Below are 57,069 nucleotides of genomic sequence, written 5' to 3'. Positions count from 1 at the left end.
ATATACTTGTGGGAGTACTGGAGGAAATGGTGTTGTAAATAAAGGGCAAACATCATGCTATACGCCAATGGTATATGATTTAGATCCAAGAAAGGCACAGGCGCAAGGGAAACATGCTATTCCGAATAGTGACGCATATAATTATTCGGAGACTATTTGGTATTGATTATATTATAAAAAATTTAAGATAGCATATTTAAAGAGCATGTTTTGATTGGGTTTCAAAGCATGCTCGATCTGTATTCATTCTAAGTTTTTAGGTAATCAACTAATAAGGTCTGTATCAGGAGGATTGTATCCAAGGTGACGAGCCATTGATACAATTTGTCCTTTATGATGAAACTCATGTGTCTCTGTATGAGTTAAAAGCCATAGCGGAGTTGTACTCCAAGGTTCTTTTTGCCATTTTACTTCATTTGCTATATTTTCGAGCCAGCGGTCATTGTATTCATCTAAAAAATGTTGTACAGTCTTATCTACTAACTTAAATCTAGCACGGACTTTCGTGATATCTGCATGCTCAATTTCATAATCACTAGCAAATGAAAAATCTGCCCGTTTTTGCTTGAATGCGAATGATCCAAGCCAGTACCGATAGCAATCGGCTACATGAATATGTGTCTTTATAATGCTACCGCTACCGAAATTCGGAACAGTACTATGTAATTTTTCTAGTGGGATTTCTTCCAAAAACGAAAATAGAGTTTCTCTTGTAGAGCTAATAAGATTATATTGTTGTTTTAAAACATGTAACATGTAATTAACACTCCTCTATTATTTACTAAACTAACTTTGTAGTAAGTAATTCTATATTTATTAGGGGTGAACCTTTTAAATATTTTGACTAAGCATATTAGATGTTTTTCTTAATCGTTTCTGATAGATTAAACAAGGTAAAACTTTAATGTGTTGAACATTCTTAGTTCATAATAAATGGTACATGAAGAAGGGGAACGATCAAATGAATAGACTAGTTGGTTTAAAACAATTTGAAATAACGCGTGGGGAATTGCTTAAATTTATGGAGACGCTAGACGATAAAACTGTGGATACGCAGCCAGAAGGTTTTAACAATACAATTCGCTGGCATATCGGTCATGTGTTAACGGCAGCAGAAGTTTTCATGTTTGGAAAAGAATTCAAACAATTACCAACTGAATATCCAGGTATGTTTGGGTATGGATCAAGACCATCTAAATGGAAAACTGAGGGGCCGTCATTGGAAGGGTTAGTGGCTCAATTAAAAGAACAAGCGAAACGTATTAACGAAATTCCAACAGAAGCATTTGAAAATAAACTGCCAGAGCCATTCCTAGGATTGGAAACAGTAGGGGAGCTTTACGGTATGATGCTTTATCATGAAGCTGATCATATTGGACAAATGAAGGCGATGGAACGTATTATTAAAGCTCTTTAGTTGTAATTGCATGTAAAAAACGAAATTACACCTGTATTGTGAAATAATATAACGACAAAAAGGATAGATAATTTATTATCTATCCTTTTTGTCGTTGAGCTTAAAGGGGTGTAAGCGCTTGTAATCTTGATACTGATAAAGTAGGTATAGTTATTATATTTGTTTTACATAATAGAAAAATATTGAAGAAAATACAGAAATAAGGTTGCGGAATGTATATGGTATATAAGTATAATAGTAGAGAAGAACTAGAAATAGGGGTGAATACTATGATTACATTAGAACAAAAGTTGGAGCAATACACACATACATATGGACAATTAAAGGGAGAGATAAAATGGAAAACGAGTGATTCTCGAACAGGAATGATGATTGCTGCTATGTATACAGGTAGTGATAAATTGTTTGACCTTGGACGTTTTTTAGAAATTAGTAGTTATATTAAGAATCAGGTAGGGATGTTTTCATACTTGAAGTCTTATCATCGCTTTGTGGTGGCCGCAACTTTAGATATTCACTTTACAGATTATAAGAAAGCTTTTCGGAAGTTTTTAGATTTATACGAACAATTGGTTGCTGGTGGTTTTAGCCGAAGTATATTTACTTATCTCGCAGCAGCTGTGCTTTTAACAGAAGAAAATGAACAACATGGCACGCACATTCAGCGTTCGATGCAAGTATATAAACGTATGAAAGAGGATCATCTTTTTCTTACAGGTACAAATGATTATCCGCTTGCAGTTTTGTTAGCAGGACAATCAGAGAATGTAGAAACACTTATGGACCGTGTAGAACGTCTGTATCAGAAACTAGCGAAAGCTGGTTTGCGTAAAGGGAATGATCTTCAATTTTTAAGTCATATTCTTTCGCTAAAGAAGGATGTCCGTGAAGAAATGTTAGTTGCAACATGTACAAACATTTGGAGTTTGTTAAAACAAGAAAAGGTAAAAGTGAAACAGATGCATTATCCAGCAATCGGGCTACTAGCGTTACTTGAAGATGGAGAAAAAGAGGTTCATGCTATTAAAGCATTGATTGAAAAATTGCAGGGAGAGAAATTATTCCGTTGGCATACAGATGCGAATATTCTTATTGCTATTCAACTGTTCGTAAGTCAAAAAGGTGAGGAAAGTAAAGCTACCAACACAGGTTTACAAACTATGATAGAAGTCCTCATACAAGCACAACAGGCAGCTATGATGGCAACGATTGCCGCTTCATCTGCAGCAACCTCTTCTGCTAGTAGTAGCTCATAATGTGTAACTCCTTTAATAAGGAAGGTAAAAAAGCCCATCACTTTCTAATGAGTGATGGGCTTTTTTACATAATCAGCATTATCTTTTTGACTCCTTCAAATGTTTGAGTTGTGTAACAATTATAATGCTAATAACAACGAGTAAAAACCACGAGCTAATTTTACTTAAGTGAACGAGATTCCATGCTTCCCGTTGATTTGGATATTGCCATGCTCCGAAAAATGTTGCGATGTTCTCTGCAATCCAAATAAAGAAACCAATAAGGAAAAAGGAGAGAACGAGTGGCATTTTATATGTAACGCCTCGTAATGAAAATTCTACAAATGTCCGAAAGAAAACGATGAATAAAAGTACAGTTAATACCCATCTAAAGTCATATAGAAAATGATGTGTAAAAAAATTAAAGTAAATCATTGCTCCTAGAGGTATTGCAAAAATAACTTTTGGCCAATGATGCATTTGCAAATGTAATCTTCTCCACGCCTGGCATATGTAACTAGCGACACTTGCATACATAAAGCCACTGTAAAGCGGCACTCCAAAAACTTTTGAATATGCCTCTTCCGGATAACTCCATGAACCGAAATGTACTTTATATATTTCTAGTAGAAGGCCGATGAGGTGGAAGACAGTAATTACTTTTAATTCATCTTTCGTCTCAAGTCCAGTCTTGTACATGATCCACTGCATAAGAAGACATACGATGAGTATGAAATCGTAGCGGTATAACCCTGGGCTAGAAATGATTTTTGATAGGGCTAGTGTTAAGAAAATAACGACTGGGAATAAACAAGATAATGCTTGCTCGTAAGTGAAGTGTAGTAGTTGTTTTATATAGAACATTGTGTCACCTTCGATGTTTTTGTTGGAAAACTCAAAATAATGACTAAGTATACTACAATTTAAAAAATAAGCCAGTAGTTTATTTTTCATGTATTTGTAAGTTTTAGAAAGGAATTGTAATAAGTATTTTAATATTTAACGAAGTAAAAAAATAGTTTGCTATTTAAAAAAAGTGAGGATATAATATCTAAATGAAAATGATAATTATTATCAGTAATGATTATAAATTAAAAATAATTATAAAAAACAACTGCATATAAAGGATGAAATGAAACATGTTACATAAGTTTGCTGTACATGCTGGCAATAATCGCTGGATACATATTAAGTTCATATGTTTCATGAGCTTAACAATTTTATGTTTAATCGGATCTATATTTTTAGCTATTGCATTCGGTGCAAAGGATATCCATTTGCAAACCGTATGGGCAGCGATTTTTGATTATAATCCGAAATTAACGCAGCACCAAATTATTTATGAATTAAGGCTCCCAAGGGTAATTGGCGCAGCAGTTGTAGGAGCAGCTTTTGCAGTCGCTGGTGCTGTAATGCAAGAGGTAACACGAAATCCTTTAGCTGATGCAGGTGTGCTTGGTATAAATGCAGGTGCGATGTTTGTAGTAGCACTTAGTTTTGCCTTTTTCCCGCATATGCCGTATTCCTATTTAATGATTGTTTCCTTTATTGGAGCGGTTTTAAGTACAGTACTCATTTTTATTATCGGATCAGCAACATCAGGTGGATTAACACCAATGAGGTTAACGATTGCAGGGGCAGTTATGGCCGCGCTATTGCATTCGTTGAGTTCAGGTATCGCGATTTATTATGACTTAAGTCAAGATTTAGCGTTTTGGTACGCTGGTGGTGTTGCAGGGGTTAAGTGGGAACATTTGAAGTTTTTAGTTCCGATTATTCTTATAACGGTTCTTTTTGCGATAGTGATAGGGCGATCTATTTCACTCATATCAATGGGGGATGACGTCGCTACGAATTTAGGAGTAAAAACGAACCGAACGAGAATACTAGGGATGATTATAGTAGTCATTCTTGCAGGTGTATCTGTTTCAGCTGTTGGTTCTATCGGATTTGTAGGACTCGTTATTCCGCATATTGCTAGAAAATTAGTTGGTGTGAATTATCGACTCATTATTCCTATGTCAGCGTTATTAGGAGCTATGTTATTAGTTTTAGCTGACTTAGGGGCAAGAACAGTAAACCCTCCTAAAGAACTCGCGATAGGAATTATGGTAGCTCTTGTTGGAGTTCCGTTCTTCCTCTATATAGCACGTAAAGTTGGGAGGGAGCTATAAGTGAAGGATCTTTTGAACACAGATAAAAAGAGAGCTATTACTGTAACTACAATTTTTGGTTGTATTAGTATCGCTGTCATTTTAATTAGTTTAAATACAGGGACACTGAGCCTAGCGCCACTTAAAGTAATTCAAACACTTTTCGGTTATGGTGATTTTGAGAGCGCAACAGTGCTATACGATTATCGTATGCCAAGAATTATTATTACAATGTTAGCTGGTATTGGCCTTGGGATTTCCGGTGCGATTTTGCAAGGGTTATCACGTAATGCACTTGCAGACCCTGGTATTTTAGGATTACATGCAGGTGCATCTTTCGGGCTAATTATATTTGTTACTTTCTTTCATTCTATTAATGAGAATGCATCGATTTTAATACCGTTATTTACATTTGGTGGGGGAATACTAGCTGCATTTTTAATTATTATACTTGCGAGTGATCGATCAAAAGGTTTACTTCCTATTAGACTTATTCTCGTTGGTATTGCTGTTTCAGCTGGATTTAGTGCAATTTCGTTATTTTTCTCTCTCAAGTTAAATGATGAGACATATACATTCGCTTCTAGATGGTTAGTTGGTAACGTGTGGGGAAGGGATTGGATTCATGTCCTTGCATTATTACCTTGGATTTTCATACTAACCCCGTATGCATGGCTAAAATCTAAAACGTTAAATGCATTGTCACTAGGTGATAGTGTGGCAGCAGGACTTGGTGTTTCTGTTCAAAAAGAACGGTTACTCCTTTTAGCTACAGCGGTTGGATTATCTTGCGCGAGTGTATCGATGGCAGGAGGGATTGGTTTTATCGGTTTAGTTGCTCCGCATATTGCAAGAAAGTTAGTAGGTACTACGTATCAACATTTCCTTCCACTAGCTGGCATTATCGGAATGATTGTTTTAGTACTAGCAGATACGATAGGTCGTTCTATATTCGAGCCAAATTCTATTCCAGCTGGTGTAGTAGTGGCAGCTTTAGGAGCACCGTATTTTCTTTATTTACTTACAAAAACAAAATAAATACTTCAAAGAGGAGAACATATGAAAAAGAAACTTACTATTTTATTTAGCATGATGTGTATTTTAGTATTAGCAGCATGTGGTCAAACGAAATCTAATGAAGAGGCAACGAAAAAAACTGAAAAAAGTAATGAGCCGAAAATCGCTTCTATGTCCATTCATTTAACGAATAATTTACTGGCATTAGGAATTACACCTGTAGGCTCCGTTATTGGTGGAGATTTAAAAGATTTCTTACCGCATGCAAAAGAGCAGTTGAAAGATACGAAGAAACTTGGTGTTGTAACGGATCCGAATATGGAAGCATTACTTCAATTGAAGCCAACTGACATTTACGTGGATGAAAAATACGCGGGCAAAGATTTAGCGAAATACGAAAAAATTGCAAAAACACATTCTTTCAATTTAGATGAAGGTACGTGGAGAGATCAGTTAAAACAAGTTGGTAAACTTGTAAACCGTGAGAAAGAAGCGGATACATATATTCAAGATTACGAAGAGCAATCAAAACGAGTAAAAAGTTTAATAGATAAAGAATTAGGTAATAACGAAAAAGTAATGGCAATTCGTGTTACTGCAAAAGAATTACGTGTATTTAGTACGAAAAGACCGATGGGACCAATTTTATTCCAAGACTTAGGATTACAACCTGCAAATGGTGTAGAGAAAATTGATGGAAATCGTCCTTTCGAAGTGATTTCACAAGAAGTATTACCTGACTTTGATGCAGATGCTATTTTCGTTGTTGTAAATAGAGACGATAAGGCAAAAGCTGCATTTAAACAACTTCAAGAAACACCAATTTGGAAAGACTTAAAAGCTGTTAAAGGAAAGCACGTATACATTATTAATGACCAACCATGGCTTGACTATTCTGCTTTAGGTAACAAAATGGCAATGGATGAAGCAGAGAAAATGTTTACGAAATAATATCGATTCGTCGTTAGGAAGATCCTCTAAATTTTGAGGGTCTTTTATTATTGTTAGAATAAATGAAAAATTATACAATGAATGTAATTTAATGTAGAGGAGATGTGCCAATGTCAGCGCTTATTGTAAGTATCCCGTGTATAAAGCAGTTTATAGAATAAGGGGATAAATAGGCTAAAATAAGTATCCCCGTTATTAAAAAAGGGGGAGTTTGAAATGACAATGAATCTTTTTCAAAATAAAACGATTAAATTATCAGTTATGAGAGAAAACGACGCTGAAGTAATGGCTAAATGGCAAGAAGATAGTGAGTATTTAAGAAACGTCGATACAGATATAGCATTTCCGCAATCGTTACATGAAATAGCGAGTGATGGGCTATTAAAGGGACGAAGATCGAATAGTGTTTCTTTTATGGTAAGGACAGTTCAAGATGATCACTTAATTGGTTTTGTTGCAATTCATGGCATAGAGTGGAATAACAGAATGGGTTTATTAGCCATTGGTATAGGAGATGCAAATGATAGAGGGAAGGGATATGGAAGAGAAGCGATCCATCTTATCTTAAAATATGCTTTCTATGAATTGAATTTGCACCGCGTCGGTCTTGATGTTATTTCTTATAACAAAGCTGCTATTGAGTTGTATAAAAAGATGGGGTTTCAGATGGAAGGTTGTATGAGAGAAGCGGTTCAAAGAGATGGGAAGTGTTTTGATCGTATCATTATGGGGATATTAAGGGATGAATGGATGGAGCTGCAAGGTTAGAAAGTACATTCGAAATTATATATGTAGTATGCAGGAGATATAATGATAATTGGCGAAAATTTACAGTGTGTTGATTGAATTTATAAGGAGTATGAAAAATGAATTTAGAAAAAAGTAAACCAGTAAATGAAGAGGTCGCTGAATTGAAGGAACTAATTAAAGAATTACACGGAAGTGTACATCAACTTCAAAGTGAAGTGCAGCAACTAAGGCACGAAAGACCAGTTGTTGAAGTGCGAAAGGGTGTTCAACTATCACCAACAATCGTTGGACAAATTGGTGGTATGATTTTAGGTGGTTTAGCAATTATCGGTATATTTTGGTGATGAAAAAAAGGTTTGAAGCATAGTGCTGCAAACCTTTTTTATTTGACGATATAATTTCATGCAATACAACTTTTACATTAAATAACGTAAATATATGTAAGCATGTGATAACAATAGCGCAATAATTGTTAACGGTAAACCAATTTTTAAGAAGTCCATATACGAGAAAGCATGTCCTTCACGTTTTGCAATACCAGCAACGACTACGTTTGCGGATGCGCCGATTAATGTTCCGTTTCCTCCTAAGCAAGCTCCAAGTGATAACGCCCACCATAGTACTTCGATTTGCGGAGAGTCGACAGATAGTCCGAGTCCTGTAGCTAAATCTTGAATAAGCGGAATCATCGTTGCGACAAAGGGGATATTGTCAATTGTCGCAGATGCGATGCCCGATACCCATAAAATAAGTACCGCAGCGAAACCGATATCACCGTTTGTTACGTCGAGTACTTCTTTTGCGAGAGAAGAAATAAGCCCGATATCAATTAATCCGCCAACGAGAACGAATAGTCCAGCAAAGAAGAAAATGGTTACCCATTCAACGTGGGCAAATACATCTTCAATATCATGTTCTTTTACTCCGATTAGCATAAGAAGTGTAGCGCCTGTCATCGCGATAACTGCAGCGTCTACATGAATAATCGAATGAAGTACAAAGCCTAAAATAGTTAGTCCTAAAATTGAAATGGATTTTAAAAGGAGGCTTTGATCTTTAATATAATCTTTTTCGTTCAATGCCATTAATATTTTAATTTGCTCAGTTGTTGTTTTTAGTTTGTTGCGATACATAAAGTAAATAATACCAAGTGTAACGATAGAGATAATGATTACGATTGGAGCTAAGTTTAGTAAAAAGGTATTAAAGTCTAAATGCTTGTTTGCTGATCCAATCATAATGTTAGGTGGATCACCGATTAATGTTGCTGTTCCACCTATATTTGAAAATAGTACTTCTGAAATCAAATAAGGAACAGGGTTTACTTTTAAAATACGTGTAATGGACAGTGTAACAGGAACGATTAGTAGAACGGTCGTTACGTTGTCCAAAAAGGCAGAACCGACAGCAGTTAATAGGGATAGTAATAATAAAATGCGGATTGGTTTTCCACCAGCTGCCTTCGCTGCTTTAATGGCCACAAATTCAAATACGCCTGATTGACTCGTAATATGTACGAGAATCATCATCCCAATTAAAAGGGTAATCGTTTCCCATTGAATATGTGATGTGAAAGCAGTATGTAAATCTACAACTCCAAAAATAATCATAATAGCAGCGCCGAATAGTGCGATTACAGCACGATTCAATTTCTCAGAAATAATAAATCCGTACGTGATTAAAAATACGGCAATTGCAAAATAATATTGCCAATTTGCTACTTCATGTGCTGATTGTTCCAATCATGTCACCTTCTTTAAAGTATATATTCAATTGTCAAAATGTATCTCGCTGCATAAATACGGGATAAAATATATTGTAGCAAATTCAAAAAAGAAAGAAAACTATTTAACAAAGTGAAGGAAAAAATATATTTTTTACATATCATATAAAAAATATAAAAAACACAGTGCAAATTATTAGGAAAAGTGGGCGTTGTCCTCTAATATAGAGATAGCAATTTACATTATTTTTGCGTAAAATGGTTTAAAGAGGTGAATTCCGATGGAAATAGTAAAAGATAGTTCTCTTATTCAAAATGAAATTGAACGTTTTGTAAATAAAGATGTATATATTCATTTAGAAACAACGAACGGAGCGTATGCGTCACACTTTAACGAAAAGATGATGACAGTTGGAGCATTCATTCGAAATGCAATTATTCGCTTTGAACGTGGGAAGATTACTGGAACAAATCCATACCGAGTTGGTTTGAAAATGGATCATGGCTGGGTATATGCAGAAGGTATTACGCACTGGGAAGTAGACGATAAAGAGCGTTTATTACTTGCAGGGCATGATAACCAAGGCCGCTTAGCAGTTGCACTTGAGTTAAGCTTAACGCCATTTAAGTAAGAAGGAGGGAAACTTATGGAGAGACATGTACTTGTTGTATTTCCGCATCCAGATGACGAAGCATTTGCTGCTGGAGGAACAATTCGCTTATTAACAGATCAAGGAGTACCTGTAACGTATGCATGTGGTACTTTAGGACAAATGGGACGTAACATGGGGAAAAACGTATTCGCTAACCGTGAAACGATTCCAAATATCCGTGAAAAAGAATTAAAAGATGCATGTGAAGCGATGGGAATTCAAGATTTAAGAATGCTTGGTTTCCATGATAAAACGTTAGAATTTGAAGATGTTGATTTCGTTGCAGATAAAATTGAAGCAATCATTCAAGAAGTAAATCCATCTCGAATTATTACATTTTATCCAGAGCACGGCGTACATCCAGATCATGATGCATTTGGCCGCGCAGTTGTTCGCGCTGTATCACGTATGCAAAAAGAAGAGCGTCCAGTCATTCATGCCGTTGCGATTACGAGAAATCGCGAAGCTGTATTAGGTGAGCCGGATGTTGTAAATAATATTAGTGAAGTATTCGAGCATAAATTAGCTGCACTAGGTGCGCATCGTTCACAAACAGAAGCGATGTTAGAAGAAACACACGTAAAAATCAAAAACAAAGATGCAGCAACATTAAAATGGCTGCAACTGGAACAATTTTGGACTTATAAATGGGAGTAGGCTAGAAGGGGACCTTCTAGTAGCTCTTACATAGAAAAAGCACCGTCATTTGGACGGTGCTTTTTTAGTGAATAACTTTTAATTTCCGCTATTTGCGAGCAGATTTCACTTTATCCCGCATTAACGGGCAGTAAGCCTACCACCTGGAAATTCAGAAAAAGCAAAGAAGGTAGGTGGAGGCGGACTGCCCGTAAAAGCCCGATTGGTTCAACTAATAATCAGTGGGGATGAACAAAACCCACACTGATTAAAGTTTCACTTTATCTTGTACTCCATTCTTTTGTAAATTCATCATGGTATGCTTCGCTCCAATGGTATGGCTGCAACTCTTTTAACGGTTTGAAAATGATATCTTGTTTAGAATTTGTAATGGCGCATAGTACTTCTGGTCCCCAATAAAATAAACGTTCTTGGCATACACCACAAGGTGATAATACTTTTAATTCAGAATGCTCATTTTCCCTTGCAAGACAAATAGAATGTGTAACTTTCTTATGAAATTTATGTGCTTCTAAAATTGCACCTGTTTCCATACAAAGTTCTGTTGAAGCGTTTATTACGTCAGGGGCCACACTTGTATAAATGGATCCATCTTCTACACGGATTGCTGCAGCTCCGCCCCAATTATGTGGATATCTTTGGTCAATTAAATTTTTCACTGCATCATATAATTGTTGTTCAATGCTCAATTGTATGTCCTCATTTCTGTTTAATTTTCGATTCAATGACTGTTATTTTTTTAGTAATACCGTTAAAAAAGAATAGTCACTCAATTTTAAACTATAAATGCAAGAATTACTTTTCATCTGCATACTTTTCCTCTAAGGCAATTAATAGAGGAATTGATATAGTTACAAGAATGATTAAAGTGGTTATAAAAGATTTAGAAAGAGCAAAAGAACCTTCGATTAAAGGTGATAAAAACTTGAATGAAAGTATACTTGTTATTAAGGAAACTACTAAAAAGCTAAAAAGAGACACATTTTTATTTTTGATAGATGTTTCTATAAAATCTTTAAGACAGCTTATGACGACAAATATAGTTAATATAATAAGAGAAATAAAATAATGTGTTAAATTTGTCATACTAATAGTAGGACCGTCTATTATGTAAGCAAGTAACTTAGATACTAACATACCTCCAAATAATAAAATAATAAAAGCAAGTAATCCTTCCGATGTATAAGTGCTGAAATTATCTTTCTTGTTAAAGAGTTTATAATTCAGAGTAGATTGGCTTATTTGCATTAGGAATAGGATAATAATCCACACATAATATACAATTGGTAATTCTCCTGAGAATAGAGCGATCAGGAAATTTATTACTGTCCTTAAAATTTCAATCATTACGAAAGGCCTCCTGTTTGCAAGCTTTACGACATTAAAAATGCTGGTCTATCGCTTGATAATTAGAACTATTAATTCAAACTATTTCTAATTATTCCATAAAAAGGTGGTAGCTTCAAGTTATCTTTTTAACAAAGCTTCCAAGGCTCAACACTAGAAAAAGAAACGCAATATGTAATATAATTGAAAAAGTATATATTAAAATCAATGTTAATATTACCCTCCTATAAGTATTAACATACGTAATTGAGGTGTTTTCTTTGTTGTTTTATGATCGAATTTCTATAATGGCCCCTCCTGTTCCGTAGCTTAGGAAAGTCTTTTTATTTCTGAGATTTTCAAAGTTATAGGAGGGTATGAAAAATGAAAAAAGTCTCAGTACCATCAATTTTGTTAATGATTATTCTTGTCGCATTTCCGCAAATTAGTGAAACGATTTACACACCGTCTTTACCTGACATTTCAAAGGCGTTACACGTAAGTAATAATGAGGTACAGTTAACACTTAGTGTGTATTTTGCTGGATTTGCTTTAGGTGTATTTTTTATTGGATGGTTATCAGATATAATTGGCCGTCGCCCGGCAATGTTATTTGGAATTGTCGTATATGGCGTTGGGAGTTTCTTATGCTTTATTGCAAATTCCATTGAAGTTTTATTGCTAAGTCGTTTTATTCAAGCGTTTGGAGCAAGTGCTGGCTCTGTTGTTACACAAACGATTCTTCGTGAAAGTGTAGAAGGGCATAAGAGGCATGCTATGTTTGCTCAAATCTCGGCAGTCATTGCTTTTACACCAGCGATAGGGCCGTTAATTGGTGGTTTTCTTGATCAAATGTTTGGATTTAAAATCGTATTTTTAAGTTTAGTAGTTATGAGTATCGGGATTTTTCTGTATACGTTTGTTTCTCTTCCCGAAACAAAAACGGACTCAGTAACGAATAAAATAAATGTATTCTTAGTCTTGAAGAGGTTAATTACAAATCCGAAAGTAGTAACATATGGGTTATTAATTGGAGGAGCGAATGGTGTTTTATTTAGCTATTATGCAGAAGCGCCGTTTATCTTTATTGAATACTTTCAGTTATCGCCTAGTATGTATGGACTTCTAGGAATTGTTGTTGCTTCCGCTTCTATTATTGGAGCGAAAGTTTCTAAACGATTGCTTGCCACGTATAAACCAGAGAAGATTATATATATCGGTTGTCTTGTAATGACAGGAGGAGCTATCCTTTTATCTGTTATTACGTTTGTTGGATCAAATCCGAATGTAATATATATGATTGTATTTTTAGTAGCGATGTTTATATTGCTATTAGGAATTGGGATAGCGTTACCTAACTGCTTAAGTTTAGCATTAGTGGATTTTCAAGATGTCATTGGTACAGCCGGAGCATTGTTTAGCTTAGGGTACTATGTAATTGTGACGATGACAGTTTGGGGAATGAGTCAACTTCATACGGGCTCGTTACTCGTGATGCCACTTTATTTTCTGGCTATTGTAGTTATCATGATGGTGTTTACTAAAGTGTTTATTTTAGGTAAACAAACTTCAAAAATGATTTAAATATGAAATGGTAAAAGAGTCTCGTTTTTTAATGAGACTCTTTTATATTTTATCCTGCTGTTTTGAGGCAGTAAGATTCCTACCTCAAAATTGGGCTGGACTAAAGAAATCAGTAGTTTATTAATATATTAAATTTCTGGTTAGTATATGAATCGGACGTGTGGGAAATTACGTTATCAACTATAAAGATTGAAGTACATGAGATGTGAAACCTAGGAAGAAATACTCTCCTCGGTTATTTATACTGTAATAATATTCATGCCGGAATCATATTGAATAGATGTATTTTATTGTTAATTTAGTTAAAAATTAATCAGACTTATGTATAATAATTTATTGAAAAAATAATTGAACTTTTCAGATAAATGAATTAATATAAGGTAAGTAATTTTAAGATTTATAGAATATTGGAAGATGAAAGGTTTTGAGAATTTTGTAAGAGGCAAAAAACGATTTTAGGATAGCTTTAAAGCTAGTGTAAAATGACGTTTGCTTCATCATTTTCAGGGCCGAAAGGAATTAGGGGAAAGCATCTTGTTTTAAAATGCGGCTATGAATCATCTAAGAGGGGGAAGTGAAGTGGCAAACAAGGAATTGAAAAGGGGCTTAGAAGCACGTCATATTCAAATGATCGCTTTAGGCGGAACGATTGGTGTTGGTTTGTTTATGGGGTCGGCCAGCACGATTAAATGGACAGGTCCGTCAGTAATGCTTGCTTATGCAATTGCAGGTATTTTTATCTTCTTCATTATGCGTGCGATGGGTGAAATGTTGTATATGGAGCCGAGTACAGGTTCATTTGCGACGTTCGGTCATAAGTATATTCATCCGCTAGCTGGCTATATGACAGCGTGGAGTAACTGGTTCCAGTGGGTTATCGTTGGGATGTCAGAAATTATTGCGGTTGGAGCATATATGAAATATTGGTTCCCGGAATTACCAGCTTGGATACCAGGCGTAATCGCAATGGTTATTCTTGGCGCAGCTAACTTAATTTCTGTTAAGTCATTTGGTGAATTTGAATTTTGGTTTGCGATGATTAAAATCGTTACGATTCTATTAATGATTATTGCGGGATTTGGACTTATTTTCTTTGGAATTGGTAACGGTGGAGAAGCGATTGGCATATCTAATCTTTGGTCAAATGGCGGTTTCTTTACAGGTGGTTTTTCAGGATTCTTCTTTGCATTATCACTTGTAGTTGGTGCATACCAAGGTGTGGAATTAATTGGTATTACTGCTGGTGAAGCGAAAAACCCGAAGAAGACACTTACAAGAGCGATTCAAAGTACAATTTGGCGTATTTTAATTTTCTATATTGGTGCTATTTTCGTTATTGTAACTGTATATCCGTGGGATCAATTAAGTACAATTGGTAGTCCGTTCGTAGCAACTTTTGCGAAGGTTGGTATTACGGCAGCAGCTGGACTTATTAACTTCGTTGTTATTACAGCGGCAATGTCGGGTTGTAATAGTGGTATTTATAGTGCGGGCCGTATGCTTTATACATTAGGTGTAAATGGACAAGCGCCGAAATATTTCACGAAACTTTCTGGAAATGGTGTACCTTTATTCGGTACAGTTGGCGTAATTATCGGTTTAGCGGTTGGTGTTGTTTTAAGTTATATCGCACCGAAAAACTTATTCGTATATGTATATAGTGCGAGCGTACTTCCTGGTATGGTACCATGGTTCGTCATTTTAATTAGTCAAATTAATTTTAGAAAAGAAAAGGGAGCAGAGATGAAAGATCATCCGTTCAAAATGCCATTTGCTCCTGTTACAAACTATTTGACAATTGCCTTTTTAATTATGGTATTAATCGGAATGTGGTTTAACGATGATACACGTATTTCATTAGTTGTAGGTATTGTTTTCTTAGCTATCGTCACAATTAGTTTCTATGCTTTCGGAATAGGGAAACGACCTCCGTTAGATGTTCAAAATGATCAAGAGATTTCAAGTAAATAAAGAAAGTGAAAAATCCGATTTCTCATATGGAAATCGGATTTTTTACTATTAAAATTTCTCTAAAACGATTTTCCCAATGGTACTTCCGCTTTCAAGCAGAGCATGTGCTTTCTTTACGTTTTCAGCGTTAATTGGTGAAAGTGTTTCATTTAATGTAGTCTTTAAAATACCTTCATCTAATAGTTCGCTTACTTTATTTAATAGTTCGTACTGCGTAATCATATCGCCAGTTTCATACATTGCTTTTGTGAACATAAACTCCCAAACGAATGTAGCACTTTTACTTTTTAAAATACCCATCTCAAGAGGGTGTTCATTTTCTACGATAGAGCAAATTTTTCCTTGTGGTTTAATGAGGTCACATATTGCTTGCCAATGTTGATCTGTATTGTTTAAGCAGAAAATATAATCTACGTCTTTTAGCCCAAACTCTAATATTTGATCTTGTAAAGGCTGGTGATGGTTAATAATATAATCGGCACCAAATTTTTCAACCCAGTTTATCGTTTCATTACGGGATGCAGTTGTGATTACATTCAGTCCAGCCCATTTTGCAAGTTGGATGGCAATCGAGCCAACACCACCAGCGCCACCAATAATTAAAATGTTTTTGAATGTATTCTCATCTTTCTTATTATAATCAATACCTAAACGTTCAAATAAACCTTCCCAAGCCGTGATAGCTGTTAAAGGAAGTGCTGCAGATTCAGCATCACTTAACGTTTTTGGTTTCTTTCCAACGATTCTTTCGTCAACTAGGTGGTATTCACTATATGTACCTTGTCTCGTAATGCTTCCAGCGTAAAACACTTCGTCGCCTTCTTTAAATAACGTACAACCTTCGCCAGTTTGCACGACAACACCACTAGCATCCCAGCCAAGTATTTTCGCTACATCTTCTTTTTTATCTTTCGGAGAGCGAACTTTTGTATCAACTGGATTAACGGAAATAGCGTTAATTTTAACAAGTATATCTCTTCCTGTAGCAACAGGTCTTTCAACTTCAATATCAATTAAACTGTTTTCTTCTTCAATAGGTAAGTATTCATGTAAACCAATTGCTTTCATTTGTATTCCCTCCATTAAAGTAAGAGTCATTTACTCTTTTATTATAGTAGGTAAAGCGTCATTATGTAAAAAAGTTGAGTTCTTTCCATTTTGTAAAAGAGCTGTTTCAACTTCATTTAGAACTTTGTAACTGGCGAGCAACACCCATCACTCTGATTTTATAAGCGTCGGATGAGAGGTATACTTATTTTTCCAGTGTACCTTGCAATGAACAATACCAAGTGTTATATTATACTTGTAGTTATTCGTTATAAAACAGTACTAAATAATAAACAGTAGTGGATATCAATTAGAATAGGGTGAATGAATATTGAATGTACAATTTAAAAAAGGAGTTTTAGAACTTTGTGTTCTTGTCTTACTGGATAAGCAAGACCGTTATGGATATGAATTAGTTCGAAATATTTCCAATCGAATTGAAATATCAGAAGGGTCTGTTTATCCTCTTCTTCGAAGGCTAACTAAGGAAGAATATTTTACAACGTATTTACAGGAGTCTTCAGAAGGCCCTTCAAGAAAGTATTATACACTGACGGATAAAGGTAGAACGTATTTGTATCAACTTTTGGAGGAATGGAATGAGTTTTCACAAGGTGTCAATCAATTAATTAAAGAAGGTGTAGGTAATGACGAAAGATAAATTTTTACAACAATTAAATGTATCTCTAAAAAGGTTATCTGATAAAGAGCGTGCAGATATTTTAAAAGATTATGAAGAACATTTTACTTTCGGATTAGAGGAAGGGAAAAGTGAAGAAGAAATTGCAACTTCATTAGGCTCTCCAGCTCAAATCGCCAAAGAGTTATTAGCAGATTATCATATTGAGAAAGTAACAGCAAGTGCAACAACAGGAAATGTTTTTCGGGCAATTTGGGCAGTAATTGGATTAGTTTTTTTTAATTTGTTAATCGTGCTTGGACCTGCAATTACATTAGCGGCATTAATTTTTTCAGGATGGATTCTAGGTATCTCATTTTTAGGCGCACCATTACTTGTTTTAGTTGATACTATTATACATCCAAATACATTCTTGCTATTTAATCTTTTTGTTTCTTTAGCACTTTGTGGACTTGGATATTTCATTGTTATTGCTATGTTATTTTTAACGAAGCTAGCAAAGAATGGATTTGTTCGTTATTTAAAGTTCAATATAGCATTAGTAAAAGGTGGTTTGAAGCATGATAAATAAAAAGAGTCTTTCAATCATTGCAGGTATTATTTTCATTATTGGTATTATCGGAAGTTTATTCACTTATCGTTCAATTGCTGCAGTACCAATTTCAGAAGAAAAGGTCGTTAATAATAATAATGTGTCAAGCGTCATTATTGATACAAATAACGTTCGTGTTAATATCAATCCTACAAAAGATAGTAACGTGAAAGTAAAATTAGATGGCGAGGTTAATCCAAACGTAAAAAGAACATTAGCTACGGATGAGGAAGATTCAACGCTTCTCATTTCTTATAAAGAAAAACAACAGAGCTGGTTCAACTTTAATATTTCTGAAGTATTGGCTCCATTAACATTAAATGTGTATCTACCCGAAAAACAATATGATTCATTAAAAGTTTCCAATAATAATGGCTACGTTTCTGCTAAAAAACTAAACGCAACACATTTTAATATCAATACAAGCAATGGACATGTTGAATTAAGAGGAATCAATTCGCCAAAAATTATCGCAGAAGCAAACAATGGAATTATGGATTTCAAAGATGTATTGGCACAAAATATTCATGTGAAATCGAACAACGGACGAATAATGCTAGACCATGTTGAAGGTGAAATAGAGGGGCAAACTAAAAATGGAAGTCTTACTCTTAAAACGAATGAACTGGATCGAAATCTCAATTTTATGACTCATAATGGGAAAATTAATATTGAAACCGAAAAAGAACCAACTAATGTTCAATTTAATGTTTCTGTCGACAACGGCAGCGCGAATATCCTGAATAAATATAACGGGAATACGGTTATTGGAAAGGGAGAAAATATAATTAAATTAAACACACATAACGGAAATATTACAGTGAAAAACCAATAGCATATTACCTTTTATAATCTCAGCTCGTCGCACATAAAGAGCAATAATAAATAAAAAAGAACCGACTCCTTTTTTCAACATATAGGTAGTCGGTTCTTTTTTATGTAACCTTCGTTTAAGTGTGTATCCTTTTCGTATTTCAAAATACAAACAGTTGATTTATTACCCTGGATTCTTAGAAAAATAACGAATAATAATTAAAAGTGTAAGGAGAATTTGTGAATGACTCAAAAATAATAGGTGAAACAATGAAAAGTGAGAAGGAGTTTATTTCTAGCAAGAGGAATTCTTTACTGTATTGTTTTATTCAAAACTAAATTTAAAGGTGGATACATAATGACAGTAAAGAAGCTTTATTTCGTCCCAGCAGGTCGTTGTATGTTGGATCATTCGTCTGTTAATAGTACATTAACACCAGGAGAATTATTAGACTTACCGGTTTGGTGTTATCTTTTGGAGACTGCAGAAGGACCTATTTTAGTAGATACAGGTATGCCAGAAAGTGCAGTTAATAATGAAGGTCTTTTTAACGGTACATTTGTCGAAGGGCAGGTTTTACCGAAAATGACTGAAGAAGATAGAATCGTGAATATTTTAAAACGGGTTGGTTATGAGCCGGAAGACCTTCTTTATATTATTAGTTCTCACTTGCATTTTGATCATGCAGGAGGAAATGGCGCTTTTATAAATACACCAATCATTGTACAGCGTGCTGAATATGAGGCGGCGCAGCATAGCGAAGAATATTTGAAAGAATGTATATTGCCGAATTTAAACTACAAAATCATTGAAGGTGATTATGAAGTCGTACCAGGAGTTCAATTATTGCATACACCAGGCCATACTCCAGGGCATCAATCACTATTAATTGAGACAGAAAAATCCGGTCCGGTATTATTAACGATTGATGCATCGTATACGAAAGAGAATTTTGAAAATGAAGTGCCATTTGCGGGATTTGATTCAGAATTAGCTTTATCTTCAATTAAACGTTTAAAAGAAGTGGTGATGAAAGAGAAGCCGATTCTTTTCTTTGGACATGATATAGAACAGGAAAGGGGATGTAAAGTGTTCCCTGAATATATATAGTACAAAAAGTCATGAGCTTATTCGCTCATGACTTTTTCGTTTAAATGATTTTTTTAAATAAGTTATAAACTTTTTTAGAACTATCTTCATTTAATTGATAGTACGTAAGGTTTACATCATTAGGAGTATCTTGTTGAGCAATCATCACTTCGTTACTGTGATGGTCAACTACCCATATGAAATATTTTTTATAAGTCCCATCCTCGAAAGTAATCCACATATCACAGTCTATTAAATCTGATCCTTCTTCATCTAATGTTAATTTTCCTTTTTTGGCGGTATCCATACTGTTAATGAATGTTTTTAATTCATCTGTTTTCGTGAGAAAGATATCTTTTTTTGTTTTAATTGACTCGACATGTATATCTTTTATTTCCTGTTTTCCTAAAAAGACAGGGGGCTTATTTGGATCTCTTTGAGTTGAAATGATAGTAGCTTTCTTCTTTGGTTTATTTGCTGTATAGAAATCTTGAATAGATTTCCCCGAGTTGAAAAACCATGCGATTCCAAAAATAATCAATGCACTACCTAGCAGTAAAATGATTTTTTTAATAGAATATTCTCCTCTCTATCACTTCGTATGAAGAGCTTTTCTATTAATATATGATAGGGAAGCGTAAAGTATTATAATTGAACTTGGTTATTCTGCACAGTTTTAACAGGGCGATCTACGAGTAAATTGTAAGTGAGTCCGATTAGTACGAAAATGCCACCGACAACCTTTCCTATAGAGAGTTCGTGTGACAAGATGAAATCAATGATAGTCCCCGCAAATAATTGTCCGATAAAGATGAGTAACGTTAAATAAAATGCTGATATTTTAGGTGTAATATAGTTCGATAACGAGATGACGATAACGCCTACTAATCCGCCTAAGTAAACAGCGATAGGAATAGATTGCAACGTATGACTAGGAATGTACATTGAATCTGAACTGAAAATTAAAAATAACATAGAGAAAAATAATCCAGTAATATAATTAAAAAACGTACCTTCCCAATTACCGATTTTCGCTGCTAAATTTGCGTTAATAATTCTAGCAACAACGATAGAAACACCAGCTAAAATAGCGATAGTAATATATAACATTTTTTTGCCCCCATTAATAAATTGTCATGATTATAATTCCGGAAGAGATGAAACATAATCCAATTAATTTTTTCTTTTCAAACTTTGCAACTTTCATTCCTAATAAGCCGAAATGATCAATAACGATGGAAGCAATGGATTGACCAAGTAAACTTAATGCGATCGTAATAGAGGCACCAAGGACGGAGAAACTTATATTATTAAAAAGGACAGTTAATACCCCAATCGCTCCAGCGCTATATAAAAAAAGTGGAATGCTTTTATCAAAATAAATTTTATTTTTGTTTATGATTAAAACGAAAATAACTGCAATTAAACCGACAAGGTGAATGACAACGCTTGCTGTATACTTGCCAATTAATTCAGATAAAATCCCATTCAATGGAAGCATAACGGCGATGAGCACACCAATAAAGACAGAAAGAAAGTTGTACAATGTAATATCCCCTTTAATTTTCATATTTGTAATGACTGTATCATGCTGAAATTGTGAATTACTATGACATATGTCATAGTGGAAGGGGAAAATTTTGATTACAATGGGGAGTAGTTGTAAAGGCGGGGGAACTATGAAGAAAATATGTAATTCTATTAAATTAACAAATTATATGAAAGAAAATAATATTGACTCCTTTTTTAGTAATGATATGAAACCATATATGGAACTAATATTTTTTAAAAAGAATGAGTTTATTTGTAGAGAGAATGAAGAGATAGATTATTTATTTTTCTTCGTTGAAGGAAAAGCGAAAGCGTTTAATACATTAAGTAACGGGAAATCTGTATTGTTATGCTTTTATGATAGCTTGCAGCTGTTAGGAGATGTGGAGTTAATTCATTCTCAAAAGACAGCTTCAAACGTACAAGTGATGGCAGATTCATATTGTGTTGGTTTGCCTTTAGGGAAAGTGAGAAATCAACTATTTCATGATGCGAAATTTTTACGGTGTATTTGCGGATCATTAGCACATAAGTTAAATCGGCTTTCAAAAAACAGTACAATTAATTTACTATATCCACTTGAAAATAGACTTGCGAGTTACATGTTAGCAGCAGGGGAACGAGCGGTGCAGCATGGAAATAGAATTGTATTTAGTGGGAATTTAACGGAAACAGCGGAATTGTTAGGAACGAGTTATCGTCATCTATTACGTACATTAAATATTTTTTGTGATAAAGAGATAATAAAAAAGAACAATGGTTGCTTCGAAGTAGTAAACTTGGATGTTTTGAGGGAATTGGCGGCAGATGTTTATAAATAATATATTAAAGTGGGGATTTAGATGAAAATAGCAATTATTTCAGATGTTCATGGAAATAGTCACGCTTTGAAATCCGTATTAGAAGATATTGAACGTCGCAAGGTCGAAATGATAATTAATTTAGGTGATAGCGTCTATGGGCCGTTAGATCCTTTAGGTACAATTGAAATATTAATGAATAATGAGATGATACATATTAAGGGAAACTGTGATCGCATGCTTTGGGAACCTATACAAGAGCAGTCTGCTACACTAACTTTTGTCCGAAATCAATTAACAGAAAATCATATAGATTGGTTAAAACAACATCCTTTCCAATTCATTGTTGACGATATTTTATTTTGTCATGGTAAACTAACTTCAGATGAGGTGTATTTACTAGAAGAAATGGACGAAAATGGTGCAGTATTAAAGAGTGAAAAAAATATAATGGATCAACTCAAAAATATAGAACAAAAAATAATAGTATGTGGTCATACACATATTCCTAGAGTTGTTTATTTAGCGAACGGAAAAATCATAATAAATCCAGGGAGTATAGGGCTTCCAGCGTACAAAGATGAATTACCCATTGTGCATAAAATGGAATCAGGAACTCCGCATGCAAAATATGTAGTGATAGAAAAGGTTTTGGGAGAATGGGTAATTGAACAAATTTCAGTTCCTTATAATTGGGAGGAAGCTGCTGAGTTAGCTTTTCAACAGGAAAGACATGACTGGGCACAGGCACTAAAGACTGGGAAGATAGAATGAAGGGGAGTTTACCCCTTTTTTATTTTGAGTAAATATTGAATGATGTAAAAATAAAATGTTATGATTATGGAAACGTATGAATATATGAACAAGTATTCATGCGTTTAGTGGAAGGAGGGATTAGAGTGAAAGACTTAATTATTATTGGAGCTGGTCAAGCTGGATTAGCAATGGGATATTACTTGAAGCAAGAAGGTTATAATTTTTTATTACTTGAGGCAGGAAACCGAATTGGGGATTCATGGAGAAACAGATATGATTCTTTGCGACTCTTTACACCGAGGGAATATAGTAATTTACCAGGTATGATAGTAAAAGGAGAAGGAAATGGATTTCCATGTAAAGATGAAATGGCAACATATTTAGAAGAATATGCAAGGCACTTTACATTACCGGTCCAATTGCAAACTGAAGTTTTTAAAATAAAGAAAGAAAAAGATATATTCGAATTACATACTCCTACAGAAATTTTACAATCAAAAAAGGTTGTTATCGCAACAGGTGGTTTTCAGCAACCGTACATCCCTTCATTTTCACAACATCTTTCATCGCATGTTTTTCAAATACATTCATCACAATATAAATCACCATCACAAATTCCTGAGGGGAAAGTATTAGTAGTAGGTGGCGGGAATTCAGGAATGCAAATTGCAGTAGAACTTGCAAAAACTCATGGAGTTACAATGTCTATTAGTCATCCTCTAACATTTTTACCGTTACGTCTTTTTAGAAAAAGCATTTTTAGTTGGTTAGAAAAATTGGGTTTACTGTATGCTGAATTAAATACAAAGAGGGGAAAGTGGTTTCAGAAGAGAAAGGATCCTATGTTTGGTTTTGAAGGCAAAGAACTTATTCGTAGTGGGGCAATTAAACTAGAGGGAAAAGTGGTTCATGCATCAGAAAATAGCATTATGTTTCAAAATGGTGGCACGTATAGTGCAGAAAGCATTATATGGTCAACTGGTTTTATTCAAAACTATAAATGGATTGAAATAGAAAAGGCAGTGAATGAGAAAGGATTTCCTAATCATGTAAAGGGAATAAGTCCCGTGAGAGGATTATATTATATCGGTTTGCCGTGGCAATCTCAAAGAGGCTCTGCACTTATTTGTGGTGTAGGAAAGGATGCATCATATTACTTTCTGAGATCAAAAAAATAGATCAGTAGCAGCGACTACTGATCATCCATATGTACATGAATTAGGAGAGGTCAAACATTTATTAACTTTATTATAATTGATTTTCATAAGAATAAAAACTGAAAATTCTAATTTTATGTTGAGAAAGTTTTTTGTATCGAAATATATAAAAGAATAGGGGTTTTTAGTAAAAAGAAATATGATATTTATATTTTAATAAATTGTGATATAGTTTATAAAAAACAGATTACATAAAATGTTATTTTATTACATATAAAGTAAGGGGGGAATGGTTGTGAAGTTTGATGATCAACGCCTACTAGGAGTACGATTAGGTTCTATACTTGTAACAGAGGAAAATCAATATTTAGTAATTAAGAAAAAAGATCATTATGCACTTTTAAATATACATAATTTAGAATGCACACATGTTGAAGTGCAGCTAGAACATATTGAAGAAATGTTGCAGGAAGATTTTCAAGAAAGTATAACGGAGATTATCGCACCAGAACATATAAAAATTGTTGCCAAAAATGTAATATAAAGAAAGAAGCTGGAAGGGAGAGCTTCTTTCTTTTCGTTAAAAGGATAACGTTTTTAACACGTCACCAATAATCCCTTCCATTTGATGAACGCCTAAGTCAGCGTTCGTCATTATAACAGCACCATTACCTCGGTATGGATAGCATATCATCATACATTGAAATCCAACGCCCCATCCAAGTGAATACATTTGTAAGTCTTTATTCGAATCATCTAGAAACACACCTAATCCAGTCCATTTTGAGCAACCTTGAGGAGAAATCATATCTTGTACTAATTTTTGAGAAAGTTTTAGTTTGCCCTTTCCTTGTAAGGAATGAATGATTTCAATTACTAAAGTTGATAAGTCTGTTGGTGTTGTCCAAATACCTGAAGCGGCTGCGAATGGATAAAATGGATACTTCTCATTTGTAACGGTGCCATCTTTATTATGCCCGCAAGCAAAGGCCTCCATTTTATTTATATCTTTAGTAGAGAATAGCATACTATTTTTCAGTTGTAGTGGATGAAAGATATATTCTTCAAGTAAAAGATTGAATGGTTTTCCAGTTATATCTTCAAGTAGTAGTTCAATAATACAAAAGTTTGCATCAGAGTAGTGAAATTCGCTTTCTGGTTTATAAGTTATTTCTATCGGTACTGGACAATATGATGTTTTACCGGCAAGGATTTCAGACATGTTTGGTCGCCCTTGTGCAAGTGTATAATGCTCAAAACTATTAGGAGGATCAATGATTCCAGATTGGTGGCTTAATAAATTTCGCAGGGTGACTTTTTTCTGTGAGGTAAATAGACTGGTAGGTATGTTCCAAGATGTGAGTCTATCATTTACGTCTTCATCTAAATGCACGATCTTTTGATCTGATAACGTTAGTACGAGCATTGTAGTGAAGAATTTACTAATAGAACAAGAATTGAATATGGAATTCGTAGTGACAGTTTTAGTTGTTCCAGATTCAAGTGTTCCGCAGGCAGTTGCTTCATCTAGTTTACCATCACGTATAACGGCAAGGCTTAAACCTTCAACGAAATATTGGTTCATTTTCTCGTATATAGTGTTACTTTTTAAGTTCATAGTGACTCCTTTCTTATGAAAGACAGAATATTAGTTCTATTATACAGTAGTTAATAGAGAGAATGAGAGAAAAAGAAAAAACTTCATCTTTTATCGATGAAGTTCTTTTAGTTAATTCGAAGTGAATGCTTTAAAAAATTTATCTCGGTACATGTACATTAGCCATGAGGTTGTTAGTAAAGAAATAATGATTTGTTTGTTTTGAATTGGCGCATTGAAAACAAGCCAGCCAACGATATCAAATAATAAATGTAGTGCAATTGAAAGAACTACAAATTGTAGTAAAGTCTTAAAAAATCTTTTCATAAAGTATCCCCCTAAAATAAAAGGTTTTATCAACAGTGTTGTATATTACTATTATACATTAAATGTGTTTCATGGTAAAATTTACATAAGTTAGTGAAATAAAACAAATGAAAGCTAATGAGGAGGAATAGTCATGGAATTTTGGATGATCATACCGATAGCGGTCTTTGGGTTTATTTATATTGCTGAAAAATTAAATAGAATCGAAAAGAAAACGGATGCACGTTTAAAGAGGATGGAAGATAGATTACAGCTAATTACGAAAGAAATGGGAATTATAGATAGAGAACCTGAAATTAATAAAGAGTTACGCCAGCTTATGGAAGAAGGAAAAACAGTTACAGCAGTTAAGAGAGTAAGAGAGGCTTTTGGGTTTTCTTTACTAGAAGCGAAGCAATATGTTGATAAATTATAAAAAAGATCATCCATTTGGTTGATCTTTTTTCAATGCACCATGCGTGTATTTACATAAGCAGCGATTATAACGTGGCCAATTATAATGATAGGAAATAAGATTTTGACATTAGGAGTAGTGAAGACACTACCAATTGTGGCAATAGCACCGGCAGTTAAATTATAAAGACCAACTATTTTTGATAACTTACCTTTATCTGGCACACGGCGTTCATTGAATCCTGATAAGAGCCAAGTGTATTGTTTAACTCCGATGAAATAGGCTAGTGCAAATGAAATAATTGCTAGTATGAATAATGATGGGGAAGCGAAGAGAGTCATTGAAAACACCTCCGTTAAAGGGTTATAAATAAATTATAGTATGAATGTTATAATTTAACAAAATATAAGTGTAATAGAAAACGGAGTATTTATCATGAAGGGAGATTAAGTATGAATATTGTGGAATTCCAGAGATATGTATTAAATTTCAGTAAAGAAAAAGGATTTCAAGAGACAACGATTGAAGAGCGAACGATGTATGCGATGGCGGAATTGGGTGAATTAGCCGAAGCTATATTAAAACGTGAATGGTAAGTGGAATATTAATGTGTAAAGATGGGGGATACGAATGAAAAAGAAGCTTATTATAGGAGGAGTCTTTACCTTAATTAGTGTAATGAGTGTTTTCGCTTATTTAGTCTTTCAAGGCATATTTATTCCGAATCAAATAAGTGCGGATAAGTATGAAATAAAAGGTGTAGATGTTGCGTCATACCAAGGAGATATAGATTGGAGAGAGTTGGAAAAGCAAAATATGAAGTTTGCGTTTATAAAGGCTACTGAAGGAAGCTCGTTTGTAGATAAGTACTTTTCGGAAAATTGGACGAATGCGAATAAGACAGGTATGCGCGTCGGAGCGTATCATTTTTTTAGTTTTGATAGTAAGGGTGAAACACAAGCAGAGCAATATATACGAACTGTTCCAAAGTATAAACAAGCATTGCCACCCGTAATTGATGTTGAGTTTTATGCTAACAAAAAAGATAATCCCCCTAAGCGTGAAGATGTTGTGAAAGAGTTGTCGGTCATGATAAAAATGCTAGAAAAACATTACGGTAAGAAAGTAATATTGTATGCAACTCAAGAGGCATATGATTTGTATATAAAGAATGCGTATCCCCAATGTGATATATGGATTCGTAGTGTCTTTACAAAACCGAGTTTATCTGACGAGAGAAAATGGACGTTTTGGCAATACACGAACCGTGGGAGATTAAATGGTTATAATGGAAAAGAGAAGTATATTGATTTGAATGTATTTTATGGTAACGAGGAAGAGTTTGAGAATTATGGAATAAAAGGTTAAGTTTTAAAGCGTACAAAATTTTGTACGCTTTTTTGTTACTTACATAAAAATATACAAGTAAAGATGGAACAAACATTTAAGATGAATTGTCTATTATAGGTAATAACTATTCCATTTGAAAGAAAGGGTGGAGAAAATGAAAAATACATTATTAAAAGTAGGGGTATGTGTTAGTTTATTAGGAACAATGCAATTTGTTAGTACAATTTTTTCTGTGAAAGCGGAACAAAAGCTAGAGCAAAAAGTAATAAAAAATGAGACAGGAACTATTTCAATTTCTCAGTTAAATAAAAATGTATGGGTTCATACGGAGTTAGGTTACTTTAACGGAGAAGCAGTTCCTTCGAACGGGCTAGTTCTTACTACTTCTAAAGGGCTAGTACTTGTCGATTCTTCTTGGGATGATAAGTTAACGAAGGAATTAATAGAGATGGTAGAAAAGAAATTTAAGAAGCGAGTAACGGATGTCATCATTACACATGCGCACGCTGATCGAATTGGCGGAATAAAAACGTTGAAAGAAAGAGGCATTAAGGCGCATAGTACAGCACTAACTGCAGAACTAGCAAAGAAAAGTGGATATGAAGAACCGCTTGGAGACTTACAATCCATTACAAATTTGAGTTTTGGAAATATGAAAGTAGAAACATTTTACCCAGGGAAAGGACATACAGAAGATAATATCGTCGTATGGTTACCGCAATACAACATTTTAGCTGGAGGCTGTTTAGTGAAATCTGCGGAAGCTAAAGATTTAGGGAACGTTGCTGATGCCTATGTAAATGAATGGTCCGCATCGATTGAGAATGTGCTGAAGCGATATGGAAACATCAATTCAGTAGTGCCTGGTCATGGGGAAGTAGGGGACAAAGGATTGCTTTTACATACATTGGATTTGTTGAAATAAGAAACTGTGGGAATATAAAAGCGAGGAGAAACAATTTTCTCCTCGCTTTCTTCTAGCTATATTTAAATGCGAAGCCATCAATTATGCCTGCATACGTTACTGAGATTTTAATTCCAAGTATACAAATACCAGTACCGTCATAATTGCTATAACAACATAAGTAATATCGAGCATTATAAGTGTTTTTAAAGTTTCAGTCATCCTAATTCACCCCTGGTATGAAAATATAACATAATCTCTTATCAATCAGATCAGAGATTATAGAGATAACAATGTATATGAAATTTATTAAGTAGTGTCTATATAAATATATCATATAAATAATGTAAGTAATGTTAAGGTAGTGTAAATGTATTGTAAATAAAGTGATTTTTCATAAAATATTTAATCAAAAAATTGATAGTTCTTCAAAATGAAAAGAAGCTATTCTTTCTGTTGCATAATAAAAAGAAAGAATAGCGTTTTTGTATGTCTATTTCTGTTTGCTTAAGAGATTTATAGTACGAAATTGTTCTTTCGTACTATGAACTAGAAAGTTAAATATGTGATTCAGCAATAGTCTAGCTATTTGAAAACTTGAACAACAGGGGTATGTAATGTTTTTTTGTGTCAATAAAAATATTATGTAAACAATATAAGTTGTCACAAATTTATACATATTATTGTGATTGATATCACATCTCTTTTCCTCAATGGGTATTATGCTTAGGTTGTAAGGAATGATTGGGAGAGGGTGGGATGATCATGTTTTGTTATCAATGTGAACAAACGCCAACAGGTGGATGTAAAGTGATGGGTGTTTGCGGTAAAAATGAAACAATTGCAAGTTTACAAGATACGATTGTGTTTGGGCTAAAAGGAATTGCAGCTTATCGTACGCATGCTGCTCAGCTAGGGTATACTGATGCATTTGTAGATGCTACGACGCAAGAAGCACTGTATATGACATTAACAAATTCCAACTTTAATGAACAAGAACATATTGATATGGCTATGAAAGTAGGGAAATCGGCTTTACGAGTAATGGAGTTATTAGATGAGGCGCATACGAATCACTTTGGTGTTCCAGAGCCTGTTCAAATTACGCAAAACCATGTAGAAGGTAAGGCAATTGTAGTTACTGGACATAATTTATTTGCGTTAGAAGAATTATTAAAACAAACAGAAGGAAAAGAAATTAATATTTATACGCATTCTGAAATGTTACCAGCACACGGTTATCCGCAGCTGAAAAAATATAAACATTTAAAAGGAAACATCGGTAAGGCATGGTATGATCAACGACGTCTTTTTGAAAAATTTACAGGTGCTATATTAGCGACAACGAACTGTGTTATGCCAATTAAAGGGTCGTACTCTGATCGATTCTTTTCATATGATATTGCAGGCTTAGAAGGTGTACAAAAAATTGAAAATGATGATTTTGCACCATTGATTCAAAAAGCGCTAGAACTTCCAGAAGTACATATGGAGTCGGATGAACAGTTAGTAACAGGGTTCCATCATAATACAGTATTATCATTAGCTCCTGAAATTATTGAGGCAGTAAAAGAAGGAAAGATTAAGCGTTTCTTTGTCATCGCAGGTTGTGATGCACCAGGAAAAGGCGGAGAATATTATCGTGAATTAGCAACGTCACTTCCGCCAGAAACAGTTATTTTAACGACTTCTTGCGGGAAATTCCGCTTTAATGATGTGGAGTACGGTGTTGTACCTGGTACAAAGATTCCGCGTTACATTGACTTAGGGCAATGCAATAATTCAATTTCAACAGTGAAAATAGCAGCCGCTTTAGCAGATGCTTTTCAATGCGAAGTGAACGAACTGCCAGTTAGTATTGTCCTATCATGGTTTGAACAAAAAGCGGTTGCCATTTTACTTGGGCTATTTAGTCTTGGTATTCAAGATATTCGCATCGGTCCAAAGGCGCCTGAATTTATTTCACCTGGCTTGCTTGATGTATTACAAGAAACGTTTGGTTTGAAACTGATTACAACTGCAGCAGAAGATATGGAAATGATTTTATCGTAACAAAAGAATGATCTGTCTTATTAAGAAGAAGAGCTAACCTATAGCGCTCCAAAACAAAAATGTAGAATATTTGTTTTGGGGTATTTTCTTTTCTTAGCGGGATAGGTAATAGTTGATTTTAGAAAAATATAAAAATCGAGTTGACATGTATAACTACTCAGTCATACAATGTAGGAGTAATAGGTGATACTGAGTAGTGTTGTTTCTCAAAATGTTTTCAGTAAACAATAGGTAAGAGCGGATTTTAGAAAAAATTTTAAAATCAGTTGACATCTATAGCTACTTAGTCATACAATGTAGTTGTAATAAGTAATACTGAATAGTGTGGTTTTACTCAAAAACTATTCAGTAAAAATTCGCCTTAGTACTCTGTGATACTGAATATAAGTCAGACAGAATAGGGGGTAAAGGAGGATCATAACATGGAAAATTTAACTGAAATGCTAAAAGGTTCACTGGAAGGGTGTGTGTTGGAAATCATTAGCCGCCGTGAAACGTATGGCTATGAGATTACCCGCCACCTGAATGATCTTGGGTTTACCGAAGTCGTAGAAGGGACGGTTTATACTATCCTCGTACGATTAGAAAAGAAAAAGCTTGTGAATATTGAAAAGAAACCATCAGATATGGGACCGCCTCGTAAGTTTTATTCATTAAATGAGGATGGCCGTCAGGAGCTTGAATTGTTTTGGAAAAAATGGGATTTTGTATCTTCAAAAATTAACGTCTTGAAGTCAAACTAGCCTCATAATATAAAATGTTCCGGCTCATATTTGGAGAGTTTCTTGTTCTGCTTTATAAAAAAGGAGGAAAATAAGATGTTGGAAATGTTTAAAAAATTAATTGGTGATAAAAAAGAGTACAAAATGATGATGGCACGTGTTGGAGCACTGCCAGAGGACTATCAGTTTGTGTTTAAGAAAATTCAAAACTACATGTGGAATTTCTCAGCGGGTAATGGAATGGATATGCTGCACATACAGTATGAATTAATCGATTTGTTTGAAGCAGGTGCAGCGGAAGGGAGACAAGTGCTTGACATTACTGGGGAGGACGTGGCATCCTTTGCTGACGAACTAGTGGCAAACGCTAAAACGTATGTCTCCAAGTATCGTGAAGATTTGAATGAAAGTATTATGAAGAAATTGAGAAAAAAATAAATGCAATTAGTAATACCGACTGATTAGCTGGTTACAAATGTGAATTGCCGCCATCGCTATTCAGTTATATTTTTAAACTGGTACTAAGTAATACAGATTATCAGTGATACTAAATAGAGGGTGTATGTAATCTAATTTTATAAGGGGGAAAAAGTATGAGCAATGCAGCGATTTCTATAAAAGGGTTAAAAAAATCTTTTAAAGATAAAGAAGTCTTAAAGGGAGTGGATTTTGAGGTGCAGCGTGGTGAAATTTTCGCGCTGCTAGGCTCAAATGGAGCTGGAAAGACGACAACGGTCAATATTCTTTCGACGTTAATGAAACAAGATGATGGTGAAGTGAGTATTTGCGGTTTTGACGTCCAGCGACAACCAGATCATGTTCGTCAAAGCATCAGTTTGACAGGACAGTTCGCAGCTTTAGACGGCATGCTTACTGGAAGGGAAAACTTGATAATGATCGCTAAGTTACGTGGTGTTTCCAATCCGGCACAAGTTGCTGATAATCTACTTGCAAGATTTAGCCTGACTGATGCGGCCAACCAGAGGGCAGACCAGTATTCAGGCGGGATGAAGCGCCGACTTGATATCGCGATGAGTTTGATTGGGGCGCCAGCAGTTATTTTTCTAGACGAACCAACGACTGGACTTGATCCGGAAGCACGGATCGAAGTGTGGGATACAGTCAAGGAACTTGCCGGCAGCGGCACAACGATTTTGCTCACGACTCAGTACTTGGAGGAAGCAGAACAACTGGCGGACCGTATCGCTATTTTGCATGGCGGAAAAATTATTACGACAGGTACTCTTACTGAACTGAAAGAGATGTTCCCGCCAGCAAAAGTAGAGTATATCGAGAAGCAGCCGACGTTGGAGGAAATTTTCCTTGCGATTATCGGTAAAAAGGAGGAGATGTAAATGAAAAGCAAAACAGGGGTATTACTAGGGCGCTTAATGCGTAATATTATGCGTAGTCCGGATACAATTATTACAGTAGCGATTACACCGATTATGATGATGCTATTATTTGTTTACGTATTTGGCGGGGCTATAAAGACAGGAACGGATAACTACGTTAATTATTTATTGCCGGGAATTTTGTTAATGGCTATCGCATCCGGTGTAGCGTATACTTCTGTACGATTATTTACGGATGTAAAGAGTGGGCTGATGGCACGTTTCATTACGATGCCTATTAAGCGCTCATCAATATTGTGGGCTCACGTTTTAACTTCTCTTGTTGCTAATGTACTTACTATCGTGGTGGTTATTCTTGTTGCGCTCTTAATGGGATTCCGTTCCAGTGCTAATATGTTAGAATGGCTTGCAGTAGCTGGGGTTCTAGGAACGTTTACGCTAGCGCTAACATGGCTAGCTATCATTCCAGGGCTGAAAGCGAAGTCAATGGAAGGGGCGACAGCGTACTCGTATCCACTAATTTTCCTTCCATTTATTAGTTCAGCTTTTGTACCTACCGAAACGATGCCAAAAATTGTCCGTGCATTTGCAGAGAATCAGCCTGTGACTTCAATCGTGAATGCGATTCGTGCCCTTTTATATGAAGGAACTGTTGGCAACGATATTTGGATTGCACTCGCTTGGTGCGTAGGTATCATGATCATCTCTTACTTTTTCGCAAGTAAAACATTTAAACGTCAGTTAGGGTAAGTGAATTTAGTCATCCGAAATTATATACGTTTTAGAAAAAGCACGGGAAGATTTTCCGTGCTTTAATAATACATTCATACTTCGCTTAATTGTAATAGTTTTAAAGTAAATAGGAGAATAATGAATTGAATACAAATGCCATGAAATATGGTATGTAACGCTTAACTAAAATAACTTAAAAATAAACAGAATATTCTATATAAATATAGAGGTTATAGTTGTGATATGTTATATTTATACTTATAAGGTATATAATGTATAAATTAATTGTTTAGGGGATGGAAAAGGGAGAGATTCAAATGAAATGGTATTTATATGCTCTCAAAAACTATGCGAAATTTAGTGGGAGAGCAACGAGAAAAGAGTACTGGATTTTTACTTTAGTTAATAAGGTTACGTTTTGGTCATTAATATATTTTGCTTCATATTCTCCGTCGGTCTTCTATTTAAGAGCCAATATTACTTTGCTATATATGGCAATTTTTATCGTTCCTACTCTGGCAGTGGAAGCTCGTCGATTACATGATAGTGGAAAAACAGGATGGTGGCAGCTATTAAATTTGATACCATTTGGAGGAGCGGTTCTACTTGTGTTTTGTATCATTGAAAGTGACGAAGGTGAGAATAAGTATGGACCAAATCCACATTTAAATCTTAAACAAGCAATTTAATGTATGTATAGTAAACTCTAATATAAAAAGGTGTGAACTAAAAGCTAGTTCACACCTTTTTATTGTATTATTCTTAGAAGCTTCGTTTAGCTTTGATAGCAAATACAATGTTTTCCCTAGGTAGTTGAAAATATGGACAACTGGTAACGAATTAAACTCAATATTTTTAGTTTAACGGATTATCGCTCAAGGGCAATATAAGGATAGCCGCTCTTGTAAAACTTCTAATACTGCTTCAGGCATTTCCCTAATTGTAATATCTTTCCCTAAGAAAAATAGCCAATTTGTCATCTCTGCCATTTCATCGGAATTGTTAACAGCGATAAATGTTTTTAAAATAGCTGTAGATTGGTAAGGATTTGTATAAGAAATAGAAACTTTGAAAGGGTGGTATTTTTTGTACTGGGCAATTGCGTTCGGACCAAGTTCAAGTACAAGGTTAATTGCTTTGTCCTTCTTACTGAGCTTTTCTAAAATCTTTTTCTTATTTAACACCTTTTTCGGCGTGTACGGTTCAATATTGATGAGGTCATCGACAGGAAACATTAGCTTCTTTTCTTCTTTTAAGTCGAACCCTTCAATAATCCAATGGCTTTTTTCTTGATAAAGGTGTAATAGGTAAATTGGATAAGACTTGATTGCCTCTTCTTCTTTGACAGTAATCAATAAATGTCTATCCGAAAGAAGGGTTTGAATGAGTTTTTCTAACATCGGATGGGGGAGGTCAGAAAGCTCCAGTAGATCGGGATTATGAGGGTTAGTCCCTTCAAAAAGCAAGATTTGATTTAAAAGAACAAGGTCATCTTGCTGGGTTTCTGAGATGAGTCCCAGTAGTTTTTCGGCTAAAGATTGGCGACTCTTTAAATAGGGAAGTTGTTGATTTCTTGTAGCCATAAAGGCAATAAAAAGAGCTTTGACTTCATTATCAGTAAAGCGAACAACGGGCAGGATAGAGTTATGCATAACAAAATATCCACCAGTTCTTCCAACTTCAGCGACAAGTGGCATGCCCATAGCTTCAATTTCTCTTATGTCTCTAATAGCTGTCGACCGTGATATGTTAAATTCTCGTATGATTTCAGAAATGGTAAAGTGGGAGCGATTGTTGATATACCGCATAATTGTATTAATCCGTTCAACTTTTTTCATTGGAGTCTCCTAAACAGTATCATTTTTTGACATGATTTAAAGTTATTATAAACTCATCAGATGAAAAGATAAATCGTTTGATTCATTTTAAAAGAAGGCAGGTATTGAATATGAAAAATTATACGATTGAAGAAAAAGATAGCTTTATTGTGTTAGGTATTGGAACTGAAATTAAGAGTGACTATACAGACTTTGCTGGAATCAATAAAGAAAAGGAAGACTTTTGGTCGGCTGTTAAAGAAGATGGAAGGCTCGATACTTTAAAAGCTTTAGCTACAAACGAATACATTTTTTCTGTGAGTGAAGCGGTGAATAACAAGATGATGTATTATGCTGGTGTTATGACAGAGGCACAAATAGAAGAAGCATCTAGAGTAATCCAGTTTCCAAAGGGAGAATACTTAGTTGTGAAAGGGGAAGATAAAACGGCTGAAGAGTTAAGTAATAAGCTGACTGGCATCGCCTTTGGTCAAGCTTTACCAGATGCAAAAGATTTTGCTTATGTTGGTGGCCCAAATACAACGGTTGAGATGGGGCAGAGAGACGGTTTAGTATTTGGTGAAATGTGGATTCCAGTTGTTAGGAAGTAAAGTGATAAAAGGTACCAATATGGAAAGTAGGGGCTAACAATCTTGAATTGTTAGCCTTTTTGATATGAATAAAATATTCATATGCTGCTACACATTATGTTCTGGTAAAATGGAATAAAAGGGAATTAATGTAAGGTGGTGGCGGTTTGAATAAAAAAAGGATATTTGAGCTGTTCATAGTAACGTTGGTTTTTCTATTCCTTCATGTAAGTACATTTACTAATGAAAAATTTAACGATAAATTTGGATCCTTTACTTTCATTGTGCTCCTTCTTATGCTTTCTATTTACACTGCATTTATAGAAAAGTATTTTGATGATATACAAAAGGGGATTCGAAATATCACATTTTGTTTTGCTTTGCTTTGTTAGTAGTTGCTGTAGTATCACTATGGCTAGGGTACTTTTAAACCTCTACTTAATGGAACTTTTCTTTCCTCAGTCATGATAAGATTTACAATAGGAAGTTTTATGTAGCATAAAGGGGAAAGATTCATGGTCAGCTTTAGTACTTTGTTAGCCTTTGCAATTGTTTCGCTTAGCATGGTTTGTTCACCGGGGCCTAATATGATTTATCTCATTTCTCGTTCCATTACGCAAGGGCGTATGACAGGATTTATTTCTCTCTTGGGTATTATGCTTGGATTTGTAATTTATATAATCGCAACAATGTTCGGACTGACAGTTTTATTCCTTGCAGTACCCGCTGTCTACGAAGCAGTCAAATGGGCAGGTGCTGCTTACTTGCTTTGGCTTGCCTGGAATTCGATAAAACCGGGTGCTACATCTATTATGGAACCTCGTACTATTTCTAATGAGTCATCACGGAAATTATTTCTAATGGGACTTATGACTCACCTTCTAAATCCAAAGATTGCTATTTTGTATGTGTCACTGTTACCTCAATTTGAAGATCCTGAGAAGGGATCGTTGCTTATACAAGGTGCAGTTTTAGGCCTTACGCAAATCACTGTTAGTTTTATAGTCAACCTTCTAATTGTGTTTACAGCAAGTAAAATTGCTACATGGTTTGGCACACGCCCAACGTGGCTACGAGTGCAACGTTGCCTTATGGCAAGTGTCTTAACGGGTTTTGCTGTACGTCTTGCTTTTGAACGTCGACAGTAGGATTATCTTTAATATTTTGACGATCTTATTGAAATGATTCAAGTTAGTTATAAAAATTAATAAAAGAAAACCATCAATTTGATTAATTTTTTAAAATTGATGGTTTTTATTTTTGAAACAAATATTTATTTTATAGAAAATATTTTTAGACCCCCATAAATTTTGTTGTTCCTTCGAATATGTATAGTGCAGAAAGCAAATAGAAGTAAAAGTACACATCGGATACAGCATTGAAGTATTTATAAAATTGTTAGATTAAATGAGGAAGCCGAAATAAAAGGCTGAAATTACCAGCAATATAGAGAAGAGTTATTTAAAGATTGCAGATAAAATAGAAAAAGAGCAAGCAAAACAATATAAGAAATTAAATGAAAATGCAGACTTAGCTTTTGTATAAATAGAACAGAATAATCATTAAGAAAACGGTGAGAAAAGTCAATCTCGAAAAATATGAGCAACAGCAAAAAGACAAGCTCAAAGAAAAGTACTAACAAAATGTGGTTGAAAGGTCACTTGTTTAGTGACCATTTTGCTATGTGAAGGAGGCTGGGAGATTACAAGTGTTGAGTTTAGTAATGAAGATCTTAAAAAAACCAAAAATAGAAGATATCGTATGTAACATACAAAACAACGGAGAAGATAAGGAAGCTTTTATCGTACAGTATCAGCCGTTTATTAGAAAATCAATCTCGTCTGTCTGCCGTAGATATATTACAGAACAGGATGATGAATATAGTATTGGATTGTTTGCGTTTAATGAAGCAATTGAACAATATTCATATAAAAAAGGGAAATCTTTTCTAGCGTTTGCTGATCTTCTTATAAAAAGAGATGTAATTGACTATATACGCAAGGAGTCTAAGCATAACCTTGTCTTTTTAAAAGAAGATGAGCAAGAGGAAATGTTAGAAATGCAAGTATCGCTTACGGAGTATATGAAAGAGATGGAAAATAGTAACCGTAAGGAGGAAATTCTTCATTTTCAAAGTGTGCTAGCTGAGTTTAAAATCACATTTTCAGAGCTTGCTAAAGAATCTCCTAAGCATCGTGATACGCGTGAGCACTTAATAGAAATTGTGAAGATTATTATAAAAGAAGAGGAAATGATGGAAGAGCTGTTCCGAAAGAAAAAATTACCGCTTAAACATATTGAACCACGTGTTAGAGTAAGTCGTAAAACGTTGGAGCGACATAGAAAATATATCATTGCAATGTGTATTATCTTCGCAAATAACTATACATACATTCTTGATTATATAAGGGGAGGGAAGCATGTTGAATAAAGGAATTGTGATGGATATAAAAAAACATAGCGTAGTTGTTTTAACACCAAATGGAGAGTTTATTACGTGTAATAGAAAAGGGGATTCTTGCATGATTGGAGAGGAAATCTCGTTTGAAGAACAAGAACAAAGAGCATCGCGTTTTTCAATCCCTTATTTCTTAAAGCCGGCATCATTACTTGTTGCTTGTTTTCTATGTGTGCTGTTATTTTTCTACAATCAACCGGAAGAAAAAGTATTTGCTTACGTCTCAGTGGATATAAATCCAAGTTTAGAGGTGAGCGTAACAAAAGATTTTCGTGTTATAGATTTGCAAGCTTGTAATGATGATGGAAGGCGTATTTTAAAAGAATTGAAGCAATGGGAAAACAAACAATTGCAAGACGTAATACGTACGATTATAAAGCAAAGTCAAGAAGATAAGTATTTAACAAATGATAAGCAAGTTATGCTAACAGCTGTTGCAAAGGATAAGTCACTAGCACCAAAGTTGGAAAAGATAATGAAAGAATTAAAGAAAGAATATGAGCTAAAACATATTGCAGTCGAATATCAAAATAGTACGATGCAAGTACGAGAAAATGCTAGAAAAGCTGGAATTGGCACAGGTGTTTATATAAAGAAAGAGAATGAGAAGAATAAATCGCTTACGCCTCCTTCCACGCCGTCTAATCGGGTGGAAAACGAAGAAGAGGTGCAATCGCAGCCGGAGTCATCTCCTGATGTATCACCGAATTGGTCTCCTGTAAAAGAAAAAAAATATGAGAAGCCAGAGCATGAAGAACAAAAGAAAACAGAGGAACAGCCATCTAGGCAAATAAAAGAAAATAATGGACAACAGCAAGGAAACAACAGTAGAGGAGCTCAGCAAGAAAATAGAGGGAATCAACAGGAGAATAACGGAAGAGGGTCGCAACAAGGAAATAATGGGAATCAGCAAGGGAACAACGGAAGAGGATCGCAACAAGGAAATAATGGGAATCAGCAAGGGGATAATGGAAGAGGATCGCAACAAGGGAATAATGGAAATCAGCAAGGGGACAATGGTAGAGAATTGCAACAAGAAAATAATGGGAATCAGCAAGGGAACAACGGAAGAGGATCGCAACAAGGAGATAATGGGAATCAGCAAGGGAACAACGGAAGAGGATCGCAACAAGGGAATAATGGAAATCAGCAAGGGGATAATGGAAAAGGATCGCAGAAAGAAAATGATGGAAATCAACAAGGGAACAATGGGAGGGGGTCTCAACAAGAAAATAGAGGCCACCAACAAGGAAATGAAAAGAAGAATTAATAGAATATGGAAGTGAGAGATTCAATTCAAAGCTAAAAGGATTTATCTCGCTATTGTGGGCAGTAAAACTCCCATCTCTAATTTTGGCTGGGGCAAAGAAGTTAGATGGGAGTTGGGCTGCTTATAAATGCCCAATTGGTGAGGGCTAATTAAAGTTTCACTTTATTATTCTATAGTTCTATTAAGAAGGAGTATGTGAAAAATATAATGGAGAAAAACATTCAACAAGAGAAATGTAAATCAAAACCTATTTTTTATGATCCTAAAGGAAGGAGAAACATAGCTTTTATCTCGTTTCTATGTATCTCAATAGTTAGCGTAAGTATTGTATTTTATTTTTTCTTTCAAAGTATTTTTTCAACACCAGAAATTCCAAATATGAATCCTACTGTAAAACAAGATACGAAACTTGTACCAATTAATCAAAAACTTAGTGGCGAGCAGTTAAAGAAGGAAGAATTCAAACCAAATACCGATATGAAGGGTAATAAAAATTTGGTGAATTCGATGAACGATAGTAAACAACCAAAAGAAGTGTATGGTTTTTATGTAAATTGGGATGAAAATAGTACAGCGTCTTTAAAAGAAAATATCGATTCATTAACGACGTTAGTACCAGAATGGTATCATTTAAAAGAAGATTTAACGATTAGAAGTGAAATAAAACCTGAGATTGTAAAACTAGCAAAAAAAAATCATGTGAAAATTATGCCGTTACTTACTAACTATACAGAAAAAGCTTCTGGCCCTGATAGTGAGCTTATCCATAAGTTACTGAATTCGCCGAATGATGTGAAGACGAAATTTATAAATGATTTAGTAAGCGAAGTTAAAAAGAATCAGTTTTCAGGTATTAATATTGACTTTGAGGCCGTACCTGAAAGCGATAGAGAAAACTTAACAAATTTCATAAAAGAAATTACTACGGTCTTTCATAAACATGATTTGCTCGTTACACAAGATGTTCCAGCTAATGATAAGGCTTTTGATTATGGTGCATTAGCAAAAATAATAGATCGAATGATTGTAATGATGTACGATGAGCATTATGGAGCGGGGGAACCAGGCCCAATTGCTTCAAATAAATGGTTCCAACATACATTAAAAGAACTGAATATTCCGTCTAATAAACTTATAGTTGCTTTCGGTAACTATGGATATGATTGGGAAGTAAATAGTAAAAAACCTGCGAAGTCTTTAACTTTTTCAGAAGTTATGGCAATGGCTCATGATTCCAATATGAAAATTCAATGGGATAACATGAGTGGAAATCCTTATTTTAGATATAAAACAGGAGAGAAAGATCATACTGCTTGGTTCTTAGATAGTGTTACTCTCTATAATCAAGTGAAAATCGCAATGGACAACAATGCTAAAGGGTTTGCATTATGGAGATTAGGAGCAGAAGACCCTACAATATGGAAGGTTTTAAAAAATCCGATTGGGGTACAAAAAAATCCTGATGCATTACATAAAATTACTAGTTTAGATGAAGTGAATTATGCTGGACAAGGTGAAATTTTACAGATTGAGAATGAAAGACAAAATGGGTTGAGAGATTTTAAAATAGGAAAAGATGGTTATCTTACAGATGAAGTATATAGATCATTACCATCTACATACGAAGTGCAACGATATGGAAAACCGAATGGGAAACAAGTAGTATTAACATTTGATGATGGGCCAGACCCGAAATATACACCGGAAATTTTAGATATATTAAAAGAGAATAAAATAAACGCTGTTTTTTTTGTACTTGGTGAAAACGCGCAACTAAATCCTAATATTGTGAAAAGAATATACGATGAAGGGCATGAAATTGGCAATCATACTTTCAAGCATCCTAACGTCGCTGATACGTCTTTACTACGAACAAAATTAGAACTTAATACGACGCAACGTTTAATTCAGGAAATAACTGGACATTCTACGGTTTTATTTAGACCGCCATATGAAGCCGATGCTAACCCAGATTCATCAAATGAAATATTGCCTATTTTGCGTGCACAAAATATGAACTATACAATGGTGGCGGAAAAAGTTGATCCTGAAGACTGGGCAACACCATCAACGAATGAATTAGTAAAGCGTGCTCTTACTCCCATTTATAAGGGAGAGGGAAATATTATTCTTCTCCATGATGCGGGAGGGAATCGTGCCCATACGGTAGAAGCGCTTCCCATTATTATTAAAGAACTTAAAAAAAATGGATATAGTTTTGTAACAATTTCAGATTTAATGAATAAAGAACGAGATGAAATTATGCCTCCTGTTTCTTCTGAAGGAAAGCAATATTTACTTTACAATAAAGCTGTCTTTTCAGGAGCGGGATACTTTAAACATATATTAACAATTATTTTTTATATTGCTATTGGATTAGGTATTTTCCGATTCTTATTCTTAATTTATTTTGCATGGAAGCAGAAAAGAAAAACGCTATCTCGTTGCACGCATTCGTCCTATCAACCTTTTGTTAGTGTTGTCATAGCGGCATATAACGAAGAAAAGGTTATAGCTAAGACGATTCGCTCAATTTTGGATAGTCATTATAAAGAATTTGAAGTTATAGTTGTGGATGACGGATCGAAAGATGATACGTCAAAAGTAATGCAAGAAACATTTAATAAACACCCTAAAGTACGTTTAATCCAGAAAGAAAACGGTGGGAAATCATCAGCAATGAATTTAGGGTTTCAACACTCACGAGGAGAAATCATTGTTACGTTAGACGCGGATACAATTATTGCACAAGACGCTATTTCTTTAATGGTTAGACACTTTGAAGATCATAATGTTGCAGCAGTTTCAGGTAATGTCAAAGTAGGTAATAGACGTAACTTGTTAACTACTTGGCAACATGTTGAGTATATTACCGGGTTTAATTTAGAACGTAGAGCTTTTGATGAGTTAAATTGTATTACAGTAGTTCCAGGAGCTATTGGGGCATGGCGTAAAAAGAATGTAGTTGAATCTGGATATTTAAGTGAGGATACGTTAGCAGAAGATACGGATCTTACTATTACATTTTTACGTCAAGGGTATAGAATTGTATATGAAGAAAGCGCGTATGCTTATACGGAGTCACCTGAAGATGTGAAAAGTCTCATTAAACAACGATATCGTTGGTCATATGGTACACTCCAATGTCTTTGGAAACACCGAAAAGCATTGTTTCATTCACAGCATAAAACATTAGGGTTTATTGCATTGCCTAACATGTGGTTATTCCAATATGTTTTGCAATTCATTGCTCCTTTAGCAGATATATTAATGATTATGGGGCTATTTAGTAGTAATCCACTAAAAGTTTTAGGGTTTTATTTTGTATTTTTTTTAATGGATCTATTCGCATCTTTATTTGCATTTAAATTAGAAGAAGAGAATCCGAAACCACTAGCATGGTTAATTTTACAACGCTTTATTTATCGTCAATTTATGACTTATGTTGTCATTAAATCTATATTCTCATCAATTCGAGGAGTAGCGGTAGGGTGGAATAAATTAAAGAGAATGGGGAGTGTTAAACATTCCACGGAACATAAGGAGGCATCATAAGAGGGCAGTTTACCTGCTCTCTTTTTTCAGTGGTTTTAGTAAGTAATATGTAATATAAAGCCTTCGCTTCCATAACAAAATTCCTAATCATTACTGATAGTGAGACGTTATGTTAAGACACTCCTTGAATTTCGGGAAAAATTTTTTTATTTTTTTTAAAATGACGGACATAAAATCGTATATCCTTTCGAATTATATATATGGATATCATTAATGTTTATATAAAAGGGGAGAAAAAATATGAAAGAAATGTATGAAGAAATCACTGAAGTATTGAAGGTATTAGCACATCCTGTCCGTTTATCATTAGTAAAAATAATGCTTGCAAAAGGTCCTATTAACGTAACGACAATGTATGAAACATTACAAATGCCTCAAAGTACAATTAGTCAACATTTATCTAAACTAAAAGCTACTAAAGTCGTTACAGGTACTCGGAAAGGATTAGAAATTTATTATGAGGTAACTGACAATCGCACAAAATCAATATTAGCATGTTTAGTTTAAATACTGATTGTCTAGACATTAAGAAGAGGATGCTAAAGTAATTGTGTGACTACAATTTTTAAGATTTTATACAAAAGTAATATGTATAAGTGTATGTGATTTTCTTACTAACATAAGTTGTATGTAGACTGGTTATTAATTTGTTATACATCTTAGTTAGATTATTTTATTTATTTAATAATATTGTATGATCTTCACCTTGTTAAAATTAACAAGGTGAAGGATTATTTATGTACACATGAAATATTTTATAAAGAGTACGACTTTACTCCAAAGTTACATTTTTAGTTTTTTATCTATAGATCTAATACTAAAGGGAAAATAACTGAAATATAAATGTAATTGAAAGGAGTGGAGTAACAATGGAGGTAAGCCTTTTTTTAGGATTTTTTTGGGGGTGGATAACGGTTATCATCTCAGGAATACTTTTTGTGCGACCATCTATACTACGTGAACTGAAAAGATTAGTGGTAGAAGACAGAGGATTTGGAATTATGTATGGCTTTCTATCAATTTTCCTAGGATTAGGTACTGTTATTCTACATAATGTTTGGGAACTTAATTGGCAGGGACTCATTACACTTATTGCATGGCTCGCACTATTAAAAGGGATTTATGTAATTGCATATCCTGAACCATCCAAGAAAACCGATTTCGAAGTAAGGGTACTATCTACTCGTATAGTGCTTGCTATCCTTGGTGCTTTATCTTTATGGATGCTTATCATACTTTATATGAAATAGAGACAAATATTTTTGATCATGGGAGTATGTAGGTGGGGAGTTTTGGGTAGTCCTTTGGAACGGGATTTTATAGTTAACTGTAAGTGTAGTGTTTCTTCCGTTGTAGATATGTTTTTATAAATAGTGAGATGGGCAAAACGAAGAGAGTCCTAAATAAATAGGATTCTTTTCGTTTTATAAAAGTGAATTTATCTTGTATCACTAATACAATTGATAATCATTTTTCTGGACTATTCGTAGTTATTTACCTTGTTATACTCAATGTCGGCTATGTGACCATCCGGTCGAATCAAAACGGTATCTATATTTTTTAACTTGGAATCTTGTATTTCTCCTATTATCACTTTTATGTGTGAATCAATATTTATTTTATTTATCTTATCTATATAAGAAGGGTGTATTAATAAGATAAATTTACCATCCTGCATTAATTCAAAGAGTTTATAACTTTTCTTATTTAGAGAAGAAATAGTGAGATTTGTACATCTTTTTCCTATCAATGGATGCCTTTCTGTATCGTGCATCGATGAATACATTATTCCTAAGCCACTTACTCTTTCAGATAAATCGTGATTTATCTCGGGGTATGTAAGTAGGTGCGAAAATAAACCCCTTAATTCCATTCCTGCGTTTGAAAAGTTTATCATTAATTGTTCTTGCGCTTGTACTTCCTTGAAAAATTGTTTTCCCACAGCATGTCTTTCAATATGATAACTTTCTAATAGGCGTTCATATTTTTTTTGTTTTATTGCGAGTCCTAATTTCCAGCCTATATTAAAAGCATCTTGTAGACCTACATTCAAACCTTGTCCTCCAGCAGGGAAATGAATATGTGCTGCATCCCCTGCTAAGAATACACGCTTATGTTGATAAGTATTTGCTAGTTTGGTTGCATTGCCAAAACGAGAAAGCCATATTGTGCTCTTAATTTGAAGATGTTCACCTGTAATACTATAAATACTATCTATAAACTCTTTTTCTGTAACAGCAACATGAACAGGTATTGTCTGATTCTTAGGATCAACAATTGCAAAACGAAATACATCAGTTGTAATAGGTACCATCATTAATATTCCATTTATATTAGAAGTAGATAAAAATGGAGTATCTGGTATATCTTCTAAAATAACATCACCTAATATAGCAGTAGTTGTTGTGTTTGTTCCATTAAACGGTATATTTGATAACTCACGAACTATACTTCTTGCTCCATCAGCTCCTATTACATATGGAACTTCTATTTTATATATTGTTTCTCTTTGTTCTATTTCTAGTTGTACAAATGTTTCATATTGTTTTAAGTCTTTCACAGTATGCCCGCGTTTAATGACTACACCTAATTCTAATGCACGTTCTTCTAATATTTCTTCTGTAATAGATTGGGGAATAAAAAGTGTATACGGAAAATCAGTATTTAAATTTTTAAAGTTTAATCTTGTATCTAAGGCAGCAAAATGACTTGTATTTAATTTCTTTCCTCTAGCTAAAAATCGATCTGCAATACCTCTCATAGCCATCAATTCTAAGGAGCGGGGGTGTAGTGTGAGTGCTCTAGAATTTCGTACCCGGTCTAATCTTCTCTCTAAAACAACAACTTTTACGCCTTGGATAGCTAATTCACATGCTGCCATAAGTCCAACTGGACCACCACCAACTACCGCTACATCATAATAATTGTCCATATCATGCCCTCCATTTATTTAATTGTTTAAGAGCTAATGTGAAAAATTGTAAATAGATTTATAAATGTTATCTATTGTACATATATAATTATACTTCATTTTGGTTTCCTAGGAAACCAAAATGAAGTTCCTAGGAGAAGTTTACTTAGTAAGTGTGTAGTTAAAGCTATATAGCGTGTCGGCAGCTTCTTCTGCTTGTGATATTTTTGCTAAAAATGCTACTACTGTAGTTCCATATGGGAGTTGTAAAGGTCTTTCTGCTATTCGTAGTTTTAATGAAGTAGTAGTGGTTGTAACTCGACTTCAAATAATTCGCTTTCAATTTCATTAAGTGCATACATTGATACAGGATGTGGAGAGGTATTAGATAAGACTTGTGATGAAAGGAGTTCTCCTGATGAGGAGTAAAATGTAACAAACACTTGTGAAAATGGAGGGACCATAATGATTACACGGTCAGTTTTTTGTAACGTATTAACCAACTCCAAAATAATATAGTTTTATAAAAATCAAAAAACAATAGATAAATATAAAGATATTATTATGGGTACTTTTCCGGTAGTGAATTAAGAAAATTAATAAACTCTTTATTTTATTGTAAATAGTTTAAGAGCACACAAATATGTGTGCTCTTAGAATAGAAAGGTAGTTTTCTATGAGTAGGGAGTCCCCATACAATAAAATATGCTTGTCCAATTTAAATGTGAGAAGTTTTTTATAAAAATTCTATTTGGTAAGTCTATGTGAAAAATCACCTTGTACAGGAACTCTTTGCAAAGTATTTTGTCTGCAGTCATGATTATTAAAGTTGATGAGAGCTGTTATCCGAATAATAAAACCACATCTCAAATTGTTGACTATATGTCTAACAACTAGGATGCGGTTCAATGAATAAAAAGTGTCCGAATAAAATATAAGGTAAAAAGTATAGGATACTTTTGTTATAAAGAGTATTTGTAGATGAATGTTATTGTTTTTTACTTTTGAAAGATTTGGGCTTCTAAATTACGAGTTGTTGGAGTACCTCTAATATAAAATTTCAGTAGAAATATTGAACTACTAATATGAATGTAGAAGATTTAATAAAGACGGTAATGTTCTTTTAGTCATGTAATCTTTTCATTTGATGATCTTTTCCCCATTCACATAGTTCATCCATAATTTGCATTAAAGATTTCCCGTATTCGCTTATTGTGTACTCAACCTTTGGTGGTACTTCTTGATATACAGTACGATGGATAATCCTATCAGCTTCAAGTTGGCGAAGTTGTTGAGTTAGAACTTTTTGCGTAATGTTTGGGATTTCTCGTCGGATTTCGTTTGTTCGCATTTTTCCATCCATCAACACACATAAAATATGAACTTTCCATTTTCCGCCGATTACATCGAGTGTCGTTGCAATTGGGCAGTCTTCATTTTGATTCATATAACACCTCCACAGGTACTTTAAGGTTCCTATAGCACTTTAAAGTACGTACTTTTCAATTATATGTGACTCACTCATACTAATACGTAAAGGATTGAATAATTTAAAAAGGGGATGGAAGATGATGAGAACACTTGTAATTGTAGCACACCCTGATATTGAAAAATCAAAAATTAATAAAAGATGGATCGAAGAACTTGAGAAACATTCGGATGAAATAACGGTGCATGAATTATATAAAGCGGCACCGAATTGGGAGTTTAATATTGAGGAAGAGCAAAAGCTATTAGTAGAACATGACAGATATATATTTCAATTTCCGCTTTATTGGTACAGTTCACCACCATTATTAAAAAAATGGTTTGACGATGTATTAACATATGGATTTGCGTACGGATCAAAAGGAGATAAAGTGAAAGGGAAAGAATTTGGTCTAGCTATTTCTATAGGTGGATTAGAAAAAGACTATAAAAATAGCGGAATTACAATGGATGAGTTAACGAAACCATTTCAAGCTACGTGCTTATATACAGACATGAAATTTATACCTTCATTTTATTTATATGGTGCCGAATATAAATTAAGTGATGAAGAGATTAATAAAAGTGCACCGGAGTATGTGCGCTATGTGATGAATAAGGAGTATTCTAATATATAAGAGGAAATAGCCATTTACTTGTTAAGTAGATGGCTATTTTTATTGATTTTATATTCACTAAGTGTAATCTTTAGTAAATTAATAGTTAATCTGGTAAAATAAAAAACCTAATATATATAAAGGGGAGTTTTACTTGAGAACGATGCAAAAATTATTACAAAAAAGAGCAATGCAATCACCAAATTTGGAAGCGCTTGTAGGGGGAGAGAAAAGGTATTCGTTTCAGCAGTATAATGAACGAGTAAATCAGCTTGCACACTATTTGCTACATAACGGTGTACAAAGAGGGGATCGTATTGGAATACTATGCAAAAATAATCATCCGTTTCCAAGCGTTATGATGGCAAGTTTAAAAATTGGAGCTGTATGTATTCCGCTAAATCATCAGCTTACCGCTTTTGAATTAGAAACGATTGTAAAAGAAGCAAAATTAAAAGTGTTAGTTATTGATGAAGAATTTCATGAAGCTTTAAAGATTGATGCTGTTAAAGAAATTCCTTATGTAATTAAAACGACTGAAGAAGGATTTGGTTCATTTGAATTAACATTACAAGAACAGCCAATGACAGAACCGAATGTAGAAGTTCATGAAGAGGATGATGCGATTTACTTATTTACTTCAGGAACGACCGGACAGGCGAAAGCATGCGTAATTGGACATAAAAACTTACATCATTATTTTGCTGAGATTGCGGGCCAAAGAGAAATTCCTGCAGGTGAGCGCTTTTTATCCGTACATCCATTATTTCATATGAGTGGAGTGCTTTCTATTTTAAATTGTATTTATCATGGTGTTACGATGATCTTTTTAGCTGATTCGAATCCTGCTCTTATTTGGGATAAGATTGAAGAAGAGAAAATTACTACGATGCTTGCGTTCCCAGCTGTTTATAGCTACATGCTTGAGGAGCTAAATAAAAAAGAACGTAACATTTCAACTTTTAAAGTAGCACAAAGTGGTGGTACAAAAGTGCCAGAAACACTTATTCAAAAATATATGGAAAAAGGAATATATATGGTGCAAGGATATGGGAGTACAGAAGGTTGGGTTGTAACTTCATGGCATCCAATGATGGGAAAAGAAAAGATGTCTTCTGTAGGGAAAACTTTGAAACATGTAGAGTTAAAAATTGTTCATCCAGAAACAGGTGATGAACTAACAACAAATGAAGTTGGCGAGATTCATGTAAGAAGTCCATACATGTTTAAAGGGTATTGGAATAATGAAAAGGCGACAAAAAAGGTAGTAAAAGATAATTGGTTTAACATGGGCGATGCTGGCATGATAGATGATGACGGATTCCTGCATATTATGGGAAGATATAAAGACGTTATTATACGCGGTGGTGACAACGTATATCCAGATCAAGTAGAAGATGTTATTCATGAAATACATGGTGTTTTAGAAGTTGCAGTAGTTGGAGTTCCAGATGACTTTTGGGGAGAGATTCCGACAGCGTATATTGTAAAAGATATGCAAACGTCTTTAACGGAAGAAGAAATTATCCGGCATTGTAAAGAGAAACTAGCAAGTTATAAAATACCATACGTTGTATTTATGGACAAATTACCGAAAAATGCTTTAGGGAAAGTGTTGAAGAGGGAATTAAGAGAAGGTGTACTTGTAAAATAAAAAACGATTAGATGATGAGGAATCCAGTTATGTACAAAGCATAACTGGATTTTTGTTTGTAAAGAACATAATAATTTACTAGATTTTGTATTTTGCGTAAGATAATAAAGAATATTCAATCATTAATAAAAGGAAGAGATATAAATGAAGCTACCGTTATTACAAGTAGAGACAGGGAGGCTCATAATCCGTCCGTTCCAAAATGATGATTATGAAAGTTGGTTAGATGGATTTCATAAGAGGCTACCATCGCAGTATAAATATGACGATGGCCATCAAGTTATGGCATCATCAACAAAAGAATGGTTCACGGAATGGATAAGAGGTTTTGATGAAGCAGCAAATCGAGATGAGATGTATGTATTAGGTATTTTTCGTAAAGAAGATGGGGCTAATATTGGGAAGCTAGAGCTTATAAAAATTTTACGTATGGACTATCAATGGGCGATGATGGGGTATTCCATACATAATCAATACTGGAAAAATGGATATGGTATTGAAAGTGTGAAAGCTGCGTTATCGTTATTTTTTAATAGTCTTCATTTCCATAGAATTGAATTACATATACATGTTGATAATGAGCCATCCGTTCGTCTTGCGGAAAGAACAGGTTTTTCACTTGAATGCAAGAGAGAGGCGTTTTCTTTAGAGAATGGTAAATGGATGGACTTTCTTATTTATTTTAAAAATAAGGAGATGGATATATGAGAGTTCTAATTACAGGGGGAAATCGCGGGTTAGGGTTACAGTTAGTAAAAGTATTTCATGAAAATGGGCATATCGTTTATCCGTTAGTTAGAACTGAGGTTGCGGTAACGCAATTGAAGCAAATGTTTAGTTGTAGATGTTTTCCTATATTGGCAGACTTATCACTTGATGAGAGTACGGAGCAGATTAAGAACCAGCTCGAGGGATATACAGAGTATATGGATCTAGTTATAAATAACGCTGGAATTACTGGAAAGGAGACTGAGATTTTACATACAAATTCAGAAGAGTTAACGGACTTATTTAATATTCACTGCTTAGGCGTAATTCGAGCTGTAAAAGGTACATATGTGGCTTTAGCTAAATCGGATCAGCCGAGAATAATAAATATGTCCTCTCGGTTAGGATCACTACATAAAATGGCGAACAAAGAATTTCCGCAAGGTCAGTTCTCATATTCCTATCGAATTGCTAAAGCTGCGCAAAATATGCTAACACTTTGTTTACAACAAGAGTTTGAGAATAAAGGAATTCGTGTAACGGCAATTCACCCAGGAAAATTAAAGACTGATATTGGTGCCTTTGATGCGAATATGACTCCGGCTGAAGGAGCGCAAAATATATATGATTGGGTAATTGATTCAAATGAGGACGTTTCAGGGAAGTTTATTGAGCCAGGTGTGGGGGAATTGAAGTGGTGATATGCGATCTTACAATCATTCAGAATTTAATTGGCCCTTCTAAAAAAGTATTAAATGGCTTGCCAAATGCAGTAACGATTGAAGAGATAGAAGAAGATTTCTTTTATAACGTACAAACATATAAAGAAAAGATAAGTAGATTTGAAGAGATTTGTTTTGACTGGGAGTTAAAAAGAGCGAGTATTGTATTAAATAAAAGGTTTAGTAGTTATAACTCAAGTGTGAGGGTGTTACTTGATGCGGATTTTTCTTTACATGCAGCAAAGATAGAAGTGTGTAGAGAGTTAGACGATGTAGAGGCACTTGAAAAACAATTTACATACCGTTCAATAGAAGAAACTTTATCGGCAAAAGATTTTAAATCCATTTGGGAGCAATGTATGTTGAACTCAGGAAACCAAACTTCAATTTTAAATATTGATGAGCATTTTTATTCAGTGCAAACAGAGTTAGGTAAAGGCTGGGAGAAGTCATGCATTGTTTTTTATGATAAAAATGATCCGATTGGTTTGTCCATACCGCATATAGAGTCTGGAACGGAAAATGAAGGACGATTATTTTACTTTGGGGTAATGCCTCATTATCGCGGGAAAGGAATCTCTTCCCAAATGCATCTTCAATCGTTACATATGTTAAAGGAAATGGGTGCTACTTATTACATCGGAAGTACACATACTTCAAATGAAAAGATGCAGAGGGTATTTTGGAGAAATCGTTGTTCGGTGAAAACGGAGATAGAGCTTTATTATAAAATTTTTAAAGAAGGTTAGGAGAAAAGAAAATGAAGACTATAAAGGTATTTCATTACGAGGCATTTACGAATAAACCAAATATGGGGAATCCAGCAGGTGTTGTATTAGAGGCGGATGGATTAACAGCAGGGGAAATGCAGCGTATTGCTGAAAAAGTTGGATTTAACGAAACGTCTTTCGTTCTTTCTTCAAAAGTAGCAGATTTAAAGGTTCGCTATTTTACCCCTCGTTTTGAAATGGATTTATGTGGTCATGGAACAGTTGGAACAATATTTGCCTTGTGTGAAAGAGGTTTATTAGAAGAGAAAACAAGTTTTACGATTGAAACGAAGGCAGGGGTTTTAGCAATACAAATAGATGTAAATGAAAAGGGAGAAACCTTTATTAAAATGAGGCAGGCTACACCTCAGTTTAAAGAATTTGCATGTTCAAAAGAAGAATTAGCTCATAGCATTGGTTTGGACGTAAATGATTTAGATGTAAGTTTACCGATTGTATATGGAAGTACAGGAAACTGGACTGTAATTGTACCGGTTAAAAATCTAGATGTATGTGAGAGAATGAAGCCTAACAATGAGATGTTTCCATCGGTATTAAAAGAAATACCTAACGCTTCTATTCATCCAGTTTGCTTAGAAACTTATGATGAACAGGCACAAATGCATGGGCGTCATTTCTCATCGGCTTATGCTGGAACGATTGAAGATCCAGTGACAGGAATAACTTCAGGTGTAATGGGAGCGTACTATGCGATGTATTTGGAGAAAGGTTTTGACCATAAAATGGAATTAATCGTTGAACAAGGACAGGAAATGAATAAAGATGGCCGTGTAACGGTATATGTAACGAAAGATGTAGAAAATGAGAAATTACAAATAGATATTGCTGGAACAGCGGTGTATGTGAAAGAGTTTAAAGTTTCAATATAAAGTGAAACTTTAATCAGTGGGGGTCTTACTGCCCGTTAATGTGGGATAAAAAAAGAAAGCCCGGAATACATCCAGACTTTCATTATCTGTTCAACACTTCAATATACGAAGCATCTCCAGTTGTTCTTAAAGCAGAGCGGAAATTGTTGTTTTCTAACGTTTTAGCGACTTGTTGTAATTGCTGTGCATCATCATGATGGATAAGTAAGCTGTCAGCACCGCTTTCTTCTATATGAATGTGTTCGACACTTCCAATGGCATCATGTACTGCTTTTAAAAATTCAGGTTTCATATTGTCCTCCTAATATGTATGTAACGTTGTTGTTAGTATTTCCTTATTTTTGAAATATAAAAGTAAATGAATTTTTGTTATATTAAGATTTTGGAAGGGGTTTCCTATTCGTTTGTCAAATAATAGTAAAGTTGTCTTTTGAATTGGGGGGATCTTCGAAATTAAAGGGTGAGAGAATGGACATTTCAATAATTGCTGCACAACTAGTTAAAGAGAAAGTTATTTCACATGCTCCAAATAGCGTAAAAGCGTTGAACGGAGGAACGAAAAGTACTGTATATTTGTTGGACGAAAAATATGTAGTAAAGCTGAATGAAGCGGAAGTAATACGTGAAGAAGCTAATTTTCTTTCTTTTTATGAGGGGAATACTTTATTTTCAAAGCTTTTGTATAAGGAACCTTTACATACATATTTCGTGTATTCTTTCCTGGAAGGTAATACTTCGTGTAAACAAGGATATAAACGAAGTACGCTTCGTACACTTGTAAAAGAAGTTATCAATAAGTATAAAATGGTTCCAGAGGCAGAAGGCTGGGGATGGAAAGAAGGTCCGGTTCAATCTTGGAATGAATTTTTAACTGCAAATGTGATGGAAGCTTATGAAAATGTAAGATGTTACATAAGTGAAGAAGAATATAGAACGGTTCTTAAACTAGCAAATAGGGAAGCCGGAGTAAATCAACCCTTTTTATTACATGGTGGTTTCGGATTTCATAATTTTATATTCCGGCAGAATAAGTTACATGGAGTAATTGATCCGTTACCAGTCCTTGGAGATCCTTTATATGATTTAATTTATGCGTTCTGTTCAACTCCTGAAGATGTAACAAAAGAAGCAATTGATTTTGCGATGAAGCAATGTGTATTTCATAAAAAAGAACGAGATTTATACGAGGAGATAGTCATAGGATTATATTTGCGTATAGATACATGTTTAAGACAACACCCGAAAGATTTAGAAGATTACTTAGTAGCTTGGCGTTATTGGATGGACGAAATTGAGCCGGCTTTATAGTACAAATAGTTTGGGGGAGATAGTGAAATGAACATTCTAGAAGCAAAAAGAGATTTAGCACAAAGAACGAAAAGAGGATTTCCAGTTATAATAGCTGGTATTTTATTTTGGATTGTAGCAAGTGTAACGGGTATTCTTCTTTCAGAAAAACAAGTTGTGTGGGTGTATTTAATTGGTATGGGTTGTGTATTTCCTTTTGGCTTAATTATAGCTGCTATATTGAAAATTGATATGTTTGCGAAAGGAAATCCGCTAGGAACTTTAGCTGGATTAATTGGCGGGATAAATGTATTAAATATTCCGTTTGTATTACTTGCCTATTTTCAATTTCCAGAGTGGCTACCTTTTGTAGTAGCGATGTTAATAGGGGTTCATTTTGTACCGTACGTATGGATTTATGAAAGTAAAAGTTATGGTTTATTGTCAGTAGGGACTGTGCTCGTAACATCAGTTTGCGGGAATCTTTTTGCAGACAATGGATTTACTGCCATTCCATTGGCAGTTACAGTTGTCTACTTACTGACTCTAATCGGTTTATTAATTGAAAATAAAAAATTAGATCATTATCAACAAAAATCAGCTTCATAAAAATATAGGGATAGGGGGAATTATTATGAAAAATTTCGTTTGTACAACGTGCGGCGTACAGTATGCAGCGAGTGTCGAAGAACCGGTAAGTTGTGTTATTTGTGATGAGGAGAGACAATATGTGAATCCGAAAGGACAGTCTTGGACGACTTTAGAAAACTTGCAATCGAGTGGTACATATAAAAATGAAATGATAGAAGAAGAAAATGGGCTTTATAGTATTACGACAAAACCGACATTTGCAATTGGTCAAACGGGATATGTAGTAAAAACGGAAGCGTATCGATTACTATGGGATTGTATTACTTATTTAGATGAAACGACAATTGAGAAGATAAAGGAGTGGGGCGGGTTAGATGCGATAGCGCTATCTCATCCTCATTATTATTCAACGCAAGTAGAATGGGCAGAAACGTTTGATGTACCAATCTATATACATGAAGACGATAAAGAGTGGGTAGTACGCCCGAGTAGTCGTATTATTTATTGGTCTGGCGAGTCTTTACAATTAGCGGACGGAATTACTATTCATCGTCTCGGAGGACATTTTAGCGGCGGTTCTGTATTACATTGGGAAGAAGGAAATGGTGGGAAAGGTATTTTATTAACAGGTGATATTATTCAAGTCGTAGCGGATCAGCAGTGGGTGAGCTTCATGTACAGCTATCCAAACTTAATTCCATTACCGGCGAGAAAAGTGGAGGAAATGGCGAATCGAGTGAAGCCGTTACAATTTAATCGTTTATATAATGCTTTTCACCGAGTAGTGAAAGAGAATGCAAATGAGGCAGTGGAACGTTCTGCTGAAAGATATATTAAGGCGGTAGAAGGAAAGTTGTTTCGTACGTAAAAGGAGAGTTAGCTCTATGAAAACGTTAGTATGCTTTGGTGATAGTGTTACAGCTGATGAAACGTTTTTTGATGGAACACCGAGGTTAACACCGCGGTTGCGGGAGATGTTTCCAAATTGGAAGGTGGTAAATGCGGGGGTTCCGGGTGATAATACGTTCGATGCGTTACATAGGATTGAAGAGGATGTACTATCACATAAACCAGACTTTGTAACAGTTTTTCTTGGTACGAATGATTCGGTATTATTCGATCCAGTACCATTACAAGTATACAAAGATAATTTAGGGAAGATTGTAAGTATGATTTCACCAGAAAAGATATTACTTATTAGTCCTGCGCCAGTTGATGAAGAACGTCAGCATAATAGAACAAATAAAGTACTTGGTCAGTATGCAGACGTAGTAGAGGAAGTGGCGAAGGAAACAGGAAGTTATTTTTTAAATTTATATGTTGAAATGATTCAAGAGCCTCATTATAAAAGATTAGTAGAAGATGATGAAAAAGACGGTGTGCATTTTGGTCGACAAGGTTATGAATATGTAGCGGAGTTAATTGGTAAAAAGTTAAAAGGGATTTTGTAAGAAGCAAAGTGTGCGCGCTTTGCTTTTTTTGTCCGCGTATTTCCTCCTACAATGTTGCTGTGTTCAATGCAGTAGCTTTTATTATGCTAAACATGTCGGGAAGAAATAAATAAAGTGGAATATAATTTATTTCGCTAATGGAATGCATCCAAGACTTAACAGTTGATTAATAGAACTGTAAAGTTTAAAATTACAGTATAGTTTTTAGAAGTGAGTTGCTATTGTTTGTAAAAAACAGATAAATTAAATATTCTCGAATAAAAAATATAACGTGTATTTCATTCTAAACTGTAATTTTTTTTAATACATTTCAATAATCTATATAATAATTTAAAAAGTAAAGGAGTGTGTGTAAAATATGGTGATTTTATATACGACAACAAGCTGTAGTTCGTGCCGAAAAGCAAAAGCATGGCTTGAAGAACATCAAATTGATTATACCGAAAAAAATATCGTATCAAATTCGCTTACAGTTGATGAACTTAAATCCATTCTTCGTTTAACTGAAGATGGTGCTACCGAAATTATTTCAACTAGATCTAAAACTTTTCAGGAATTAAATATAAATATTGAGGCGCTTTCGCTTAATGAGTTTTATAAATTAATAATTGAGTATCCTCAAATGTTACGTCGTCCAATTATGCTGGACGAAAAAAGATTACAGGTTGGTTTTAACGAGGAAGAAATTCGCAAATTTTTACCGCGTAGCGTTCGAACATTTTTGAATATTGAATTGCAAAAAATGGCTAATTAATAAGTAATATTTTGAAAGGAGGAAATAGAAGTGATTGAAGTATGTGTTACAGTTAATTATAAAGATAGAAACTATCACACAAATGTTATTGTGAGTAAAGATACGATTTGGACAAAAATTAAACAATTGGCAGAAGAACAAGTTAAGAAACAGTGGACTGTTTAAATTTATTTGCAACTTAAAAAGCTACATGAAGTTAGGAGATATAGGGGAGTTCTGATAGAATATAAAGGGATTTATT

The 57,069-nt window shown here is 34.4% G+C and carries 64 protein-coding genes and 2 pseudogenes (1 of these 66 running past the window's edge); 50 read left to right on the top strand and 16 right to left on the bottom strand.

Features of this window, described 5'->3' with window-relative positions:
* Positions 1 to 166, top strand: partial view of a DUF2690 domain-containing protein gene (locus RBB48_RS12385; RefSeq protein WP_098134276.1) — the end only. 311 nt of this gene lie to the left of the window's left edge; 166 of the gene's 477 nt are visible here — the last part of the coding sequence; its start codon lies off the left edge, out of view; it ends in the stop codon at positions 164 to 166.
* Positions 167 to 264: 98 nt separating this feature from the next.
* Here the strand turns inward: RBB48_RS12385 and RBB48_RS12380 are convergent, their stop codons facing one another.
* Positions 265 to 756, bottom strand: coding sequence for a DinB family protein (locus tag RBB48_RS12380; RefSeq protein WP_088609590.1), 492 nt, complete (start codon positions 754 to 756; stop codon positions 265 to 267).
* 184 nt (positions 757 to 940) lie between these two features.
* Between RBB48_RS12380 and RBB48_RS12375 the strand changes: the two genes are divergently transcribed.
* The gene (locus RBB48_RS12375) at positions 941 to 1,417 is read left to right on the top strand and encodes a DinB family protein (protein WP_306007706.1); all 477 of its coding nucleotides are present in this window, start codon (positions 941 to 943) and stop codon (positions 1,415 to 1,417) included.
* Positions 1,418 to 1,635: 218 nt separating this feature from the next.
* A complete protein-coding gene (locus RBB48_RS12370) occupies positions 1,636 to 2,673 on the top strand; it encodes a DUF4003 domain-containing protein (protein ID WP_306007705.1) in 1,038 nt (345 codons plus the stop codon).
* A 78-nt stretch (positions 2,674 to 2,751) separates the two neighbouring features.
* Here the strand turns inward: RBB48_RS12370 and RBB48_RS12365 are convergent, their stop codons facing one another.
* Positions 2,752 to 3,516 carry a DUF817 domain-containing protein gene (locus tag RBB48_RS12365; RefSeq protein WP_098134282.1) on the bottom strand — a complete coding sequence of 255 codons (765 nt, stop codon included), beginning with the start codon at positions 3,514 to 3,516 and terminating at the stop codon, positions 2,752 to 2,754.
* Between the two features lie 275 nt (positions 3,517 to 3,791).
* Here RBB48_RS12365 and RBB48_RS12360 point away from each other — a divergent pair, with 275 nt between their 5' ends.
* From RBB48_RS12360 to RBB48_RS12340, 5 genes are all read left to right on the top strand, one after another.
* A complete protein-coding gene (locus tag RBB48_RS12360) occupies positions 3,792 to 4,826 on the top strand; it encodes a FecCD family ABC transporter permease (protein WP_306007704.1) in 1,035 nt (344 codons plus the stop codon).
* Positions 4,827 to 5,843 carry a FecCD family ABC transporter permease gene (locus RBB48_RS12355; RefSeq protein WP_106382885.1) on the top strand — a complete coding sequence of 339 codons (1,017 nt, stop codon included), beginning with the start codon at positions 4,827 to 4,829 and terminating at the stop codon, positions 5,841 to 5,843.
* 21 nt (positions 5,844 to 5,864) lie between these two features.
* Complete coding sequence (locus RBB48_RS12350; RefSeq protein ID WP_060487827.1) at positions 5,865 to 6,773, top strand: iron-hydroxamate ABC transporter substrate-binding protein; 909 nt, start codon at positions 5,865 to 5,867, stop codon at positions 6,771 to 6,773.
* Positions 6,774 to 6,989: 216 nt separating this feature from the next.
* Positions 6,990 to 7,541: a GNAT family N-acetyltransferase gene (locus RBB48_RS12345; protein ID WP_264460944.1), complete on the top strand. Its 552-nt coding sequence runs from the start codon at positions 6,990 to 6,992 to the stop codon at positions 7,539 to 7,541.
* 98 nt (positions 7,542 to 7,639) lie between these two features.
* Positions 7,640 to 7,867 carry a coiled-coil domain-containing protein gene (locus tag RBB48_RS12340; protein WP_001047525.1) on the top strand — a complete coding sequence of 76 codons (228 nt, stop codon included), beginning with the start codon at positions 7,640 to 7,642 and terminating at the stop codon, positions 7,865 to 7,867.
* A gap of 72 nt (positions 7,868 to 7,939) precedes the next feature.
* On the opposite strand, the gene RBB48_RS12335 is transcribed toward RBB48_RS12340, so the two are convergent.
* Positions 7,940 to 9,265 (bottom strand): ArsB/NhaD family transporter, encoded by a 1,326-nt coding sequence (locus tag RBB48_RS12335; RefSeq protein WP_306007703.1) that lies wholly within the window; start codon positions 9,263 to 9,265, stop codon positions 7,940 to 7,942.
* A gap of 262 nt (positions 9,266 to 9,527) precedes the next feature.
* Here RBB48_RS12335 and RBB48_RS12330 point away from each other — a divergent pair, with 262 nt between their 5' ends.
* A complete protein-coding gene (locus RBB48_RS12330; RefSeq protein ID WP_000407039.1) occupies positions 9,528 to 9,878 on the top strand; it encodes a YojF family protein in 351 nt (116 codons plus the stop codon).
* 15 nt (positions 9,879 to 9,893) lie between these two features.
* The gene (bshB2, locus tag RBB48_RS12325; RefSeq protein ID WP_088064103.1) at positions 9,894 to 10,556 is read left to right on the top strand and encodes a bacillithiol biosynthesis deacetylase BshB2; all 663 of its coding nucleotides are present in this window, start codon (positions 9,894 to 9,896) and stop codon (positions 10,554 to 10,556) included.
* 260 nt (positions 10,557 to 10,816) lie between these two features.
* Here the strand turns inward: bshB2 and RBB48_RS12320 are convergent, their stop codons facing one another.
* Positions 10,817 to 11,245, bottom strand: coding sequence for a cytidine deaminase (locus tag RBB48_RS12320; RefSeq protein WP_000021272.1), 429 nt, complete (start codon positions 11,243 to 11,245; stop codon positions 10,817 to 10,819).
* Between the two features lie 106 nt (positions 11,246 to 11,351).
* On the bottom strand, positions 11,352 to 11,903 hold the full coding sequence (locus tag RBB48_RS12315) for a DUF5823 family protein (protein ID WP_088064102.1): 552 nt from the start codon (positions 11,901 to 11,903) through the stop codon (positions 11,352 to 11,354).
* A gap of 363 nt (positions 11,904 to 12,266) precedes the next feature.
* On the opposite strand from RBB48_RS12315, the gene RBB48_RS12310 reads away from it, so the two are divergent.
* Entirely contained in the window at positions 12,267 to 13,466 is a 1,200-nt protein-coding gene (locus RBB48_RS12310) for a multidrug effflux MFS transporter (protein ID WP_306007702.1), read from the top strand.
* A gap of 579 nt (positions 13,467 to 14,045) precedes the next feature.
* Complete coding sequence (locus RBB48_RS12305) at positions 14,046 to 15,437, top strand: amino acid permease (RefSeq protein WP_060487822.1); 1,392 nt, start codon at positions 14,046 to 14,048, stop codon at positions 15,435 to 15,437.
* Between the two features lie 48 nt (positions 15,438 to 15,485).
* Here the strand turns inward: RBB48_RS12305 and RBB48_RS12300 are convergent, their stop codons facing one another.
* Entirely contained in the window at positions 15,486 to 16,505 is a 1,020-nt protein-coding gene (locus RBB48_RS12300; RefSeq protein WP_306007701.1) for a zinc-binding alcohol dehydrogenase family protein, read from the bottom strand.
* Positions 16,506 to 16,815: 310 nt separating this feature from the next.
* Between RBB48_RS12300 and RBB48_RS12295 the strand changes: the two genes are divergently transcribed.
* The 4 genes from RBB48_RS12295 to aiiA all read left to right on the top strand — a co-directional run bounded on the left by RBB48_RS12295 (position 16,816) and on the right by aiiA (position 19,640).
* On the top strand, positions 16,816 to 17,145 hold the full coding sequence (locus RBB48_RS12295; RefSeq protein WP_001102638.1) for a PadR family transcriptional regulator: 330 nt from the start codon (positions 16,816 to 16,818) through the stop codon (positions 17,143 to 17,145).
* Positions 17,132 to 17,695 carry an HAAS signaling domain-containing protein gene (locus tag RBB48_RS12290; protein ID WP_306007700.1) on the top strand — a complete coding sequence of 188 codons (564 nt, stop codon included), beginning with the start codon at positions 17,132 to 17,134 and terminating at the stop codon, positions 17,693 to 17,695. Before RBB48_RS12295 ends, RBB48_RS12290 begins: the two co-directional genes overlap by 14 nt.
* Positions 17,685 to 18,551, top strand: coding sequence for a DUF4097 family beta strand repeat-containing protein (locus RBB48_RS12285; RefSeq protein ID WP_000608749.1), 867 nt, complete (start codon positions 17,685 to 17,687; stop codon positions 18,549 to 18,551). Before RBB48_RS12290 ends, RBB48_RS12285 begins: the two co-directional genes overlap by 11 nt.
* Positions 18,552 to 18,887: 336 nt before the next feature.
* The gene (gene aiiA, locus RBB48_RS12280; RefSeq protein WP_306007699.1) at positions 18,888 to 19,640 is read left to right on the top strand and encodes a quorum-quenching N-acyl homoserine lactonase AiiA; all 753 of its coding nucleotides are present in this window, start codon (positions 18,888 to 18,890) and stop codon (positions 19,638 to 19,640) included.
* Between the two features lie 40 nt (positions 19,641 to 19,680).
* On the opposite strand, the gene RBB48_RS12275 is transcribed toward aiiA, so the two are convergent.
* The 3 genes from RBB48_RS12275 to RBB48_RS12265 form a co-directional block, all read right to left on the bottom strand.
* Positions 19,681 to 20,175: a hypothetical protein gene (locus tag RBB48_RS12275; protein ID WP_113732326.1), complete on the bottom strand. Its 495-nt coding sequence runs from the start codon at positions 20,173 to 20,175 to the stop codon at positions 19,681 to 19,683.
* 89 nt (positions 20,176 to 20,264) lie between these two features.
* Entirely contained in the window at positions 20,265 to 20,729 is a 465-nt protein-coding gene (locus RBB48_RS12270; protein WP_000965807.1) for a DMT family transporter, read from the bottom strand.
* Positions 20,730 to 20,742: 13 nt separating this feature from the next.
* A complete protein-coding gene (locus RBB48_RS12265; protein ID WP_002008184.1) occupies positions 20,743 to 21,189 on the bottom strand; it encodes a DMT family transporter in 447 nt (148 codons plus the stop codon).
* A 109-nt stretch (positions 21,190 to 21,298) separates the two neighbouring features.
* On the opposite strand from RBB48_RS12265, the gene yeiL reads away from it, so the two are divergent.
* The 4 genes from yeiL (at position 21,299) to RBB48_RS12245 (ending at position 24,427) form a co-directional block, all read left to right on the top strand.
* Complete coding sequence (gene yeiL, locus RBB48_RS12260; protein ID WP_016118364.1) at positions 21,299 to 21,991, top strand: transcriptional regulator YeiL; 693 nt, start codon at positions 21,299 to 21,301, stop codon at positions 21,989 to 21,991.
* 21 nt (positions 21,992 to 22,012) lie between these two features.
* On the top strand, positions 22,013 to 22,744 hold the full coding sequence (locus tag RBB48_RS12255) for a metallophosphoesterase family protein (protein WP_306007698.1): 732 nt from the start codon (positions 22,013 to 22,015) through the stop codon (positions 22,742 to 22,744).
* Between the two features lie 125 nt (positions 22,745 to 22,869).
* Positions 22,870 to 23,904 (top strand): flavin-containing monooxygenase, encoded by a 1,035-nt coding sequence (locus tag RBB48_RS12250; protein WP_306007697.1) that lies wholly within the window; start codon positions 22,870 to 22,872, stop codon positions 23,902 to 23,904.
* A gap of 274 nt (positions 23,905 to 24,178) precedes the next feature.
* The gene (locus RBB48_RS12245; protein ID WP_000666938.1) at positions 24,179 to 24,427 is read left to right on the top strand and encodes a hypothetical protein; all 249 of its coding nucleotides are present in this window, start codon (positions 24,179 to 24,181) and stop codon (positions 24,425 to 24,427) included.
* A 36-nt stretch (positions 24,428 to 24,463) separates the two neighbouring features.
* Here RBB48_RS12245 and RBB48_RS12240 read toward each other — a convergent pair whose 3' ends face one another.
* Complete coding sequence (locus RBB48_RS12240) at positions 24,464 to 25,501, bottom strand: serine hydrolase domain-containing protein (protein ID WP_306007696.1); 1,038 nt, start codon at positions 25,499 to 25,501, stop codon at positions 24,464 to 24,466.
* Positions 25,502 to 25,612: 111 nt separating this feature from the next.
* Positions 25,613 to 25,807, bottom strand: coding sequence for a hypothetical protein (locus RBB48_RS12235; RefSeq protein WP_088609569.1), 195 nt, complete (start codon positions 25,805 to 25,807; stop codon positions 25,613 to 25,615).
* Between the two features lie 133 nt (positions 25,808 to 25,940).
* Between RBB48_RS12235 and RBB48_RS12230 the strand changes: the two genes are divergently transcribed.
* On the top strand, positions 25,941 to 26,222 hold the full coding sequence (locus tag RBB48_RS12230) for a hypothetical protein (protein ID WP_061677629.1): 282 nt from the start codon (positions 25,941 to 25,943) through the stop codon (positions 26,220 to 26,222).
* A 29-nt stretch (positions 26,223 to 26,251) separates the two neighbouring features.
* Here the strand turns inward: RBB48_RS12230 and RBB48_RS12225 are convergent, their stop codons facing one another.
* Positions 26,252 to 26,542 carry a DUF3784 domain-containing protein gene (locus RBB48_RS12225; RefSeq protein WP_048543795.1) on the bottom strand — a complete coding sequence of 97 codons (291 nt, stop codon included), beginning with the start codon at positions 26,540 to 26,542 and terminating at the stop codon, positions 26,252 to 26,254.
* Positions 26,543 to 26,653: 111 nt separating this feature from the next.
* Here RBB48_RS12225 and RBB48_RS12220 point away from each other — a divergent pair.
* From RBB48_RS12220 to RBB48_RS12180, 9 genes and pseudogenes are all read left to right on the top strand, one after another.
* Positions 26,654 to 26,791: pseudogene (locus RBB48_RS12220) on the top strand (nucleoside triphosphate pyrophosphohydrolase family protein); the annotation flags it as partial.
* Between the two features lie 40 nt (positions 26,792 to 26,831).
* Entirely contained in the window at positions 26,832 to 27,569 is a 738-nt protein-coding gene (locus tag RBB48_RS12215; RefSeq protein ID WP_088064092.1) for a glycoside hydrolase family 25 protein, read from the top strand.
* Between the two features lie 136 nt (positions 27,570 to 27,705).
* Positions 27,706 to 28,476 (top strand): BcII family subclass B1 metallo-beta-lactamase, encoded by a 771-nt coding sequence (gene bla2 / locus RBB48_RS12210; RefSeq protein WP_088064091.1) that lies wholly within the window; start codon positions 27,706 to 27,708, stop codon positions 28,474 to 28,476.
* Positions 28,477 to 29,220: 744 nt separating this feature from the next.
* Complete coding sequence (gene hcp, locus RBB48_RS12205) at positions 29,221 to 30,507, top strand: hydroxylamine reductase (protein ID WP_088064488.1); 1,287 nt, start codon at positions 29,221 to 29,223, stop codon at positions 30,505 to 30,507.
* 422 nt (positions 30,508 to 30,929) lie between these two features.
* Positions 30,930 to 31,250, top strand: coding sequence for a PadR family transcriptional regulator (locus RBB48_RS12200; protein ID WP_000429486.1), 321 nt, complete (start codon positions 30,930 to 30,932; stop codon positions 31,248 to 31,250).
* A 75-nt stretch (positions 31,251 to 31,325) separates the two neighbouring features.
* Positions 31,326 to 31,667 carry a DUF1048 domain-containing protein gene (locus tag RBB48_RS12195; protein WP_000891990.1) on the top strand — a complete coding sequence of 114 codons (342 nt, stop codon included), beginning with the start codon at positions 31,326 to 31,328 and terminating at the stop codon, positions 31,665 to 31,667.
* Positions 31,668 to 31,822: 155 nt separating this feature from the next.
* Positions 31,823 to 32,584 carry an ABC transporter ATP-binding protein gene (locus tag RBB48_RS12190; RefSeq protein WP_046954684.1) on the top strand — a complete coding sequence of 254 codons (762 nt, stop codon included), beginning with the start codon at positions 31,823 to 31,825 and terminating at the stop codon, positions 32,582 to 32,584.
* Positions 32,585 to 33,334, top strand: a complete 750-nt coding sequence (locus tag RBB48_RS12185; protein ID WP_088064090.1) for an ABC transporter permease — start codon at positions 32,585 to 32,587, stop codon at positions 33,332 to 33,334.
* A 299-nt stretch (positions 33,335 to 33,633) separates the two neighbouring features.
* Positions 33,634 to 34,005 (top strand): DUF805 domain-containing protein, encoded by a 372-nt coding sequence (locus RBB48_RS12180; RefSeq protein WP_097889803.1) that lies wholly within the window; start codon positions 33,634 to 33,636, stop codon positions 34,003 to 34,005.
* Positions 34,006 to 34,191: 186 nt separating this feature from the next.
* Here the strand turns inward: RBB48_RS12180 and RBB48_RS12175 are convergent, their stop codons facing one another.
* Positions 34,192 to 35,154 (bottom strand): helix-turn-helix transcriptional regulator, encoded by a 963-nt coding sequence (locus RBB48_RS12175; RefSeq protein WP_097889804.1) that lies wholly within the window; start codon positions 35,152 to 35,154, stop codon positions 34,192 to 34,194.
* 110 nt (positions 35,155 to 35,264) lie between these two features.
* Between RBB48_RS12175 and RBB48_RS12170 the strand changes: the two genes are divergently transcribed.
* The 8 genes and pseudogenes from RBB48_RS12170 (at position 35,265) to RBB48_RS12135 (ending at position 44,256) form a co-directional block, all read left to right on the top strand.
* Entirely contained in the window at positions 35,265 to 35,744 is a 480-nt protein-coding gene (locus tag RBB48_RS12170) for a GyrI-like domain-containing protein (RefSeq protein WP_097889805.1), read from the top strand.
* Positions 35,745 to 35,890: 146 nt separating this feature from the next.
* Positions 35,891 to 36,153 (top strand): annotated as a pseudogene (locus tag RBB48_RS12165) (DUF3963 domain-containing protein).
* Positions 36,154 to 36,238: 85 nt separating this feature from the next.
* Complete coding sequence (locus tag RBB48_RS12160) at positions 36,239 to 36,871, top strand: LysE family translocator (protein ID WP_097889806.1); 633 nt, start codon at positions 36,239 to 36,241, stop codon at positions 36,869 to 36,871.
* Positions 36,872 to 37,431: 560 nt separating this feature from the next.
* Positions 37,432 to 38,154 (top strand): RNA polymerase sigma factor SigI, encoded by a 723-nt coding sequence (gene sigI, locus RBB48_RS12155; RefSeq protein ID WP_097889807.1) that lies wholly within the window; start codon positions 37,432 to 37,434, stop codon positions 38,152 to 38,154.
* Entirely contained in the window at positions 38,144 to 39,451 is a 1,308-nt protein-coding gene (locus RBB48_RS12150) for an anti-sigma factor domain-containing protein (RefSeq protein WP_306007695.1), read from the top strand. The genes sigI and RBB48_RS12150 overlap by 11 nt, the downstream gene beginning before the upstream one ends.
* A 207-nt stretch (positions 39,452 to 39,658) precedes the next feature.
* The gene (locus RBB48_RS12145; RefSeq protein WP_097889809.1) at positions 39,659 to 43,006 is read left to right on the top strand and encodes a trifunctional glycoside hydrolase family 18/polysaccharide deacetylase/glycosyltransferase family 2 protein; all 3,348 of its coding nucleotides are present in this window, start codon (positions 39,659 to 39,661) and stop codon (positions 43,004 to 43,006) included.
* Positions 43,007 to 43,246: 240 nt separating this feature from the next.
* On the top strand, positions 43,247 to 43,513 hold the full coding sequence (locus tag RBB48_RS12140) for an ArsR/SmtB family transcription factor (RefSeq protein WP_002167922.1): 267 nt from the start codon (positions 43,247 to 43,249) through the stop codon (positions 43,511 to 43,513).
* A 362-nt stretch (positions 43,514 to 43,875) separates the two neighbouring features.
* Positions 43,876 to 44,256: a hypothetical protein gene (locus RBB48_RS12135; protein ID WP_097889810.1), complete on the top strand. Its 381-nt coding sequence runs from the start codon at positions 43,876 to 43,878 to the stop codon at positions 44,254 to 44,256.
* A 230-nt stretch (positions 44,257 to 44,486) separates the two neighbouring features.
* On the opposite strand, the gene RBB48_RS12130 is transcribed toward RBB48_RS12135, so the two are convergent.
* Both RBB48_RS12130 and RBB48_RS12125 read right to left on the bottom strand, forming a co-directional pair.
* Positions 44,487 to 45,938 carry an FAD-dependent oxidoreductase gene (locus RBB48_RS12130; RefSeq protein WP_306007694.1) on the bottom strand — a complete coding sequence of 484 codons (1,452 nt, stop codon included), beginning with the start codon at positions 45,936 to 45,938 and terminating at the stop codon, positions 44,487 to 44,489.
* Between the two features lie 1,102 nt (positions 45,939 to 47,040).
* Positions 47,041 to 47,364, bottom strand: coding sequence for a winged helix-turn-helix transcriptional regulator (locus RBB48_RS12125; RefSeq protein WP_001072997.1), 324 nt, complete (start codon positions 47,362 to 47,364; stop codon positions 47,041 to 47,043).
* Positions 47,365 to 47,488: 124 nt separating this feature from the next.
* Between RBB48_RS12125 and RBB48_RS12120 the strand changes: the two genes are divergently transcribed.
* From RBB48_RS12120 to RBB48_RS12095, 6 genes are all read left to right on the top strand, one after another.
* Entirely contained in the window at positions 47,489 to 48,022 is a 534-nt protein-coding gene (locus tag RBB48_RS12120; RefSeq protein ID WP_141499217.1) for an NAD(P)H-dependent oxidoreductase, read from the top strand.
* 133 nt (positions 48,023 to 48,155) lie between these two features.
* Positions 48,156 to 49,655 (top strand): class I adenylate-forming enzyme family protein, encoded by a 1,500-nt coding sequence (locus tag RBB48_RS12115; protein ID WP_106382893.1) that lies wholly within the window; start codon positions 48,156 to 48,158, stop codon positions 49,653 to 49,655.
* Positions 49,656 to 49,799: 144 nt separating this feature from the next.
* On the top strand, positions 49,800 to 50,363 hold the full coding sequence (locus RBB48_RS12110) for a GNAT family N-acetyltransferase (protein ID WP_088609552.1): 564 nt from the start codon (positions 49,800 to 49,802) through the stop codon (positions 50,361 to 50,363).
* Positions 50,360 to 51,064, top strand: coding sequence for an SDR family NAD(P)-dependent oxidoreductase (locus RBB48_RS12105; protein WP_088064081.1), 705 nt, complete (start codon positions 50,360 to 50,362; stop codon positions 51,062 to 51,064). The genes RBB48_RS12110 and RBB48_RS12105 overlap by 4 nt, the downstream gene beginning before the upstream one ends.
* A complete protein-coding gene (locus tag RBB48_RS12100; protein ID WP_306007761.1) occupies positions 51,061 to 51,834 on the top strand; it encodes a GNAT family N-acetyltransferase in 774 nt (257 codons plus the stop codon). Before RBB48_RS12105 ends, RBB48_RS12100 begins: the two co-directional genes overlap by 4 nt.
* Before the next feature lie 11 nt (positions 51,835 to 51,845).
* Positions 51,846 to 52,745, top strand: coding sequence for a PhzF family phenazine biosynthesis isomerase (locus RBB48_RS12095; protein WP_306007693.1), 900 nt, complete (start codon positions 51,846 to 51,848; stop codon positions 52,743 to 52,745).
* An 82-nt stretch (positions 52,746 to 52,827) separates the two neighbouring features.
* On the opposite strand, the gene RBB48_RS12090 is transcribed toward RBB48_RS12095, so the two are convergent.
* A complete protein-coding gene (locus RBB48_RS12090; RefSeq protein ID WP_044443258.1) occupies positions 52,828 to 53,037 on the bottom strand; it encodes a hypothetical protein in 210 nt (69 codons plus the stop codon).
* Positions 53,038 to 53,213: 176 nt separating this feature from the next.
* On the opposite strand from RBB48_RS12090, the gene RBB48_RS12085 reads away from it, so the two are divergent.
* From RBB48_RS12085 to RBB48_RS12060, 6 genes are all read left to right on the top strand, one after another.
* Positions 53,214 to 54,053, top strand: a complete 840-nt coding sequence (locus tag RBB48_RS12085; RefSeq protein ID WP_306007692.1) for a phosphotransferase — start codon at positions 53,214 to 53,216, stop codon at positions 54,051 to 54,053.
* A 27-nt stretch (positions 54,054 to 54,080) separates the two neighbouring features.
* Positions 54,081 to 54,641 carry a DUF7010 family protein gene (locus RBB48_RS12080; protein WP_088609549.1) on the top strand — a complete coding sequence of 187 codons (561 nt, stop codon included), beginning with the start codon at positions 54,081 to 54,083 and terminating at the stop codon, positions 54,639 to 54,641.
* A gap of 25 nt (positions 54,642 to 54,666) precedes the next feature.
* Positions 54,667 to 55,491: an MBL fold metallo-hydrolase gene (locus tag RBB48_RS12075; protein WP_088609548.1), complete on the top strand. Its 825-nt coding sequence runs from the start codon at positions 54,667 to 54,669 to the stop codon at positions 55,489 to 55,491.
* A 16-nt stretch (positions 55,492 to 55,507) separates the two neighbouring features.
* A complete protein-coding gene (locus RBB48_RS12070) occupies positions 55,508 to 56,074 on the top strand; it encodes an SGNH/GDSL hydrolase family protein (protein WP_306007691.1) in 567 nt (188 codons plus the stop codon).
* A 358-nt stretch (positions 56,075 to 56,432) separates the two neighbouring features.
* On the top strand, positions 56,433 to 56,828 hold the full coding sequence (gene spxA / locus RBB48_RS12065; protein ID WP_306007690.1) for a transcriptional regulator SpxA: 396 nt from the start codon (positions 56,433 to 56,435) through the stop codon (positions 56,826 to 56,828).
* 30 nt (positions 56,829 to 56,858) lie between these two features.
* Positions 56,859 to 56,993 (top strand): BA3454 family stress response protein, encoded by a 135-nt coding sequence (locus tag RBB48_RS12060; protein WP_000573513.1) that lies wholly within the window; start codon positions 56,859 to 56,861, stop codon positions 56,991 to 56,993.
* Positions 56,994 to 57,069 lie beyond the last annotated feature (76 nt).

The organism is Bacillus sp. MMSF_3353 (genome assembly GCF_030733445.1).
GTDB lineage: Bacteria > Bacillota > Bacilli > Bacillales > Bacillaceae_G > Bacillus_A > Bacillus_A wiedmannii.
The sequence above is the reverse complement of the archived record's forward strand: the minus strand, read 5'-3'. Positions and strand labels throughout refer to the sequence as shown.

Excerpts from the sequence above, each read along its gene's own strand:
- RBB48_RS12380 (WP_088609590.1), bottom strand. The coding sequence starts at position 756 with ATGTTACATGTTTTAAAACAACAATATAATCTTATTAGCTCTACAAGA.
- RBB48_RS12375 (WP_306007706.1), top strand. The coding sequence starts at position 941 with ATGAAGAAGGGGAACGATCAAATGAATAGACTAGTTGGTTTAAAACAA.
- RBB48_RS12370 (WP_306007705.1), top strand. The coding sequence starts at position 1,636 with ATGGTATATAAGTATAATAGTAGAGAAGAACTAGAAATAGGGGTGAAT.
- RBB48_RS12365 (WP_098134282.1), bottom strand. The coding sequence starts at position 3,516 with ATGTTCTATATAAAACAACTACTACACTTCACTTACGAGCAAGCATTA.
- RBB48_RS12360 (WP_306007704.1), top strand. The coding sequence starts at position 3,792 with ATGTTACATAAGTTTGCTGTACATGCTGGCAATAATCGCTGGATACAT.
- RBB48_RS12350 (WP_060487827.1), top strand. The coding sequence starts at position 5,865 with ATGAAAAAGAAACTTACTATTTTATTTAGCATGATGTGTATTTTAGTA.
- RBB48_RS12345 (WP_264460944.1), top strand. The coding sequence starts at position 6,990 with ATGACAATGAATCTTTTTCAAAATAAAACGATTAAATTATCAGTTATG.
- RBB48_RS12340 (WP_001047525.1), top strand. The coding sequence starts at position 7,640 with ATGAATTTAGAAAAAAGTAAACCAGTAAATGAAGAGGTCGCTGAATTG.
- RBB48_RS12330 (WP_000407039.1), top strand. The coding sequence starts at position 9,528 with ATGGAAATAGTAAAAGATAGTTCTCTTATTCAAAATGAAATTGAACGT.
- bshB2 (WP_088064103.1), top strand. The coding sequence starts at position 9,894 with ATGGAGAGACATGTACTTGTTGTATTTCCGCATCCAGATGACGAAGCA.
- RBB48_RS12315 (WP_088064102.1), bottom strand. The coding sequence starts at position 11,903 with ATGATTGAAATTTTAAGGACAGTAATAAATTTCCTGATCGCTCTATTC.
- RBB48_RS12310 (WP_306007702.1), top strand. The coding sequence starts at position 12,267 with ATGAAAAAAGTCTCAGTACCATCAATTTTGTTAATGATTATTCTTGTC.
- RBB48_RS12300 (WP_306007701.1), bottom strand. The coding sequence starts at position 16,505 with ATGAAAGCAATTGGTTTACATGAATACTTACCTATTGAAGAAGAAAAC.
- RBB48_RS12290 (WP_306007700.1), top strand. The coding sequence starts at position 17,132 with ATGACGAAAGATAAATTTTTACAACAATTAAATGTATCTCTAAAAAGG.
- RBB48_RS12285 (WP_000608749.1), top strand. The coding sequence starts at position 17,685 with ATGATAAATAAAAAGAGTCTTTCAATCATTGCAGGTATTATTTTCATT.
- aiiA (WP_306007699.1), top strand. The coding sequence starts at position 18,888 with ATGACAGTAAAGAAGCTTTATTTCGTCCCAGCAGGTCGTTGTATGTTG.
- RBB48_RS12270 (WP_000965807.1), bottom strand. The coding sequence starts at position 20,729 with ATGTTATATATTACTATCGCTATTTTAGCTGGTGTTTCTATCGTTGTT.
- RBB48_RS12265 (WP_002008184.1), bottom strand. The coding sequence starts at position 21,189 with ATGAAAATTAAAGGGGATATTACATTGTACAACTTTCTTTCTGTCTTT.
- yeiL (WP_016118364.1), top strand. The coding sequence starts at position 21,299 with ATGAAGAAAATATGTAATTCTATTAAATTAACAAATTATATGAAAGAA.
- RBB48_RS12255 (WP_306007698.1), top strand. The coding sequence starts at position 22,013 with ATGAAAATAGCAATTATTTCAGATGTTCATGGAAATAGTCACGCTTTG.
- RBB48_RS12240 (WP_306007696.1), bottom strand. The coding sequence starts at position 25,501 with ATGAACTTAAAAAGTAACACTATATACGAGAAAATGAACCAATATTTC.
- RBB48_RS12235 (WP_088609569.1), bottom strand. The coding sequence starts at position 25,807 with ATGAAAAGATTTTTTAAGACTTTACTACAATTTGTAGTTCTTTCAATT.
- RBB48_RS12230 (WP_061677629.1), top strand. The coding sequence starts at position 25,941 with ATGGAATTTTGGATGATCATACCGATAGCGGTCTTTGGGTTTATTTAT.
- RBB48_RS12225 (WP_048543795.1), bottom strand. The coding sequence starts at position 26,542 with ATGACTCTCTTCGCTTCCCCATCATTATTCATACTAGCAATTATTTCA.
- RBB48_RS12215 (WP_088064092.1), top strand. The coding sequence starts at position 26,832 with ATGAAAAAGAAGCTTATTATAGGAGGAGTCTTTACCTTAATTAGTGTA.
- bla2 (WP_088064091.1), top strand. The coding sequence starts at position 27,706 with ATGAAAAATACATTATTAAAAGTAGGGGTATGTGTTAGTTTATTAGGA.
- hcp (WP_088064488.1), top strand. The coding sequence starts at position 29,221 with ATGTTTTGTTATCAATGTGAACAAACGCCAACAGGTGGATGTAAAGTG.
- RBB48_RS12200 (WP_000429486.1), top strand. The coding sequence starts at position 30,930 with ATGGAAAATTTAACTGAAATGCTAAAAGGTTCACTGGAAGGGTGTGTG.
- RBB48_RS12195 (WP_000891990.1), top strand. The coding sequence starts at position 31,326 with ATGTTGGAAATGTTTAAAAAATTAATTGGTGATAAAAAAGAGTACAAA.
- RBB48_RS12190 (WP_046954684.1), top strand. The coding sequence starts at position 31,823 with ATGAGCAATGCAGCGATTTCTATAAAAGGGTTAAAAAAATCTTTTAAA.
- RBB48_RS12185 (WP_088064090.1), top strand. The coding sequence starts at position 32,585 with ATGAAAAGCAAAACAGGGGTATTACTAGGGCGCTTAATGCGTAATATT.
- RBB48_RS12180 (WP_097889803.1), top strand. The coding sequence starts at position 33,634 with ATGAAATGGTATTTATATGCTCTCAAAAACTATGCGAAATTTAGTGGG.
- RBB48_RS12175 (WP_097889804.1), bottom strand. The coding sequence starts at position 35,154 with ATGAAAAAAGTTGAACGGATTAATACAATTATGCGGTATATCAACAAT.
- RBB48_RS12170 (WP_097889805.1), top strand. The coding sequence starts at position 35,265 with ATGAAAAATTATACGATTGAAGAAAAAGATAGCTTTATTGTGTTAGGT.
- RBB48_RS12160 (WP_097889806.1), top strand. The coding sequence starts at position 36,239 with ATGGTCAGCTTTAGTACTTTGTTAGCCTTTGCAATTGTTTCGCTTAGC.
- RBB48_RS12150 (WP_306007695.1), top strand. The coding sequence starts at position 38,144 with ATGTTGAATAAAGGAATTGTGATGGATATAAAAAAACATAGCGTAGTT.
- RBB48_RS12145 (WP_097889809.1), top strand. The coding sequence starts at position 39,659 with ATGGAGAAAAACATTCAACAAGAGAAATGTAAATCAAAACCTATTTTT.
- RBB48_RS12140 (WP_002167922.1), top strand. The coding sequence starts at position 43,247 with ATGAAAGAAATGTATGAAGAAATCACTGAAGTATTGAAGGTATTAGCA.
- RBB48_RS12135 (WP_097889810.1), top strand. The coding sequence starts at position 43,876 with ATGGAGGTAAGCCTTTTTTTAGGATTTTTTTGGGGGTGGATAACGGTT.
- RBB48_RS12130 (WP_306007694.1), bottom strand. The coding sequence starts at position 45,938 with ATGGACAATTATTATGATGTAGCGGTAGTTGGTGGTGGTCCAGTTGGA.
- RBB48_RS12125 (WP_001072997.1), bottom strand. The coding sequence starts at position 47,364 with ATGAATCAAAATGAAGACTGCCCAATTGCAACGACACTCGATGTAATC.
- RBB48_RS12120 (WP_141499217.1), top strand. The coding sequence starts at position 47,489 with ATGAGAACACTTGTAATTGTAGCACACCCTGATATTGAAAAATCAAAA.
- RBB48_RS12110 (WP_088609552.1), top strand. The coding sequence starts at position 49,800 with ATGAAGCTACCGTTATTACAAGTAGAGACAGGGAGGCTCATAATCCGT.
- RBB48_RS12105 (WP_088064081.1), top strand. The coding sequence starts at position 50,360 with ATGAGAGTTCTAATTACAGGGGGAAATCGCGGGTTAGGGTTACAGTTA.
- RBB48_RS12095 (WP_306007693.1), top strand. The coding sequence starts at position 51,846 with ATGAAGACTATAAAGGTATTTCATTACGAGGCATTTACGAATAAACCA.
- RBB48_RS12090 (WP_044443258.1), bottom strand. The coding sequence starts at position 53,037 with ATGAAACCTGAATTTTTAAAAGCAGTACATGATGCCATTGGAAGTGTC.
- RBB48_RS12085 (WP_306007692.1), top strand. The coding sequence starts at position 53,214 with ATGGACATTTCAATAATTGCTGCACAACTAGTTAAAGAGAAAGTTATT.
- RBB48_RS12080 (WP_088609549.1), top strand. The coding sequence starts at position 54,081 with ATGAACATTCTAGAAGCAAAAAGAGATTTAGCACAAAGAACGAAAAGA.
- RBB48_RS12075 (WP_088609548.1), top strand. The coding sequence starts at position 54,667 with ATGAAAAATTTCGTTTGTACAACGTGCGGCGTACAGTATGCAGCGAGT.
- RBB48_RS12070 (WP_306007691.1), top strand. The coding sequence starts at position 55,508 with ATGAAAACGTTAGTATGCTTTGGTGATAGTGTTACAGCTGATGAAACG.
- spxA (WP_306007690.1), top strand. The coding sequence starts at position 56,433 with ATGGTGATTTTATATACGACAACAAGCTGTAGTTCGTGCCGAAAAGCA.